Origin of the sequence: Streptomyces hoynatensis (genome assembly GCF_003626535.1) — a bacterium.
GTDB classification, from domain to species: domain Bacteria; phylum Actinomycetota; class Actinomycetes; order Streptomycetales; family Streptomycetaceae; genus Streptomyces; species Streptomyces hoynatensis.
On record NZ_RBAL01000002.1, the window covers coordinates 226,165 to 281,824 of the forward strand.

The following is a 55,660-nucleotide window of genomic DNA, read 5'->3' on the forward strand; positions in this document are numbered from 1 at the left end:
TCCAGCCGGACGGTGGCCAGCAGCCGCGGGTCGTAGCGGTCGGGCAGCAGCACGGTCACCGGGCGCCAGGAGGCGTGGGTGGCGGCCACCCGCAGGTTGAAGAGGGCCGCCCCGCAGCCCAGGTGCAGCGCCCTGCCGTCCGGGTCCGAGTGCGGCAGGGCGTGGTCCAGGGCGGCCCTCAGCTCGAAGGTGGCGGTGTCCTTGAGGTAACGGAACCGCCAGGGCTGGGCGTTGTGCAGCGAGGGGGCGGCGGTGGCGGCCTCCACCAGGGCTTCCACGGTCCGCGTCCCCGGGGTCTCGACGCGCACTGGCTCCTCCGCCCCACTCGCCGGGGCGCCCCGTTCCGGGGCGGCCTGGGGTGAAATGAACTCTTCGCTCGTTTCAGCATAATCCCGGCGAATCGGGGCGGCATCCGGGCCCGGGGCGGCCCGGCGAGGGGGCGGGCCGGCTCAGTCGCCGGCGAGGGAGGCCAGCGGCACCTCGGGGTCGGCCAGGGCCTTCTCGTCCACCGGCCGCCCGGAGCGGATCAGCGCCTGAATCGGGCCGGTGACGTCCCACACGTTCATGTTCAGGCCCGCCAGCACCCGGCCCCCGGCCAGCCAGAACGCGATGAACTCCCGCTTGGCGACGTCCTGCGGGCTGCCGCGCCACACCACCCGGTCGTAGGTGCCGGGCGGCGCCCAGCCCGAGTACTCAAGGCCGGCGTCGTACTGGTCGGAGAAGAAGTACGGCACGCGGTCGTAGGTCACCTTCTGCCCGAGCATGGCGCGCGCCGCCGCGGGCCCCGAGTTGAGGGCGTTGGCCCAGTGCTCGACGCGGCGGTGGCCCGGAGCCCCCGGCAGCGCCACCGCGGCGGCGTCGCCCGCGGCGAAGATCCGCGGGTCGCTGGTGCGCAGCGAGGCGTCCACGGCGATGCCGTCCCCCTCCCCGGCCAGTTCGAGCCCGGCCGCGGCGGCCAGCGAGGTGCGCGGCTTGGCGCCGATCGCGGCGAGGACCGCCCTGGCCGGCAGCCGCCGCCCGTCCTCGGTGAGCACCTCGGCCACCATGCCGTCGCGCCCGTGGATCGCCCGCAGCCTGGTGCCGAAGTGGAAGGTGACGCCGTGCTCGCGGTGCAGGGCCGTGAACACCTCGCCGGCCTCGGGCCCCAGGACGTGGTGCAGCGGCCCGGGCGCGGGCTCCACCACCGTGACGGGAACGCCCAGGGTCCTGGCCGCGGCGGCGACCTCGAGCCCGATCCAGCCCGCGCCCGCGATCACCAGCGGGTCGCCGTCCCGGTCGGGCCCCACGCCGCCGGTGAGCACCCCGCGCAGGTGGTCGGCGTGGGCGAGGCGGCGCAGGTGGTGCACGCCGGCGAGGTCGGTGCCCGGGATGCCGAGCCGCCGCGGTTCCGCGCCCGTGGCCAGCAGCAGCGCGTCGTACGGCAGCCGGGCGCCGTCGCCGAGCCTGACCTCGCGCGCCGCGCGGTCGATGGAGACGGCGGGCTGCCCCAGGTGCAGTTCGATGCGGTGGTGCGCGTACCAGGCGGGCTCGTGCACGTACACGCTGCCGCGCTCGGCCCGGCCCAGGAGGTAGTCCTTGGAGAGCGGGGGGCGTTCGTAGGGGTGCTCGTGCTCGTCGCCGACCAGTATGACCCGGCCGGTGAAATTCTCCTCCCGGAGCGTCTGGGCCGCCTTGGCCCCGGCGAGACCGCCGCCGATGATCAGAAAAGTTCGGTTTGCCCCGTCCACGCATTGCCTCCCGACCGCCATTGGCAATCCACCTGACCGTACGCTCAAGGAGCCTGCCCCACCTGGGGCGTTACGGGAAGAGGGCGGCCGTGCCCGGTCAGCCGCGCGTGGCCGGGCGGGTACGGCCCCCGCGGCCGTCGCGCGCCGGCTCGCCCACCCCCTCGCGCCCGGCGCGCATCCGCGCGTGCCGCCAGCGGGCGGAGGCGTCGGTGAGCGCGGCGAGCTGGTCCACGATCACCCGCAGCCGCTCCCCGTCCGAGCCCGCCGCGAGGAACAGCTCCCGGTACTGCGCGTCCAGGCCCTCGGGGGCGCGGGCGAGCAGGGCCTCGCCGAGCTCGCCGAGCAGCTCCCGCTGCCGGCCGCGCAGCCGCTCCTGGTCGGGCCGCTGCATCACGTGCACGTCGGCGACGGCCTTCAGCACGTCGCATTCGAGCCGGGTGGCGAGCGGCACCACCAGCTCGGCGGCGTAGCGGCGCAGCGGCCCCGGCCCGTACTCCGCCCTGGTGGCGCGTTCCGCGGAGAGGCAGAAGCGGCCGATCAGCTGGCTGGTGGCGTCCTTCAGCCTGGCCTGGGCCCGGGCGGTGCCGTCGTAGCCGTGCGGCCACCACTCCTGGTCGAGGAGCCGGTCGAGCGCGGCGGCCAGCGCGTCCTGGTCGGTGCCGGGCGGCGCGTAGCGGCCCGCGGCGGCGAAGATCTCCCGCCGCTCCGGCTCCGAGAGCAGCACCCGCGGGTCGAGGTGCCCGGCGTGCACCCCGTCCTCCACGTCGTGCACCGAGTAGGCCACGTCGTCGGACCAGTCCATGACCTGGGCCTCGAAGCACCTGCGGCCGGGGGGCGCGTCCTGCCGCAGCCAGCGGAAGACGGGCAGGTCGTCCTCGTACACCCCGAACTTCGGCGAGGCGGGCCCGGCCGGGTGGCCGCCGCGGTGCCAGGGGTACTTGGTGGCGGCGTCCAGGGTGGCCCGGGTGAGGTTCAGGCCGAAGGGGCGCCCGTCCCTGGCGCCGAAGCGCTTGGGTTCCAGGCGGGTGAGCAGGCGCAGCGACTGGGCGTTGGCCTCGAAGCCGCCGCAGGGCGCGGCGATCCTGTCGAGCACCCGCTCGCCGTTGTGCCCGAACGGCGGGTGGCCGAGGTCGTGGGCGAGGCAGGCGGCCTCCACGACGTCGGGGTCGCAGCCGAAGGCCGCCCCCAGGTCGCGGCCGATCTGGGCGCATTCGAGCGAGTGGGTGAGCCGGGTGCGCGGCGCGGCGTCCCACAGGTGGGCGGCCGCGGCCCGCTCCTGCGCGTCGCGCCCGTCGCCGCCCCGGCCGCCGTCCGGGCTGTCGGGCGTCACGACCTGCGTCTTGCCGGCCAGCCTGCGCAGGGCCGCGGAGTGCTGCACCCGGGCGCGGTCCCGCTGGAAGGCGGTGCGGCCCGGCCGCTTGTCCGGCTCCGGGTCGAAGCGGGCCGCATCGGCCTCCTCGTACCCGGCGGCGCCCACGTCGGCGGGATGCATACCTCCGACGGTAGCTCAGCCCGCGATCGCGCCCAGCCGGGCGGCGCCCGGCCAAGGGTCCCGGCCGGCCGCGCGCCCCGCGTGGCCGCCCGCGGCCCTGGCCTGGTCGTAGCGGTGCAGCAGCAGCCTGGCCAGGGCGGGGTGGCCGGCGAGCGGGGCCGCCCGCACGCCGGGGGCCGCCTCGGCGCAGCGGGTGGCGAAAAGACCGGGGGCGACGAAGCAGGAGGCGAGCGCGATGCCGGCGGGCCGGTGCCCCCGCTCCCGCAGCTGCGCCACCGCCTCGGCCACGGTCGGGCGGGCCGCCGAGGCGTAGGCGGGCAGCACCGGAACGCCGCCGAGCCGGGCCGACAGCAGGTGCGCGGTGTGCTCGGTGCCCGCGGCCGACTCCGGGTCGCGGGAGCCGGCCGCGGCGAGCACCACGGGGCTGCCGGGCCGGTAGCCCGCCTCGGTGAGCCGGCCGTGCAGGGCCGCGGCCAGCAGCGGGTGCGGGCCGAGGCAGCCGGCGATCGAGGCGCGCAGGTGCGGGGCCCCGGCCAGGGCGGCGGGGATGTCCTGCTTGACGTGGTAGCCACGGCCGAAGAGCAGCGGCACCAGCACCACCTCGCCGCGCAGCCTGGCCAGGGTGTCGGCCAGCAGCGGCCGGTCCGTCTCCAGGTGGCCGAGCTCCACCCGCAGCCCGGGGCGCAGGGCGGCGAGCAGGCGCGTCAGGGAGCGGACGGCGAGCTGCGCGCGCGGGTCCGGCGAGCCGTGCGCGACGGCGACCAGGGCGGGGGCGGCGGGCGAACGGGTGGTGCTCATGCGACCAAGCGTGCGGGAAGGCGGTTGCGTCCGTGTTGCGCGGGTGTCACCACTGGCCGCTCCCTTCCTCACCACGGGGGCGCGCGCGGGCTGAGGCGGGCGCCCCTGCCGCGTAACCGGCGGCGTTCACCCGCCGTAACACGCGCCGCGCACGATGTCCCCATGAGCACCGACCCGGCAGGCGCGGGCGCGGGCCCCCGCCTCCCCGCCGCACCGCCCCCGCCCCCCGCCGCGCCAGGCCCGGGCGCCGCCTCCGGCCCCGAAGCCGCCGCCCGCCCGGCCGCCACGGGGCCGCGCCGGGACTCGGCCACGGACACGCACTGCCCGTACTGCGCGCTCCAGTGCGGGATGAGCCTGCTGCCCGACCCCAGCGCCCCCGGCGGGCTCGACGTGCGGGAACGCGCCGCGTTCCCGGTGAACCGGGGGGCGCTGTGCGGCAAGGGGCGCACGGCACCCGCGGTCCTCGCGCCCGGGGCGCGCCTCACCGAGCCGCTGGTGCGCCGGGAGCCGGGCGGCGCGCTGGAGCCGGCCGGCTGGGAGGAGGCGCTCGACCTGGTCGCGGCGGGCCTCGGCCGCGCCCGCGAGCGGCACGGCCGGGACGCGGTCGCCGTCTTCGGCGGCGGCGGGCTGACGAACGAGAAGGCGTACGCGCTCGGCAAGTTCGCCCGGCTGGTCCTCGGCACCTCCCAGATCGACTACAACGGCCGCTTCTGCATGTCCTCGGCCGCGGCGGCCGGCACCCGCGCCTTCGGCGTGGACCGCGGGCTGCCGTTCCCGCTCGCCGACATCCCCCGCACCGGCTGCGTCATCCTCGTCGGCGCCAACCCGGCCGAGACCATGCCGCCCGCCCTGCGCTACTTCACGGAGCTGCGCGAGCGCGGCGGCAGGCTGATCGTCGTGGACCCGCGCCGCACCAGGACCGCCGAGCAGGCCGACCTGCACCTCGCGCCCCGGCCCGGCACCGACCTGGCGCTCGCCCTCGGGCTGCTGCACCTGGTGGTGGCCGAGGGCAGGACCGACGAGGAGTTCATCGCGGAGCGCACCACGGGCTGGGAGGCGGCCAGGGCCGCCGCGATGGCGCACTGGCCGGAGTACGTGGAACGGGTCACGGGGGTGCCCGTTCCCCAACTCCGCGCCGCCGTGCGGATGTTCTGCGAGCCGGAGAGCGGCATGGTGCTCACCGCCCGCGGCCCGGAGCAGCAGTCCAAGGGCACCGACACCGTCGGCGCCTGGATCAACCTGTGCCTGGCCACCGGGCGCGCGGGCCGCCCCCACTCCGGCTACGGCTGCCTCACCGGCCAGGGCAACGGCCAGGGCGGGCGCGAGCACGGGCAGAAGGCCGACCAGCTGCCCGGCTACCGGCTGCTGACCGACCCGGCGGCCCGCGCCCACGTGGCCGCCGTGTGGGGCGTCGACCCACAGGAGCTGCCGGGCCCCGGCCGCAGCGCCTACGAGCTGCTGGACGCGCTGGGCCGGGACACGCCCGACGGGATCAGGGCGCTGCTGCTCATGGGCTCCAACCCGGTGGTGTCCGCCCCGCGCGCCGCGCACGTCGCCGAGCGGGCCGCGGCCCTGGACTTCCTCGCCGTGTGCGACGTGGTGCTCTCGGAGACGGCGCGGCTGGCCGACGTGGTGCTCCCGGTGACCCAGTGGGCCGAGGAGACCGGCACCCTCACCAACCTGGAGGGCAGGGTGCTGCTGCGCCGCAGGGCCGTGGCGCCGCCGCCCGGCTGCCGCGGCGACCTGGAGATCCTGCACGCGCTCGCCGCGCGGCTCGGCTGGGAGAAGGGCTTCCCTGCCGACCCGGAGGAGGTCTTCGAGGAGCTGCGGCGCGCCTCGGCCGGCGGCAGGGCGGACTACTCGGGGATCACCTACCGGCGGATCGCCGAGGAGGACGGCGTCTTCTGGCCCTGCCCGCAGCCCGCCGACCCGGCTGACCCGCCGCACCCGGGCACCCCCAGGCTGTTCCTCGACCGGTTCGCCACCCCGGACGGCAGGGCCAGGTTCGCCGAGGTGACGCACCGCCCGGCGGCCGAGGAGCCGAACGAGGAGTACCCGCTGCTGCTCACCACGGGCCGGGTGCTCGCGCAGTACCAGTCGGGCGCGCAGACCAGGCGGGTGGCCGAGCTGAACGCGGCGGCCCCCGGCCCGTTCGTCCAGCTCCACCCGCGGCTGGCCGAGCGGATCGGCGCGGCCGAGGGCGACCGGCTCGCCGTGATCTCCCGGCGCGGCCGGGCCGTGGCCCCGGCCAGGATCAGCCGGGACATCAGGGCGGACACCGTGTTCATGCCGTTCCACTGGCCGGGAGAGGGCCGGGCCAACACGGTGACCAACCCCGCGCTCGACCCGGTGTCCCGGATGCCGGAGTTCAAGGTGTGCGCGGTGCGGGTGGAGCCGGCGGAGCCGGACTGAGCGGCGGGGCGCCCGAGTTGCGGGCCGCGCGCCGCGCGGCAGGATGGACGGCATGGAAGACCTCACCCGGCTCGCCGAGGAGTACCTGGCCCTCGCCCGTCAGGCGGAGCACGGCCGCAGCGCCCACCTTTTCCTGCACGACGGGCCGTTGCGGCAGAGCGTGATCGCGCTGACCGCGGGCTCGGAGCTGGAGGAGCACAACGCGCCGCCCGCGGCGAGCCTGCAGGTGCTGCGCGGCCTGGTGCGGGTGGAGGCCAGGGAGGGCTGGGAGGCGGAGCTTGAGGCCGGGCAGCTGGCCGGGATTCCCCAGTCGCGGCACAGCGTCCGGGCGCTCCAGGACTCGGTGCTGCTGCTCACCTCGGTCACGGCGACCCCGGAGCCGCTTCAGGTCACCGACGCCCGCCGCCACCCGAACATCGCCTGACCGGCCCACGGCCCCCGCCGCTCCCCGCCGCTCCCGCCGCCGGCCCCCGTTCCCGGTCGCCTCCGCCGCTGCCGGCCGCTCCCGGTTCCTCAGCCCTGCGGGCGCGCGCCCTCGCGGTGCCTGGCGGGGGACACCCCGCGCTCCCGCTTGAACGCCGCGCTCAGCGCGAAGGCGCTGCCGTACCCGACCCGGCGCGCCACCCCGGCCAGCGTCGTCTCCGGCTCCCGCAGCAGCTCCGCGGCCAGGTCGAGCCGGCGGTTGGTGAGGTAGGTCATCGGCGGCTCGCCGACCAGCGTGGTGAAGCGCCTGGCCAGCGCGGCCCGCGACACGCCCGCCTTCGCCGCCAGGGAGGCCACCGTCCACGGGTGCGCGGGCAGGTCGTGCATCAGCCGCAGCGCCCGGCCCACCACCGGGTCGCCGTGCGCCCGGTACCACTCGGGGGCGGCGGCCTGCGGCCTGGCGAACCAGGACCGCAGCACGGATATCACCAGCAGGTCGAGCAGCCGGTCGAGGACGGCCTCCTGGCCGGGCGCGTCCCTGGTGATCTCGGCGGCGAGCAGCGGCACCAGGGGCCGGTCCCAGTCGGCGGCGGGCAGCGTGAGGACCCGCGGCAGGGCCCGGGTGAGCCCCCCGGTGACCTCGCCCCGCAGCTGGTACGTGCCGACCAGCAGCTCCGTCGTCTCCCGCCCGGCGCCCTCCGGGGGCACGGTGCCCCAGGTGCGCAGCCCCAGGTCGAGGGCCTCGCACAGGTCGGTGCCGTCGGGGGCCACGCAGCAGCCGCCGGGCAGCACCGTCGCGGAGGGGGCGGTGCCCGGCGCGTCGGCGACCACGTAGGGCGTGGGGCCGCGCACCAGCGCGACGTCCCCGGGACCGAGCCGCTGGGGGGCCTCCCGGCGGGCCGGCCCGCCCGCCGCGTCCGGCCCCTCGCCCGGCCCGCCACCCTGCCCCGCGCCCGGCTCGGGCTCCGGAACGATCCACGCCTCGCCCCGCGTCACGCACAACACGGTCAGCGGGGCCTGGTCCGCGACCCGCAGGGCCCACGGCGGGGCGAGCAGCGTACGCAGCAGGAAGGCGCCGCGTGCCCGCGGCCCCTCCAGCAGGCTGGCCAGTGCATCCATGCCCGCAAGCCTAGGCGGCCGGGGGTCCGTGGACGGCGGCGTATGCGGCCGAGCGCCTCGGCCATGGGCATCTCGCCCGCGGCGGGCTGGACTTGAGCCATGAGCAGCGCACCGGGCCAGGGCCCGGGTGCCGGCAGGTGCCGGCCACGACGGCGCGCGAGGACACCGCTGCCTCCGCACGGACGTGCAGGGGCGCGCAGGGACGGCGAGGGAGAGAAGGCCATGGCGAATGACACGAGGGCACCCGGGGCGCGGGCGAGCGAGGCGGCGGCGCGGGAGGCGGGCGCACCGGGCCCGGGGGCCGGTTCCGGCGCCGCGGAGGAGCCGCGGGCGCAGGCGCGCGTCCTGGTGGCGAGCGGCACCGGCAAGACCGGCCGCCGGGTCGCGGCCCGCCTGGCCGGCGCCAGGATCGGCACCCGCAACCCGGCCGGCCGGGATGCCGTCGCCTTCGACTGGTCACGTCCGGAGAGCTGGGGGCCCGCGCTCGACGGCGTGGAGGCCGCCTACCTCGCCTACTACCCGGACATCACCGCGCCCGAGGCCGCGGACGCCCTCGGCGCCTTCGCGCGGCTCGCCGCGGCGCGCGGCGTGCGCAGGCTGGTGCTGCTGTCCGGGCGCGGCATGGAGGGCGCCGCGGCGGCCGAGCGTGCGGTGCGGGAGGCCGGGACCGGGTGGACGGTGCTGCGGGCCAGCTGGTTCGCGCAGAACTTCAGCGAGGAGTTCCTGGTCCACGAGGTGCGGGCGGGGGAGTTCACGCTGCCGGCGGTGCCCGGCCTGGTGGAGCCCTTCGTGGACGCCGAGGACATCGCCGACGTGGCGGCCGCGGCGCTGACCGCCCCGGACGGCGCGCACGCCGGCCGCGTCTACGAGCTGACGGGCCCGCGCGCGCTGAGCCTGGAGGAGGCCGCCGCGCGGATCTCCGCGGCGGCGGGCCGCGAGGTGCGCTACCGGCCGAGCGCCCCGGGCGCGTACGCCGGCCTGCTGGCGGCCCAGGGGCTGCCGCCCGAGGTGGCGGGGCTGCTGAGCGAGCTGTTCTCCCAGGTGCTCGACGGCCGCAACGCCGCGCCCACCGGGGACGTCGAGGCCGTACTCGGCCGCCCCGCCCGGGAGTTCACCGCCTACGCCCGCGCCGCCGCCGCGGCGGGCGCCTGGTCCTGAGCCCGGCCGGGCCGCCTCCGGGGCAGGGCGCCCGCGCGGAAGGCGCCGGTGAAACGGGGGAGATCCGGGAAGCGAAGGACCTGCGCGGGACCCGGGGAGGGCGGGCGACGGGCTGCCACCGGCCGCCCGCCCGGTGTTACCTTGGCGCCGTGAGTGCCGCCGCGAACGACACACCGCAGGACGACGCCGTGGCGCGGCAGCGCGCCTCCGACGCCGACCGCGAGCAGGCCGCGCGCCTCATCGGCGAGGGCCTCGCCGACGGGCGGCTGACCGTGGAGGAACACGGCGAACGCCTCGACGCGGTGTTCGCGGCCAAGACCCTGGGGGAACTCGCCCCGCTCACCGCCGATTTGCAGCGCCGCCCGCCCGCCGTGGCCGGCCCGGGGCGCGGCCTCGTGGTGGACGAGGGCGCCGCGGCGGCCACGGAGGGCGAGGTCGACCGGGTCGTGGCCGTCTTCCGCGGCGCCTCCCGCGACGGGCGCTGGCTGCTCGGCCCGCAGACCCGGGTCGCCGCGGTGCACGGCGGCGTGCACCTCGACCTCAGGCGGGCCGTGCTGACGCACAGGTCCGTGGAGGTCCGGGTGCTGTGCGTGATGGGGGGCGTGACCCTCACCGTGCCGCCTGGCGTGCGCGTCGTGCACTCGGGCACCACCTTCTCCGGCCGCACCCGCATCGACCGCAGGGTGACGGAGGTGACGGACCCCGAGGCCCCCGTCGTCCACCTGACCGGCCGCGTGCTGTGGGGCGCCCTGCACGTCCGCTGCAAAGAGGGCCGCTGACCCCGGGTTCCGCGCCCGCCGCCGGGGCCAGGCGCCGCTACCAGACCTCGCCGTCGCGCCAGTCGCAGACCAGCTCCCCCGAGGTGTCCAGGCGCGGCGGCCCGCCGGCCTCCGGGTAGACGTAGATCCCGCCGTCGTCCTCCTGGGTGCGCGCGATGCCCAGCGGGGTGAGGGCGAAGGTCGGCCCGCCCCACCGCCGCCAGCCGCGGGCGGCGTAGAACTCCCCGGCGCCCTCGGCCGCTGAGAGCGCCCCCAGCTCGTACGCGCCCCGTATCAGCCGCTCCAGCGCCCCCATCAGCGCGGCCCCGTGCCCGCGCCGCCGCCGGTCCGCCCGCACGGCCACGGCCTCCACGTAGCCGGTGCGCAGGGCCCGGCCGCCGTGCAGCAGGCGGCGCTGCACGAGGGCGGCGTGCCCGATCAGCTCGGCGCCCTCCCACAGCAGGGCGTGGGTTCCGCCGAGGGCGTGCTCCCAGTCGTGGGCGGTGAAGTCCCCGGCGAAGGCGTCCTCCAGGAGCGCGCGGGCCGCCCGCCGCGTGGCCGCGTCCAGTTCGGCGGTGTGGGCGGTGTGCATCCGGCTCATTCGGGCGCTCCTCCCGGCTTCCCCTGCTGGCCCACGCTGGTCGTCCGGCCGGGGAGCCTATGGCCAACTCCCTTCAAAGCAAGGGGAGTTAAGCCTGAGATAAGGGACAACTCGGAGCCGCTTAACCCACCGGCCCACCGACGCGCCCCCGACCCGCGTCCCGCGCACGGGCCCCGCGCACAGGCTCCCGCCCGCAGGGCCCCGCGCGCCCGGCCGGCCGGTGAGACGCGCCGGGGCCGCCCGCGGTTCCGGCCTGCCGCCGGGCCGTGGGCGGCCCCGGGGGAGGGCCGGGGGCTGCCGGGCGCGCGGTTACCGCGCCGGGTCGGGCTGGCGTTCCGCGGGCCTGCCCTGGGCGGCGGCCTGCTCGCCGCGCTGTGCCCGCTCCGTCTCGTTGAGCAGCTGGTGGGCGGTGGCCAGGATGGCGATGCCGAGCAGCAGGGTGCCGGCGCCGAGGTAGAACGGCACGTGGATGTTGGTCGCCTCGACCAGCTTGCCCGCCGCGTAGGGCGCGAGGCCGCCGCCGATGAAGCGGACGAAGCCGTAGGCGGCGGAGGCCACGGGCCGCTCGACCGGGGCGACGGTCATCACGGCCTGGGTGGTCACCGTGTTGTTGATGCCGATGAAGACGCCCGCCACGATCACCGCGGTGACCAGGACGGCCACGTGCGTGGTCCAGATCGCGATGACGAGGATGACCACGGCGAACAGCGCCAGGTTCGCGTAGAGGGTCCTGGCCAGGCCCAGGCGGCGCTGGAGCCAGGGGGCGCCGAAGACGGAGAAGAAGGCGACGAGGATGCCCCAGCCGGTGAAGACCAGGCCGAGCCTGATGGCGCTGAGCCCCATGGGGAAGGGGGCGTAGCCGAGGACGGTGAAGAAGGCCCAGTTGTAGCAGAGGGCGGTGAGCGAGAGGGTGAGCAGCCCGCGGTGCCGCAGCGCGCGCAGCGGGTCGGCCAGGCTCGTCTTGCGCGCGGGGGTGGGCAGGGGCTCGACGAGGATCAGGGTGGCGATCAGGGCGATGGCCATCAGGGCGGAGACGCCGAAGAAGGGGCCGCGCCAGCTGACGTCGCCGAGCAGGCCGCCCAGCAGCGGGCCGACGGCGATGCCCAGGCCGAGGGCCGTTTCGTAGAGGATGATGGCGCCGCTGAACCCGCCGCTCGCGGAGGCCACGATGACGGCCAGCGAGGTGGCGATGAACAGGGCGTTGCCCACGCCCCACCCGGCGCGGAAGCCGACGATGCCGTTGATGCTGCCCGAGGCTCCGGCCAGGGCGCTGAAGATGACGATGACGACCAGGCCGACGACCAGGGTGCGCTTGGCGCCGATGCGGCTGGAGACCCAGCCGGTGATCAGCATGGCGACCGCCGTCACCACCAGGTAGCTGGTGAACAGCAGGGTGACCTGGCTCGGCGAGGCGTCGAGGTCCTCGGATATGGCGGGCAGGATCGGGTCCACGAGGCCGATCCCCATGAACGAGACCACGCAGGCGAAGGCGACCGCGAAGACCGCCTTGGGCTGCTTGAACGGACTGACGCTGGCTGTCTGCCCTGCGGAAGGGCCACTCATGTAGGTGCTCCGTTGGGGACGTCGGGGGTGGGGTCGGGGACGGGAGCGGGTGGGGAAGCGGTCGCGCCGGGGCGAGGCTGCTCCTCCGGCTCCAGCCGGGTGAGCGCGTCGATGGCGGGAAGCGCGGCGGCGAGGGCGGACCTCTCGTCCGGGCTCAGCCGGTCGAGCAGCTCCTTCAGCCGCTCGGCGCGCAGTTCACGGCGGCGGGCGAGGGTCGCCCGGCCCGCTTCCGTGAGGTGGACCAGGACCACGCGGCCGTCGGAGGGGTCGGTGGCGCGGGCGGCGAGGCCCGCCTCCTGGAGCCGGGAGACGAGCTGCGTCATCGCGGGCTGGGTCACGCCCTCGCGGGCGGCCAGCTCGGTCAGCCGGTGCGGCCCCGTCCGCTCGAGCGTGGACAGGGTCGACACGGCGGTGAGCGAGAGCTCGCTCGGGGCGCTCAGCCTCCGGAACAGCCGGAAGAGGCGTTGCAGCGCGTTCGCCGTCTCCGTGGAGAGATCCATAACACCTTTATATCATGTGCTTATGTATTTTGGTGGGGGCCGGGGCGGCGGGCGGGCGGGGGCCGGATCGTTGCCCAGGGCAGGGCTCACACCCCGGGCCCGGGGGCGCTGAGGGCAGCGTTGCCTCAGGGAAACGGACGTGATGCGGCCGGGTAACAGCGGCCACGCACCCTGCTGGACATGGCCAGGCAAGAACAGGTGGTGATCGTGGGCGGCGGGATGGCCGGCGCCCGGCTCGCCCGGCATCTCGGCGCCGCCCCCGGCGGCGGCCCCGCGGTCACCGTGCTGGCCGAGGAGCCGCACCCCGCCTACAACCGGGTGCTGCTCGCCGACGTCCTGGCCCGCAGGTACCCCGCCGAGGTGATCGCGCTCCCGCGGCCCGCGGAGAGCGTCAGCTGGCGGGCCGGCACCCGGGTGGCGCGCATCGACCGCGCCGCGCGACGCGTGGTGTGCGAGGACGGCGCGGAGGTGGCGTACGACACGCTGGTGCTCGCCACCGGCGCGAGCGCCGTCCTGCCGCCGCTGGTGCGCGCCGGCGCGCCCGGCCTGCCCGAGCGCGTGTACGCCTTCCGCACCCTGGACGACTGCCTCGCCCTCGACCGCGCCCTGACCGAGAGCGCCGCCGTCCCCGAGAGCGTCGCCGGCCACGGAAGCGCCACGGGCCCCGGGAGCACCGCCGGCCACGGAAGCGCCGCCGTCCCTGGCGCGCCGCGCGCGGTGGTGATCGGCGGCGGGCTGCTCGGCGTGCTCGCCGCCCAGGCCCTGACCCGCCGCGGCGCCCGCGTCGTCCTCGCCCACCAGGGCGAGCACCTCATGGAGCGGCAGCTGGACCGGGGCGCCGCCGCCCTGCTGCGCGCCCACCTGACCGCGAGCGGCGTGGAGGTCCACACCGAGTGCCGGGCCAGGCGCCTGCACAGCGCCCCCGGCGATCCCGCGGCCAAGGCCCCCGCCGTGACCGCCGTGGAACTCGCCGACGGCTACCGCCTCGACGCCGACCTGGTCGTGCTGGCCTGCGGGGTCCGCCCGCGCGCCGGCCTGGCCAGGGCCGCGGGGCTCGACCTCGGTCCGCACGGCGGCGTCGCCGTCGACGACCGGCTGGCCACCTCGGACCCGGCCGTGCACGCCATCGGCGACTGCGCCGAGCACGGCGGCCTCCTCTACGGCCTGGCCCAGCCCGCCCAGGACCAGGCCGACGTCCTGGCCGGCCTCCTCACCACACGGCCGGGCGCCCGCTACCGCGGAACCCGCGCCCTGGTCCGGCTGACCCTGCACGAGGGCACCCCGCGCGAGGGGACGCCGCGCGAGGGGACCCACGAGGGGACCCCGCGCGAGGGCCCCCTCGACCTGGCGGCCTTCGGCCGCACCACGCCGATGCCGGGCGACGACGTCGTGCACCTGGCAGACGGCACCCGCGGCGCGTACCGCAAGCTCGTCGTCCGCGGCGATCGGCTGCGCGGGGGCATCCTGCTCGGCGATCTCGGCAGCGTCGGCACCCTGGCCGGCACCTGGGAGGCCGACCAGCCGCTGCCCGCCACCGCCCCCCTGCTGCACCTGCTCACTCACGACGGAGGGTACTGACGCATGTCCACCGCCACCGCCGCCCGCACCGGCGCCGCCCGCACCGCCCCGACCACGGGCGCCGCGGACGCCGCGGGCACCTCCGCGGAGAAGGAGACCATCGTCCTGGTCGGCCACGGCATGGTCGGCCAGCGGTTCCTGGAGGAGCTCGCCGACCGGGGCGTGACCGGCAGGGCCCGCGTCGTCGTGCTGTGCGAGGAGCCGCGCCCGGCCTACGACCGGGTCCACCTCACCTCCTGGTTCGGCGGCACCGCGGCCGAGGAACTCTCCCTCGTGCCCGAGGGGTTCATGGCCGAGCACGGCATCGAGCTGCACCTGGGCGACCCGGCCACCGCCGTGGACCGCGAGGCCCGCACCGTCACCGCGCGCTCCGGCCGCGTCTTCCGCTACGACACCCTGGTCCTGGCCACCGGCTCCTTCCCCTTCGTGCCGCCGGTCCCCGGCCGGGAGGCCACCGGCTGCTTCGTCTACCGCACCATCGAGGACCTGGAGGCGATCAGGGCGTACGCGGAGGGCGCGCGCACCGGCCTCGTCGTCGGCGGCGGCCTGCTCGGCCTGGAGGCGGCGGGGGCGCTGAAGGGCCTGGGCCTCGAAACCCACATCGTCGAGTTCCACCCCCGCCTGATGGCCCTCCAGGTCGACGAGGGCGGCGGCGCCGCGCTGCGGCGGACCGTCGAGGACCTCGGCCTCGTCGTGCACACCGGCGTCGGCGGCCAGGAGATCACCGCGGGCGAGGACGGCGCGGTGACCGGCATGGTCCTCTCCGACGGCGCCACCGTCCCCACCGACCTGGTGATCTTCTCCGCCGGCGTGCGGCCACGCGACGAACTCGCCCGCGCCGCCGGCCTCCCCGTCGGCGAGCGCGGCGGCATCGTGATCGACGAGCGCTGCCGCACCGCCGACCCGGCCGTCTTCGCCATCGGCGAGTGTGCCCGCGCCGCGGACGGCATGGTGTACGGGCTCGTCGCCCCCGGCTACGAGATGGCCGCCACCGCCGGCGAGACCCTCGCCGCCGCCGCCCCGGCCGGCGCCGGGTTCACCGGGGCCGACACCTCGACCAAGCTGAAGCTCCTCGGCGTCGACGTCGCCTCCTTCGGCGACGCGCACGGCACCGCGGAGGGCTGCCTCGACGTCGTGTACGCGGACTCCCGCTCCGGCATCTACAAGAAGCTCGTCATCGGCCGGGACGGCACCCTGCTCGGCGGCGTCCTCGTCGGCGACGCGGAGGCGTACGGGCTGCTGCGCCCGCTGACCGGCTCGGTGCCGCCCGCCGCGCCGGAACAGCTGGTGCTGCCCGCCGGGCTGGCGCCGCCCACCGCGCTCGGCCCGGCCGCGCTGCCCGACGAGGCGGTCGTCTGCAACTGCCACAACGTCACCAAGGGCACCATCAGGGCCGCCGTCTCCGCCCAGGGCTGCTCCAGCGTGCCCGAGGTCAAGAAGTGCACCAAGGCGGGCACCGGCTGCGGGAGTTGCCTCAAGGTCCTGGGCCAGCTCGTGAACGACGAGCTCGCCGCCTCCGGGGTCGAGGTGGACACCGGCCTGTGCGGCTGCTTCGCACACACCAGGCAGGAGCTGTACGAGATCGTCCTCGCGCTGCGCCTCACCTCCTACCGCGAGCTGCTCGACGGCCACGGCCGCCCGGAGGCCCGCGGCGGCGAGGGCTGCGAGATCTGCAAGCCGGCCGTCGCCTCGATCATCGCCTCGCTCGCCCCGGCGATCGGCGCCCAGGGCCACGTCCTGGACGGCGAGCAGGCCGCTCTCCAGGACACCAACGACCACTTCCTGGCCAACCTCCAGAAGAACGGCTCCTATTCGATCGTCCCCCGGGTCCCCGGCGGCGAGATCTCCCCCGAGAAGCTGATCGTCATCGGCGAGGTGGCGCGGGACTTCGGGCTCTACACCAAGATCACCGGCGGGCAGCGCATCGACATGTTCGGCGCCCGCGTTGACCAGCTGCCGCAGATCTGGGCCCGGCTGGTGGCCGCCGGATTCGAGTCCGGCCACGCCTACGGCAAGGCCCTGCGCACCGTGAAGTCCTGTGTCGGCTCGACCTGGTGCAGGTACGGGGTGCAGGACAGCGTCCGGATGGCGATCGACCTGGAGCTGCGCTACCGGGGCCTGCGCTCCCCGCACAAGCTGAAGTCCGCGGTCTCCGGCTGCGCCCGGGAGTGCGCCGAGGCGATGGGCAAGGACTTCGGCGTGATCGCCACCGCGAACGGCTGGAACCTGTACGTCGGCGGCAACGGCGGCGCCACCCCGCGGCACGCCGACCTGCTCGCCCAGGACCTCTCGGACGCCGAACTGGTCCGGCTGATCGACCGCTTCCTCATGTTCTACATCCGCACCGCCGACCGCCTGGAGCGCACCTCGGTCTGGCTGGAGCGCATCGAGGGCGGACTCGACCACGTCAGGGACGTGGTGGTGCACGACTCGCTCGGCATCTGCGCCGAACTGGAGGAGCTGATGGCGGCGCACGTCGCGAACTACCGGGACGAGTGGGCCCAGACGCTCGACGACCCCGAGAAGCTGGCCCGTTTCGTGTCCTTCGTGAACGCGCCCGGCGCGCCCGACCCGGCCGTCAGGTTCGTTCCCGAACGCGAGCAGGTCAAGCCGGACCTGACCATCCTGGCCGGCCCCACGCTGCCGGTCCGCACCCTGGAAGGGAGCAGCACGCGATGAACGGCACGATCGGATACGCCGACCCCGCGGCGGACGCGCCGGCGGAGCCCGCCGGAGGCCCGGCGGAGCCCGCGGCCGGCTCGGTGGAGATCGAGACCCCGGACGGGCGGTGGGTGCCCGTCTGCGGGCTCGCCCAGCTGACCCCGGGCCGCGGGGTGGCCGCGCTGCTGCCGGGCGGCGGGCAGGCCGCGCTCTTCCTCGACCGCAGGGGCCGCACGTACGCCATCGGCAACCGCGACCCGTTCACCGGCGCCTACGTCCTCTCCCGCGGCCTGCTCGGCTCCACCGGCAGCGCCGGCCCCTTCGTCGCCTCGCCGCTGCTCAAGCAGCGCTTCGACCTGACGACGGGGCGCTGCCTGGACGACCCGGAGAAGTCCGTCCCGGTCTACGCCACCCGCCACCTGCCCTGAGCGGCACCCGCCCCGAGCCGCCCCCCGCCCGCGCCGGGGTCCAACCCCCCCGGCGCGCCGGCCGGGTTGCCCGACGCCCGCGTCCCGCGGCCCGCGCCCGCGCCCGCCCGCCGGGGCGGTCCCGGTGCCGGGGCGGTCCCGGTCGGGGTCCCGGTGGCGGGGCGGGCTCCGGCGGGCGGGCCGGTCAGATGAGGCCGCGGCGGGCCGCCTGCCAGGCCAGCTGCATGCGGGTGGCCGCGCCGGTGCGGGCCATCAGCTGCTGGACGTGCCGCTGCACCGTCCGCCTGCTGAGCCCGAGCTGGCTGGCGATCGCCTTGTCGGTCACCCCGGCGACCAGCAGCGAGAGCAGCTGGCTGTCGACGGGCGCCAGGGAGCCCTCGCCCCCGGTGCCCTCCGTGCCGGTCACCTCGCCCGAGGCGCTGACCCGCAACGGCACCCCGCCGTCCCAGTACCGCTCGAACAGGGCGACCAGCGCGTCCAGCAGGCTGCTGCCCCGGACGATGGCCGCGGTCACCTCCTCCTCGCTGCCGTGAGGACCGCCAGGCACCAGCGGGCAGACGGCGACGGCCCGGTCCACGATGGCCAGGCGCAGCGGCAGCGTGGGCACCGCGCGGGCCATTTCGCCCGCCCTGATGCCGTCGGCCACGTTCTCGACCGAGCCCGCGTCGTCGAAGAACTCCCGCTCGTACAGCACCCGGTAGCGCACCCCGCGGGCCAGGGCGTCGTACTCGTCGGTGTTGCTGCCCGAGGGCATGGCCACGTACTGCGCCTTGCAGAACCACAGCATCTCGTGCCGGGCGCCCTCCTGCATCCGCCGCAGGTGGCCGCGGAGCGCGCGGGCCCCGGTGACCACCTCGATCAGCTGCCCGGCGTCGTGGCGGCGCCGCGTGCCCCGGTAGGTGTCGAGCAGGTCGGTGACGGCGGCCCTGGCCCGCTCCACCGCGTCGGCGCGCCGCTGGAGCTGCGGCAGCAGGGCGATGTCGGGCGGCGTGGCGGCGAACGCGGCGGGCGCGCGCCCGGCGGCTTCCACCAGCCCCTTGCCCTCCAGGCCCGCCAGCACCTGACGCGTGCGCGCCGGCGTGAGCCCGGCGCGCCGTGCGATCTCCTCGGGGGTGGCGCTGCGCACCGTCACGAGCAGCCGGTAGACGGCCTCCTCGTCCTCGTCCAGCCCTGCCGCCTCCAGCATGCCCAGCTCCCCTCACCGCCCGTCCGCGCCGGTCCGCGGCCCCCTTGCCCGGACTTCTGCGGAGAAATTATGTACGAAACCGGCAACTCGCGTGTCGTAAGGGAGACATGTCGCCACTGCGACACCGGAAGGGGCGTGACACGCCGCGCCCGGCGCGCCGAGTCTGTCCTGCAACTCGCCGCCTTTCCCCTGCCCGCGGCGGGCCCAACGAGAGGTGAGGTGAAGCTGCCATGAGACGTTCCAGCCCCCTGGCCGGGGCGATCCTGACCGGGCTGCTGCTGGCCGGCGTGGTGTCACCGGCCGCGGCGCGGACCGCGGAGGGCGCCGGCGCCACCGCCTCCGCGCGGGAGGCCGCGGGTGAGGCGGCGCCCGCGCGGGTGCGGCTGGTGACCGGGGACACGGTCGAGGTCACCGACGCCGGCGGCGGGCGGCGGACGGCCCAGGTGCTGCCCGGGCCCGGCCGCGAGGACGTCACCTTCCAGGTCTGGGAACAGGACGGCGAGCTGACCGTGCTGCCCGCGGACGCCTGGCCGCTGATCGCCACCGGCACCCTGGACGCCCGGCTGTTCGACGTGAGCGGGCTGCTCGCGCAGGGCTACGACGAGGCGCACGCCGACGCGCTGCCGCTGATCGTCTCCGCCCCGCAGGGGGACGGGCACCGCCGGGCCGCGTCGGCCGCCCGGGAGCTGACGGCCCTGCACGACGGATCGGCGCCGAGCCTGGAGCTGGAGAGCATCGACGCCAGGTCGGTGCGGATCGCCGCGGACGACCTCGGGGAGTTCTGGGCCACCCTGGCCGCCCCCGCCGAGGAGAGCGCGGCCCTGGCGGCGGCGGAGGCCGCCCCGCACGTCTGGCTCGACGCCCGGGTGGCGGCCGAACTCGACCGCAGCACCGCCCAGATCAACGCCCCCCAGGCGTGGCAGGCGGGGTTCACCGGCAGCGGCGTCACGGTCGCGGTGCTCGACACCGGCGCGGACGCGGACCACCCGGACCTCGCGGGCCGGATCTCGGCGGCCCGTGACTTCTCCGGCAGCGGCAGCACCGGGGACGCGTTCGGGCACGGCACCCACGTCGCCGCCACCGTCGGCGGCAGCGGCGCCGGCTCGGACGGCGCGCGGCGGGGCGTGGCACCGGACGCGGACCTGCTGATCGGCAAGGTGCTCGGGGACGACGGCTACGGCACCGACTCGATGGTGATCGCCGGCATGGAGTGGGCCGCCGCCGAGGGCGCCGACGTCGTCAACATGAGCCTGGGCGACGACACGGCCACCGACGGCACCGACCCGCTCAGCCTCGCGCTGAACGAACTGACCGAGAGCAGCGGCGCGTTGTTCGTGGTGGCCGCGGGCAACAACGGCGAGGCGGGGCCCGGCACGGTCGGCTCGCCCGGCGCCGCCGACGCGGCCCTGACCGTCGGCGCGGTGGACCGCGAGGACGGCCTCGCCCCGTTCTCCAGCCGCGGGCCCCGGGAGGGCGACGGCGCGGTCAAACCCGACCTCACCGCGCCCGGCGTCGGCATCGTCGCCGCCCGGGCGAGCGGCACGACCCTGGGCGACCCGGTGGACGAGCAGTACACGTCGCTCTCCGGCACCTCCATGGCCACCCCGCACGTGGCGGGCGCCGCCGCGCTGCTGGCCCAGGCCCATCCCGACTGGGACGCGGGCGCGTTGAAGGACGCGCTGATCTCCACCGCGGAACCGGCGCCCGGCACCCTGGTCACCGAGCAGGGCGGCGGCCGCGTCGACGCGGGCGCCGCCGTCACCGGGCCGCTCACCGCCACCGGAACCCTCGCCTTCGGCCCCTTCGAGGCGGGCGGCGACACGGCGGGCGAGAGCGCCACGCTGCGCTGGACCAACGGCTCCTCCGCGCCGCTCACCCTGCGCCTGACGGCGCACCTGGAGACCGCGGGCGGCCGCGAACTGCCCGAGGGCGCCCTCGCCCTGTCGGCCGACTCGGTGGAGGTTCCGGCGGGCGGCACGGCCGAGGTGGAGCTCACGGCCGACCCGGCCGGGGTGGGGCGCGGCGACTACTACGGCTACGTCACCGCCGCCACCCCCGACGGCGGCACCGTCGTCCACACCACGGTCGGCCTGGTCGTCAACGGCCCCGTGCACCGGATCACGCCGACCGTGCTCGATGAGGAGGGCGAGCCGATCCCCGGCGCCCTGCCGCTGATCTGGGGCCCCGACGGCTTCGCCGGCTACGACGTGCGCGACGGGCGGCGCGGCGCGGACGTCGAGGAGGGCACCTACGTGCTCGCCGACTTCACCGAGAGCCTGGACGCCGACGGCCTGCCGCAGTACCGCATGGTCTACCTGCCGGAGGTGGCGGTCACCGAGGACACCGACATCACCCTCGACATGCGGGAGACCCGGCCGGTCACGATCAACACCCCCGAGCCCGCCGAGCAGCGCACCTACCTGACCTTCCAGACCCACCGGGAGCTGGACGGCCACAGCTGGAGCAACTTCGTGCAGTACCCGATCGGCGAGTCCCGGCTCATGGTCAACTCGGCGCCGCACGTCGCCGAGGGCTCCTTCGAGTTCGCCGTGCACTGGCAGCTGACCGCGCCGCTGCTGACCGCGCGCGTGCGCGGCGGGGCGGACCTCGACGCCTTCTACCTGCCCTCCTCGCCGCTGTTCGACCGGCAAGGAAGCGCCCTGCGGGCCGTCGACGCGGGCAGCGCCGACGCGCCCGACTTCGGCGGGGCCCGCGGCGCGCTCGCGATCGTGCGCGGCGACCCAGGCGGCTACGCCGAGTTCACGGCCGCCGCGGCCGAGGCCGGGGTGGCGGCGGTCGCGCTGGTGGCGGACGAGGGCCACACCCCGTGGAGCCGCTGGAACCCGTCGGGGACGCGGTGGTCGGTGCCGCTGGTGCGGATCGGCGCCGCCCAGGGCGCCGCGCTGCTGAGCCGCGCGGAGCGGCGGCGGACCGAGGTCGTCTTCTCCGGCACGGCACAGAGCCCGTACCTGTACGACGTGATGCAGGTGGAGACCGACGCGCTGCCCGCCCGCATCGAGGACACCGTCTCGGCCCGCAACACCGCCCGGATACGCACCACGTACGCGGACACCGGGTCGGCCTGGGGCACCGCGCACCGCCTGGCCTGGCGGCCCTACCAGAGCACGGCCGTGGTCGACCCGCCCCGGTACGTGCCGATGGGGACGACCCGCACCGAGTACCTCACCGCGGGCGACACGGTGTGGCAGCACTACGTGCACTACACGGTGCCCTACCTGGTCGGCTTCCCGGTGACGGGAACGGCGATGCGCAACGCCCCCCGCGCCTACCACCAGGGCGAGCGGCTCGCCGAGGAGTGGTTCGGGGCGGTGACGCGCCCGGCCGTGCCGGTGGGCACCGCCACCCCCACGGTCCGGGTGGGCGACACGATGCGGCTGCGCATCCCGGCCTTCGCCGACTCGGGCGACGGCCACTGGAGCCCGGGCACCGCCACGGCCACGCTGTACCGGAACGGGACCGAGGCGGGGCGGGCCTCCGGCTCCTCAGCCGACGTCGAGGTGGCGCCCGGCCGGGCGGACTACCGGCTCGACCTGGACACGGAACGGGCCGAGGAGGACTGGCGCTTCGGCACCGCCACCCGGACCTCCTGGTGGTTCTCCTCGGACACCGCCGCCCAGGAGACGCCGCTGCCGCTGCTCCAGCTCGACTACGAGACCGGAACCGACGCCGCCAACACGGTGCACGAAGGCCGCCGGCACACCCTCGGCCTGTCCGTCCGCCACCAGGAGGGACTGCCCGCGCCCCACGGCGTGTCGGTACGGGTGGAGGTGTCCTACGACGACGGCGAGACCTTCGCGGACGCGGTGCGGGTGCGGGAGCGGGGCCGGAACGCGTTCGCCGCCGAGCTCGCCAGGCCCGCCGGGCTGCGCGGTGACGCCTGGGTGACGCTGCGGGTCACCGCCTCGGACGACCGGGGCAACCGCGTGCGCCAGACCGTGGAACGCGCCTACCTCGACCGCGGCTGAGGCCCGGGGTGGCGGGACCCGCCGGGCCCCGCCACCCCGCGGCCCCGCCACCCCGCCGCCCCGCGCCGCGGGCCCCCGTGGCCGCGGCCCCGGGGCGGGCGCGGCCGGGGGCGGGGTACGGCCCCGGTCCCGGCGCGGGCGTTCAGGCGAAGGCGATCGCCTCACCCGTCGCCAGCGCCGCCGTCGCGTCCAGCTCGGCGGCCAGGGCGCCGAGCTTCGCGCGGACCCCGCCCACCGCGTCGTCGCCCAGCACCAGCCGCAGCGGCGGGTTCGGCATGCCGAGGACGGTGAGCAGCGCCCTGGCCGCCTTGTCCGGGTCGCCAGGCTGCTTGCCCCGCACGTCGTGGAAGCGGCCGCGCAGCGCCCCCACCGTCTCCCGGTACTCGGGCAGCGGCTCAGGGGTGCGCGTGGTGCCGACGAACTCGGTGTGGAACGAGCCGGGTTCGACGAGCAGCACCCGGACGCCGAGCGGCGCGAGCTCGGCCGCGAGCGCCTCGCTCGCCTGCTCAAGCGCGCCCTTGGCCGCGCTGTAGGCGCTGGTCCCGGCGAAGGCCACCAGGCCGCCCAGGCTGCTGACCTGCACCACCGTGCCGGAGCGCCGCGCCCGCAGCTGCGGCAGCACCAGCCTCGTCAGCCGCGCCGGCCCGAAGAACATCACCTCCATCAGCCGCCGCAGCTCCTCCTCCGCCGTCTCCTCGAAGGAGCAGACCAGGCCGCTGCCGGCGTTGTTGACCAGCACGTCGATCCCGCCGAACGCCTCCTGCGCCGCCGCCACGGCCGCCGCGCAGCGCGCGGGCTCGGTCACGTCGAGCCGCACCACCCGCAGCCGTTCCGGGTGTTCGGCGGCCAGCTCCGCCATGGTCTCCGGGCGGCGCGCCCCGGCCACCACGGCGTCGCCCGCGTCCAGCGCCGCCCGGGTGAAGGCGGCCCCGAGGCCGCTGTTGGCCCCGGTGATCAGCCAGCGGCGCGGCGTGGCGGGCGGCTTTCCTGCGGTCATGGGCACTCCTCGGATCGGCGGGCGTAGGCGACTGCCACCGCCGACGATGCCGCCGGGACCCCCGCCCCGGCCATGGCCCGAAGGTGGAACGCCGCGAGACGGGGCGGCACCCGCCGCCTCCGGCGCGCCTTGTGCCCGCCGCGGCGGGCGGCTTATAACGGCGGGGTGGCTGCCGCATCACCTCCCGGGAAGCACCGCCCCGCCCCCGCGGCCCGAGCGCCCCGGCGGCTGCCGGAGGGCCCGCTGGCGCCCGGGGACTACCGCCGCCTCTTCCTCCTCATCGAGTCCGTCGACCAGGCCCCCGACCTCTGCGCCTTCCTCAGCGGCCTGCACGCGGCCCTGCGGGACTGGTTCGGCTATCCCGCCCTGGCCGTCGGGCACGGCAGGACCCTCGCCGAGGCGCTGCCCGCCGGGCACGGCGGCCACGGCGACCACTCGCGGGCGTTCCTCGCCCGGTACGCCGAACGCTGGGCCGCCGCCACCGACCCGTTCCGCGGCGCCGCCGCGAGGCGCCTGCTGGCCCAGCGGCGCGTCGTGACGCTCCGGGAGCTCTGCCCGGGCCGGGACCGGGCACGGCACGACTACGTGCAACGCTTCCTCGCCCCGCACGGCGTCGCCGACCGGGTCGGCATGGTGGTCGAGGGCGGCAGCGAGGGCGTGGTCTTCGCGGGCGCCGCCGTCGCGGGCCCTGGGCCCGTCCCCGCGCGCGACCTGGCCGCCCTGCGGGCGCTCAGCCGCCACCTCGCGCCCCACGTGGCCGGCCAGCTGGCCAGGCACCGGGCCGCCGCCTCGGCCGCCGACGGGTTCGGCCTCACGCCGCGCGAGCGCGAGGTGGCCGCGCTCGTGGTGCAGGGGCTGACCAACGAGCAGGTGGCCCGCCGCCTGTTCATCGGCGTCGGCACGGTGAAGAAGCACCTGACCCGCGTCCTGGCCAAGACCCACACCACCACGCGCACCCAGCTCGCCATCCGCTGGCGCGAGCGGTAGGGGGCGCGAACGCCGCGGCGCGGGCGCGGAGTTCAGCCCTCGGCCGGGGCGGCCTCCGCCGCCTCGGTCCCCGCCGCCTCGGTCCCCGCCGCCTCGCCCGGCTTGCCGAAGGCGTGCGGGTGCGTCTCCTCCCGCACCGCCTCGAACTGCTTGCGCACGGCCGAGCCCACCGCCAGGTCCTCCTCGCCGGGCTCGTGCGTCAGCCCGCGCGCCGAGGGCCACGGCGGCGGCTCCTCGGCCGTGAGCGAGCCGTCCGCCACGCCCTGCGCCCAGGCGGCCTGGCGCGCCGCGCCCAGCGCCGTGTAGTCGGCCGGCTCGGGGACCACCACCGTCGCGCCGAACAGCGCGGGCGCCAGCTCCCGCACCGCGGGCAGCTCGGCCGCCGCGCCCAGCAGGAAGACCCGCTCGATCCGCACCCCGCGCCCGCGCAGCACCCCGGCGGCGTCCGCGAGGCCGCACAGCATGCCCTCGAAGGCCGCCCGCGCCAGGTGCTCGGGCTTCATGCTCTCCCGCCGCAGCCCGCTCAGGGTGCCCGCGGTGTGCGGCAACTCCGGCGTGCGCTCGCCCGCCAGGTAGGGCAGCAGGACCAGGCCGTGCGCGCCCGGGGTCGAGCTCAGGGCCAGCTCGGAGAGCCCGGCCAGGTCGCGGCCGAGCAACTCCGCGGCGCCGCGCAGCACCCGGGTCGCGTTCAGGGTCCGCACCACCGGCAGGTGGCGGCCGGTGGCGTCGGCGTAGGAGGTGATGGTGCCCGAGGGGTCGGTCAGGGCCTCGTCGTGCACCGCGCAGACCGAGCCGGAGGCGCCGAGCGAGACCACCGCGTCGCCGGGACCGAGCCCGAGGCCCAGGGCGGCGGCCATCGTCACGCCGGTCCCCGCCGAGATCAGCAGCCCCTCAGGGGTGCGCCCCGCGGCCTCGGCCGGGCCCAGCACCTCGGGCAGCGTCGCCGGGTGGCCGAGCGCCAGCTCCGCCAGCTCGTAGCGCCAGGACTCGGCCACGGCCGACCAGTAGCCGGTCGCCGAGGCGGCGCCCCGGTCCGTCGTCCAGCGCGGCGGCCGGCCGAGCAGCTGCCACACGAGCCAGTCCTGGGGCTGCAGTACGGTCGTCGCCCGCCTGGCCGCCTCGGGCTCCTCTCTGGCCAGCCGCCGCAGCTGCGTCACCGGATGCCCCGCCTCAGGCACCGAGCCGACGGCCTCGGCCCAGGCCGCCCGCCCGCCCAGCGCCTCCACCAGGCCGAGCGCGGCGGAACGGGCCCGGTCGTCCGCCTCGCACAGGGCAGGCCGCACCGGCTGGCTGTCCGCGTCGAGGGCCACCACGCCCTGCTGCGCCGCCACCCCGATCGCGGTGACCTCCTCCAGCAGCCCGCCGCCGGCCGCCTCGCCGAGCGAGAGCAGCCAGCTCTCCGGGGTCGCCTCGCCGGCCGGATGGTCGGCGTGGGCCTGCCTGATGACCTGTCCCGTCTCCGCGTCGCAGACGACAAGGCGGGAGTAGGCGGACGAGCTGTCTAGACCGGCGACAATTCCCATGACGTCAGATGATGCCTCATTCGGCGGACATACATTCCGACGAGCGGCCGAGACCCCGCCCGGCGCGCCGCCGCCGGTCACCCACGATCCCGCTCGCTCCCGTCCGGACCCGAAGGAGCCCCAAAGGGCGCCTCTTCGGTCCGGCCCTTTCGGCGCCGGGACGTCGGAACGGCCCGCGCCCGGCCCCCCGCCGGGGAAGCCGGGCGCGGGCCTCACGCTCCAGGCGCGCCGCCGGCCCGGGGGCGCCTTCGGCACGCCCCGGAAGCCGGGCGCCTCAGACGCCGCTCTCCGCGGCGTGCGGCTCGGCGACCACCGCGGCGGCCGCCGTCTGGGGCCGCCGGTTCTCGCGGCGCTCGCGCACCCACCGCACCACGGGCTCGGTCCACCGGGTGGCGAACGGGCCCACGACGACGAGGATCAGCACGTACGCCGTCGCCACCGGCGCGATCCGCGGCTCGGTCGCCGCGGCCAGGCCGGCGATGACGATGGAGAACTCGCCGCGCGCCACCAGCGCCCCGCCCGCCCGGAACCGCCCACGCGGCCCGATCCCGGCCCGCCGTGCCGCGTACCAGCCCGTGGTGATCTTGGTGAGCGCGGTGACCAGGGCGAGCAGCAGCGCGGGCAGCAGCACCGGCGGTATCTCGCTCGGGTCGGTGGACAGCCCGAAGAAGACGAAGAACACGGCGGCGAACAGGTCGCGCAGCGGCGTGAACAGCCGGCGCGTGTGGTGCGCCACCTCGCCGGACAGCGCGATGCCCACCAGGAACGCGCCGACCGCGGCCGACACCTGGAGCCGCTGGGCGACCCCGGCCACCAGCAGCGTCAGCCCGAGGACGACGAGCAGCAGCATCTCCGGGTTGTCCGAGGAGACCGCCTTGCTGATCACCCGGCCGTGGCGCAGCGCCACGTACAGCGCGACGCCGGCGGTGCCCAGGGCGATGGCCAGGGTGAGGCTGCCGCTGGCCAGGCCGACCCCCGCGAGCACCGTGGAGAGCACCGGCAGGTAGACCGCCATCGTCAGGTCCTCGATCACCAGCACGCCGAGGATGACCGGGGTCTCGCGGTTGCCCAGCCGGTTGAGCTCCGTGAGGATCTTCGCGATGACGCCCGAGGAGGAGATGTAGGTGACGCCGGCGAGCGCGAGGGCCCCCACCGGGCCCCAGCCGAGCAGCAGCGCCGCCACCGCGCCCGGCGTCGCGTTCAGCACGAGGTCGACGATCCCGGAGGGGTACTGCGTCCTGAGCGAGTCCACCAGCTCGTTCGCCGTGTACTCAAGGCCGAGCATCAGCAGCAGGAGGATGACGCCGATCTCGGCGCCGACCTCGATGAAGTCCTCGGTGGTGGAGAGCGGCACCAGGCCGCCCTGCCCGAAGGCGAGGCCGATCAGCAGGTAGAGGGGGATGGGCGAGAGTCCGAGGCGGCCGGCGAGCCGCCCGACGAGGCCGAGGCCGAAGACGATGGTGCCGAGCTCGATCAGCATGGTGGTCGTGTCGTGCATCTTTATCCCCCGGCGATGATGTCGGCCAGGTCGTCGACGCCCTCCCGGGTGCCGACCACCAGCAGCGTGTCACCTGCCTCAAGGCGGTAGTCGGGCGAGGGCGAAGGGTGCGCTCCCGTCCTGCGGAGCACGGCCACGATGGAGACGCCGGTCCTGGTCCTGGCCCGGGTGTCGCCGAGCGGCCGGCTTCGGTAGGGGGAGTCGGGTTCTATGGGGATGCGCTCGGTGACCAGGTCGAGGCCGAGCTCGTCGCCCGGCAGCACGGGGTCGGCGTTCTGCCGCATGAGCACGGAGGCCAGGCGCTCGGCCTCCTCCGCGTCCAGGGGGACGGTCCCCTGGCAGGCGTCGGGATCCTTCGGATCGTAGAAGCTGATGAAACGACGGCCGTCCTCGTGGGCCACCACGGAGATGTGCCGTCCGTCCCGGGTGGCGATGTCGTACTGGGTGCCGACGCCCGGCAGCGGAGTGCGCCGCGTCACCATCTGATCTGCCTCCTTAGGTACGGTTTCCACAACCCTTGCGCCCCTCGCCCGCCCGGCCACGATCGATCCCTCCCCGGCCGCCGGACCTCACCCCGGCCCGCGGCGGGCGGGCGAAATCCCCCGCACGCCGCCCGGCCGGCACCACGCGCCCTCGCGCATCGCAGGAGCAACGGCCCTCGACGCCACCGCGCGCAGGCGCCGCGGCCGGCCGCGCTCGCCCCGCTCCCCGGCCGCGGACCGGTCGGGTGGTGCGGTTCCGACAACCCTAACCCGGCCGTAAATAGAACGTAAAGAACTTTCCTGATCGGCAAGATCGCTTCGGCCGGTTCCCCGCCCCCGCCCGGCCGGGCGCGAAGCCCCGGAGCACGCACCAGAAAACGCCCCGGGGGAACGCCCCACCCAGGGGGAACGCCCGCAGGCGCCGGAGTCCATCCCGGCGCACGAGCCCCCGGACGCACCGGACCACGGCCACCCCGGAGAACCCGCCGCCGCGGGGGAAACCCCGGGGCCCTTGGGGTACCCGGGATGCCGGAACAGAGTGCGACAGGCCCGCGGAGGGCCGGGAAGGGAGCCGGGAATGCCACGCGCGGTGAGGTTCGAGGAGTACGGGGAGAGCGACGTGCTGCAGGTGGCGGACGTGGAGCCGCCCGTCCCCGGGCCGGGACAGGTGGTGGTCCGGGTGAAGGCGGCCGGGATCAACCCGGGCGAGGCCGCCATCAGGCGCGGGGCGCTGCACGAGATGTGGCCGGCGACCTTCCCCTCGGGGCAGGGCAGCGACCTGGCCGGCCTGGTCGCCGAGGTCGGCCCCGGCGTGGGCGGGATCGAGCCGGGCGACGAGGTGATCGGCTTCACCGACGAGCGCGCCAGCCAGGCGGAACTGGTCGCCGTCGACGCCGGCAACCTGGCCAGGCGCCCGCCCGGAGTGCCCTGGGAGGCGGCCGGCGGCCTGTTCGTCGCGGGCACCACCGCCTACGCCGCGGTGCGCGCCGTCGGCGCGGGCGTCGGGGACACGGTGGTGGTCTCCGGGGCGGCCGGCGGGGTCGGCTCGGTGGCGGCCCAGCTCGCGCGGAACCGGGGCGCCACGGTCATCGGCCTGGCGAGCCCGCCGCACCACGACTGGCTGGCCGAGCACGGCATCGTGCCCGTCGCCTACGGCCCCGGCGTCGCGGAGCGCATCACGGCCGCGGCCGGCGGCCCGCCGGACGCGTTCATCGACACCTACGGCGGCGAGGGCGACGGCTACGTGGGCCTCGCCGTGGAGCTGGGGGTCGCCCCCGAGCGCATCGACACGATCATCGACTTCGGCGCGGCCAAGCGGTACGGGGCCAAGACGGACGGCAACAGCGCCGCGGCCGGCGCCGACGTCCTCGCCGAACTCGCCGCCATGATCGACGCGGGAGACCTGGAGATCCCGGTCAGCGAGACCTACCCCCTGGAGGAGGTCAGGGCCGCCTACGAGGCCCTGGAACGCCGGCACACCCTCGGCAAGATCGTGCTGATGCCCTGATGCCCTGATGCCCTTGCCGACCTGAGGGCCCGCCGGCGCCCCCGGGCCGCCCGGCCCGCGCCCGGCGGGCTCCCGGGCGCGGGCCCGCGCCGCTACCCGGCGAAGGCGGGCTGCGGAAGGCCCACCCCCGCGTCCGGCACCACCAGCACGGAGCCCGCCAGCGGCTCCCGCTCCGCGTCCACGCCGACCCGCGCCGTCGTGACGTAGAGGTCCCGCAGCCCCGCGCCCCCGAAGGCGCAGGCCGTGGGCCGGGACACGGGCAGCTCCAGGGTCCGGTCCAGCCTGCCCTCCGGGGTGTAGCGCCGCACGGCGCCCCCGTCCCAGAACGCCGCCCACACGCAGCCGTCCGCGTCCACCGTCAGGCCGTCAGGGGAGCCGGGCACGCCGGAGGCGTCCACCAGCGGCCTGCGGTCGCGCACCCCGCCGTCCCCGTCCACCGTGAACACGTCGATGCGCCGGGTCGGGGTGTCGATGTAGTACATCAGCGCGCCGTCCGGGCTCCACCCCAGGCCGTTGCTGACCGTCGCGTCCGGCAGCACGGTCACCGCGGCGCCGTCCCCGGTGACCCGGCTGAGCGTGCCCCCGCCCGGGGCCTCGTCGTACCGCATCGTGCCCGCCCACAGCGCGCCGTCGGGCGCCACCGCCGCGTCGTTGCCGCGGCGCCCCGGCACCGGCTGGTGCAGCAGCCAGCGGAACGCGCCCTCCTCGTCGTAGAGGCCGACGCCGTCCCTGAGGTTGACCACGAGGCCGCCGCCCGCCCGTGGCTTGGCCGCCCCGACGTGCTGCTCGGCGACCAGCACGGTCTGCCGCCCGCTCGCCGGATCGAAGCCGTGGACGCGGGCCCCCAGGATGTCCACCCAGATCAGCCGTTCGGCCGCCGGGTCCCAGGTCGGCCCCTCGCCGAGCTCGGCGCTCGCCTTCACCGCGATGTCCATCCTCGTCACCTTCCCCGGCGGCCCGCCGCGCCCCCTGTGCGGCGACGTGCGCCGCGGCCCGGCGCCGGGGGCGGCGCCGCCGTGTGGTTCTGTCCCGGGCCGTGCTCTGCGTTGCCGGTCCTGCGCGCGCCCGCCTCAGCCGCGCGCGTGGTGGCCGAGCCGCTCCGAGAGCCGGCCGGCGCCCTCCACCGCGAGGCCGGTCAGCTCGCGCTGCCGCTCCTCGCTCCAGCGGATCATCGGCACCGAGATGCTCAGCGCCGCCACCACCTGCCCCGAGCGGTCGAGCACCGGCGCCGCCACGCAGCTGACGTCGGGGTTCGACTCGCGCTGCTCGGCGGCCACCCCCCGCTCCCGCACCTCGTCCAGCACCCGGCGCAACTCGGCCGCGTCGGTGATGGAGTTGGGCGTCATGGCCGCCAACTCGCCGTCCTTCGGGAGCCGTTCGTCCAGCTCCTCGGCCGGGAGCGAGGCGAGCAGCATCTTGCCGACGGCCGTGCAGTGCGCGGGCAGGCGGCGGCCCGCGGCGGAGACCATCCGCACCGCGTGGGTGCTGTCCACCTTGGCGACATAGATCACGTCGGCGTCCTCCAGGACCGCGACGTGCACCGTCTCCCCGCAGGTCTCCGCCACGGCCCTGGCCACCTGCTGGCCCTCGGCCGCGAGGTCGAGCTGCTCGGCGTACCTGCTGCCGAGCTGGTAGGTGCGCACGCCCAGCCGGTAGCGGCCCGGCTGTTCGGGGACCGGGACGAGGTAGGAGCGGGCCGCGAGCGTGGTGACCAGCTCGTGCACCGTGGTCCGCGGAAGCTGGAGCCTGCGTGTGATCTCCGGCGCGGACAGCGTCCCGTCGCCGTCGAGAAAGAGCTCCAGTATGTCCAACGCCCGGCTCACCGCCGGTACGCGACGCCCCATGCCCGATGCCTCCCCGGCGTTCAGTCGTTCGACATCCCGGCTGCATTCCGGCATGTCGAACATACGCTAACCACCGGCCTTCACCCGGGGCAATGGGGGTGCCGCCCACTCCGGCCCCGCGGCCCGCCGCCCGGCCCGCTCGGCGACCACACCGGCCACCCGCGCCCCGGGCGCCTCACGCGGCGCAGACTAGCGGACGCCCGGCTAGCGCGCGGCCATGTCCCCGTCGTGCGCGGAGTTGCCCTGGGACGTGCCGTGAGAGGCGTCGTGGGAGTTGCCGTGGTCGCGCACGGCCCGCAGCCGCTCGGTCATCGCCCCGGGCAGCCGGTCGCCCGCGCGGTCGGCGACCGCTCCGGCCGCCACCGCGGCGGCCTGCCGCCCGGTCTGCGCGGCGGTGTCCATGCCGTTGCGCACCGCCGGGCTCTGCATCAGCCGCTGCGCGGCCTCCCGCAACTGCTCGTAACGCTCCCGGCCCGCGCGGGCGCCGAGCACGTAGCCGACGGCGGCCCCGGCTGCGAAAGTGAGCTTGTGCATGGGGATGCTTCCCTTCTCGCTCTGCCTGACTTCTCCTGGGTTCCCGTACCCCCCGTAACCGGGTGCCCGGATACCGATTTCGAAGCACCCCCTCACATGCGCTAATCTAAGGGCCGCGACGCAGTCCCGCGCCCGAGGTCGAGGTGCCGGACCCGCGCGGAGCAGTCCCCTGTAGCTCAATTGGCAGAGCAGCCGGCTGTTAACCGGCAGGTTACTGGTTCGAGTCCAGTCGGGGGAGCAGTCTTCTCGCAGCACTCGAAGGGCCCCATCCGGGGCCCTTTGTCTTTTTCCGTGCATCACTCCCCGGCGGCCGGGAACCGATCACCCCATGCCCGCTGTCCCTCCCCGTGTACGAGCGCCCCCGGACCGGGCGGCAGATCGTATGAGCAGCTATGCTGCGGCAGACGGCGCGCACACCTGTGCGCGGCACGCCGTTTCGGGGCGGTAGCTCAGCCGGTTAGAGCAACGGACTCATAATCCGTCGGCCGTGGGTTCGAGTCCCACCCGCCCTACGTCGGACCAAAGCCCTCACCAGCCAGCTCTCGCCGGTGAGGGCTTCCTGATGGGGGGCCAGTGCCGTTCGGAGGGCGCGGGCCGGCCCGCTGCCGGCCCGAGTGCCCAACGATCACGAAAGCCGAGAGCCGCCGGTAGCGCGCCGGCAACGGGCAGTCGTCCACCCGAGCGTCCGCATCAGCGGCTGCGGAGCAGGTCCTCCGTGTAGGCGGCCAGGCGGGCGGCGGCTTCGGGGGCGAGGGTCTTGAGGGACGTGTCGACCGGTTTACCCCGGTCGATCGCGGACAGCGAGTCCGCCGGCGGCCGATCGATCCATTCGACGATCGGCCGGACCGCGTCGGCGACCGGGCGGGCGAAGAGCTTCGCGAGCAACGTGATCGATCCCCGGACCAGCGGATTCGGGTGGCCGCCGGCCCCGCTGCGGGTGAATCCGGGATGGTAGAGAACGTAGCGCGTCTTGGTCCCCGCCTGGCGGGCGAACGCGACGCCCAGCAGGTCGTTCGCCCGGCCGGCCTGGAGCTGGGCGCGGACCTGGCCGTAGCGGCGCGTCAATTGGGGATCGTCCCAGTGGATCCGGCCCGCGGTGTTCCCGATCCCGGCCACGTTGATGATCACCGGATCAGGGCCGGCGTCGAGCAACGGACGCAATCGGTGGCTGAGGAGATAGCGGCTCAGGTAGTACAGGGCGAAGGTGGACTCCAGACCCTCCGTGGTCTCCCTGCGCCGCGGACTTACCCGGTTGGCGAACAGCGCCAGCGCATCGAGGGCGCTGTGCTGCTCGCGGATGTGGGCGATCACGCGCTCGGTCTCGGCGATCGAGGACAGGTCCGCCCGCAGGAACCGCAGGTTCGGATGGGCGGCCTGGTCGAGCAGGGCACGCCCCTTGGCCTCGTTGCTGCCGATCACGGTGACGTGGTCACCCCTCGCGAGCCGTTCCAGGGCGGTCGCACGGCCCATGCCGTCGGTCCCACCGCTGATGATCACGGTCTTCGATGGTTGGCTCGGCACGGCGCCCTCCCTAGGCTCGTCGGCAACGAACCCATCGTGAGCCGCCCCGTCGCCGGCTGAAAGAAGGCAGTTTCATGTCCGGTACGAACACCGGTGTTCCCTCAGTGCTCGCCCACGAACTCCCTCACCCGGTACCGGCCGGCGAGTTCGCCGCGTGCCCGGTCGGCGATGTGTTCCGGCGCGTGGGCGACCGGTGGAGCATGCTGCTGGTGATCCTGCTTGGCGGGCGCCCGTACCGGTACAACGAATTGCACCGCGCCATCGAAGGCATCAGTCAGCGCATGCTGACCCGCACGCTGCGCGGCCTGGAAACCGACGGGCTGGTGCGGCGCGAGGTGTTCCCGACGGTGCCGCCCAGCGTCGAGTACAGCCTGACCCCCCTGGGGCGGACCCTGCTCCCACCGCTGTCCGTACTGGCCGACTGGGCGGTGCAACACGAGGCAGAGATCAACGAGGCCCGATCCCGCCACCCCGGTGCCCGGGAGCGTGGGCGGTAACGGGCAAGCGGCCTGCCGTCCGGGATCGCCAGGACTGACCACGGTCGCCCCACGACGACGCCCGGCAACGCCTGGCCGGCGGCTCTGGCCGGCCAGGACCTGCCGGGGGCGACTCTGGAACGAATGACCGCGGGCAGGCCCCGGTCCTTCAACGCGGGCGGCGGGCGTTGAGCAGGGCGTTGAGGCGGGCGACCTGGCGGGTCAGGTGGTTGACCTCGGCGAGGTTGGGCGCCTTGTGGGCCGCCTCGGCGTACAGCCGTGCCGCCGTCGCCAGGTCGCCGTCGCGCTCGTGGAGGTACGCCGCCACCGCCGCGTGGCGGGGCAGCGAGGCGTCCAGTTCGGCGAGCGCCGCCAGCCCGGCGCGCGGCCCGTCGGCCTCCCCGACGGCGACCGCGCGGTTGAGCCGGACGACCGGGCTGCCGGTCAGGCGCGTGAGCTCGTCGTACCACTCCACGATCTGCACCCAGTCGGTCTCCTCGGCGCGCGGCGCGTCGGCGTGGAGTGCCGCGATGGCGGCCTGGGCCTGGAACTCGCCCAGCCGGTCGCGGGCGAGGGCCGCCTGCAGGATCGCGATGCCCTCGGCGATCAGCGCCGTGTCCCACCGGCCGCGGTCCTGCTCGGCGAGCGGCACCAGGCTGCCGTCGGGCGCGGTCCTGGCGGCGCGGCGGGCGTGGTGGAGCAGCATGAGGGCGAGCAGCCCGGCCACCTCGGGGTGGTCGACGCGGGCCGCGAGCTGCCGGGTGAGCCTGATGGCCTCGGCGGCGAGGTCGACGTCCCCCGAGTAGCCCTCGTTGAAGACCAGGTAGAGGACGCGCAGCACGGTGGCGACGTCGCCCGGCCGGTCGAAGCGCACGCCGGAGACGGTGCGCTTGGCCCGGCTGATCCGCTGCGCCATCGTCGCCTCCGGCACCAGGTAGGCCCGGGCGATCTGGCGGGTGGTCAGGCCGCCCACGGCGCGCAGCGTCAGCGCGACCGCGGACGCCGGGGTCAGCGAGGGGTGCGCGCACAGGAAGTAGAGCTGGAGCGTGTCGTCCACCGCGGGCGCGGGGCCGGGCGCCGGCTCGCTCTCGACGCGCTCCTCACGCCGGCGCCTGGCGTCCTCGGCGCGCCTCGCGTCGAGGAACTTGCGCCAGGCCACGGTGACCAGCCAGCCCTTCGGGTCCCGCACGGGGTGTTCCCCGTCGCCGGGGCCCGCGGAGGGGGCGGCCGGCCAGACCCGGAGCGCCTCGACCAGCGCCTCCTGCACGGCGTCCTCGGCCGCCGCGAAGTCGGCTCCGCGGCGGACGAGGACGGTGAGCACCTCCGGTGTGAGGCTCCTGAGCAGAATCTCGTTCATCGGCTTCTGTCGGTGAGGTCACTCCGTGATGGTGGGCGCCGCGCCCAGGAACGGGCGCAGCTCCAGCCACTCGTGGATCGGCTTGCCGCCCGCCCCCGGCGCGGCCGACAGCTCCCCGGCCAGCTCCACGGCGCGCTCGTAGCTGTCCACGTCGATGACCATCCAGCCGGCGATGAGGTCCTTGGTCTCCGCGAACGGCCCGTCGGTGACCGGCGGGCGCCCCTCGCCGTCGTAGCGGACCCACGCCCCCTCGGGGGCGAGCGCCTGCCCGTCGACGAACTCGCCGGTCTTCTCCAGCCGGGCCGCGAAGTCGTTCATGTACTTCACGTGGGCGGAGATCTCCTCCGGCGTCCACTGGGCCATCGGCACGTTGTTCACCGGAGCCGGGGCGCCGCGGTAGTGCTTCAGCAGCAGGTACTTGGCCATCGTGTCTCTCCTCGGTGCTCGTGCGGCCCATTCTGGCCGCGTTCACCCCGGGGACGGAGCCGGAAGCGGGTTCTCGACATCGCCGGCCGGATTTTTTTTCCGGCGTTTTTGCGGCCGGCCGTGGAGGGGGCCGGACGGGCCGCGCCCGCGCCGTCCGCTCGCCGGCCGGGGGCGGCCGGGGCCGGTCAGAACTGCGGGTCGAGGAAGGAGCCCCACTCGGCGATCTGGTCCCCGTACATGGACCAGGTGTCGGTGAGGATCGCCGTGTCCCAGTCGGGGTTGTCGGGGTTCAGCGTGGACTGCTGGACGTAGAAGCCGTCGTCCGGGATCAGGCAGTCCTTCCAGGTGTAGGTGCCGGAGCCGAGGTAGAGCGTGCGCTCGCCGGCCCCGATGATGCCCCACACGTAGTCGCCCGACCCCAGGGAGATGCGGCGTTCGACGCAGGAGGTGTCCATGCCGCGTTCGGGGTCGGCGGTCAGGAACTGTTCCTTGGTGTTGTAGGCCGTCGGGTGATCCTGGGCGGAGGCGTCGGAGGCGTCGGAGGCGGCGGCGGCGCCTGGGGCGGCCAGCGCGGCGAGGCCGAGCAGGGCCGTCACGGTCAGCAGGCCGCGCGGGATGCGTGCCACGATGTGGTTCCTTTCCCGAGGGACGATCGGTGCGCCGGGGCCCCGGCCCGGCGGGGCGGACCCGCCGCCTGCCGGCCGGGACCCCGGCCCGTTCAGCGTCGCGCGGCCCCGGCGGCACCGGTGCCGACCGGCCGCTGCTACGCCGCGGGACGCCGGGGCGCCGCCCGGGGGTCCCGGACGGCGCCCCGCCCCACGGGGGATCACCGCGTCCGGGCACTCACCACGTCTGGTAGTAGATGTCCCGGCCCTCGGCCAGGTCCCCAAAGGGGCCCTTGGTGTTGTCGGCGAAGCCGCCGGCCTCGGCCAGCACCGGAGGCACGTAGACCTCAGGCTCCTCTTCGCGCCTTCCCTGTTCCATGCCAACTCCCTTTCGAGCGGGGACGGTTGCCCGTTGCCGCAGGGATGCGTTCCCTCGTCCCGGCGGCCGGGATGCCGCAAACCGCCCGCGCAGGTGATCCGGGGTGCCGGGGGTGCCGTGCGGGCGCGAGTCGTCGGGTGTACGCCGCCTGGCGCGCGCCCGGCTGCCGGGGGCGGCTTGCCAAGCGGAACCGCGTTCCGTATCTTTGAATCCGGAGCGAGGTTCCGCTTTTCCTGGCCTCGCCCCGCCGGACAACGTGAGAAACGCAACGGAAGGCACTGCCATGCCCGACTCGAACACCGCGGACGCGCAGCGCGCCGCGCCCGCGCCCCCGCTGGTGATCTCCGCCGGGCCCGTGGTCCTGCCCGCCCCGGGGCGCGGCGAGGACCTTCAGGTCCGGGTGACCGCCCCCGCCACCGGAAGCGGCCTTCCCGTCCTCGTCTTCTCGCACGGCTTCGGCATGTCGATGAACGACTACGGGCCGCTCGCCGACTTCTGGGCCGCGCAGGGCTTCGTGGTGCTGCGGCCCACCCACCTCGACTCCAGGACGCTCGGCCTTCCCGCCGACGACCCGCGCACCCCGCGCATCTGGCGCCTGCGCATCGAGGACCTCACCCGCGTGCTGGACCGGCTCGACGTGCTGGCGGCCGCCGTTCCCGGCCTCGGCGGGCGCCTCGACCCCGGCCGTATCGCGGTGGCGGGCCACTCCTGGGGAGCCCAGACGGCGAGCACGCTGCTGGGCGCCCGCGTCCTCGACTCGCAGGGGGTGCCGGGCGAGGACCTGTCCGATTCCCGCGTGACGGCGGGCGTCCTGCTGGCCCTCGCCGGCCTCGGCGACGACCTGACCCCGTTCGCCGTGGACAACTTCCCCTTCATGCGGCCGTCCTTCGCGGGCATGACCGCCCCCGCGCTGATCGTCGCCGGGGACCGCGACCAGTCCCAGCTGTCCACGCGCGGGCCGGACTGGTTCACCGACGGCTATACCCACAGCCCGGGGGACAAGAGCCTGCTCACCCTGTTCGGCGCGGAGCACTCGCTGGGCGGCATCAACGGCTACGACTCCACCGCGACGACGGACGAGCACCCCGCGCGCGTGGCGCTGATCCAGCGGCTCAGCTCGGCCTTCCTGCGCAGCGCCCTCGACCCCGCCGACCCCGCCTGGAAGGTGGCGTCCGCCGCGCTGGCGGAGGAGCCGAACCCGCTGGGAACGCTGCGCAGCGCGTAGCCGCACCCGCGGGCCCCGCGGCGGCCATTCGCGGCGGCGGCCCGGGGTTCCTCGCGCGCGGCCGGGTTCCGGGCCCCGGAACCCGGCCGGCGCGCGCCCGATTGTCACGAACGTGTCTCGGAGTCCTTCGCCCGCGAACTCCGGCGGCGGCGCGGTTCTCTCACCGCTCGGAAGACCCACTCGCCAAGCGGAACCCCACGGTAAGGACAGCAGCATGCACGTTCGCAGGTTCTCGGTGCTCACCCTCGTCACCGTCGCCGCCGGCCTGGCGCTCACGGCCTGCAATGACGAGACCACCGGCGGCGCCTCCTCGTCCGCCGCCGACTCCTCCGTCACCGCCTCCGCCGACCCCGGCGTGCGGTGCACGGATCAACTCGACTACTCCGGGGACCCGCGGTCGAACGCGGAGATCAACTCGATCGGCGCGGAGACCGGGGAGTGCCCGGAGCCCGAGGGCGAGGGCGCGGGGTCGGACGGCGCGGGGTCGGGCGACGCGGCCTCCGGCGGTACGGCCTCGGATGGCTCGTCGGACGGTGCGGCGATCGATGGTTCCGCCTCGGACGGCGCGGGGTCGGACGGCGCGGGGTCGGACGGTGCGGCGGAGGCCGGGGTGCGGTGCACGGATCAGCTGAACTACGCGGGGGACCCGCGGTCGAACGCGGAGATCAACTCGATCGGCGCGGAGACCGGCGAGTGCCCGGAGCCCGAGGGCGAAGGCGCGGCGGAGGGCACCCCGGCGGAGCCCGGGGTGAGCTGCACCAACCAGCTGAACTACGCGGGCGACCCGCGGTCGAACGCCGAGATCAACTCCATTGGCGAGGAGACGGGCTACTGCCCGCCGGTCCTGGTGCCCTGACCCCGGCCCGGCCCCCGAACGAGGCGGCCTGCCGCCGGGGACGCCGTCCGGCACCACCCCCGCCCGCCCACGTGCCCCCGGCCGGCATCCCGCGCCCGCCGAGGCCCCTCGCCCCTACGCCGCCGGCGGAGACTCCCGCGTGCAGCGGGTGAGTTCGAGGACGGCCTGATTGGCGAGGAACCAGGGGGTGGCGGGATGGCCGTAGGGGAGGTGCGCGTCGGGACCTGGCCGCAGGCCGGCGTCGAACGCGCCGCCGAAGACGCCCCAGACGCGCGGCTTGCGGGAGCGGATGCGAACCGGCCGCTCAAGGTGGGGGCAGTGGTGGGCGGCCAGGTGGGCGCATGGCCGGCACACCGGAGGCTTGGTGCACAGCAGCCCTTCCGGCCAGCCAGGCGTGTCCTCGTGCGGTGGGGGCTGGCGCAGGACGAACAGCCAGCCCTTGGCGTCGCGGTCGGCGGGGCCGCCGCAGACCTGGCACAACAGGCCGAGCATGCAGGCGCGTTGCCGCTGGATGTGCATGGTGCGGTAGTTCGGGCGCCCGGAGCCGGGGCTGTCGGTCATGCGGGCCCAGAGCACGCCGTGCCGGTCACGGTCGGCGGGCGTCTCGTCCCGGTACCCGATGCCGTTGCCGTCCGGCCGCAGGACCAATCCGCTTCCGGTCTGCACCTCTTCGCCGCTCCAGGGCGCGGCGTAGGGCACGGGCAGCCGCTTGGGCCCCCAGGTCAGGACCCGGCCGGCCGGGACGGGGGTACCGGTGGCGGTCATCGCTGCTCCCCGGCGGTGTACGGCAGACGGGCGGGGGCCATGAACGTGGTGGCGGCGCGGGGAGTGGCGGCCCAGTTCGTGTGACAGCCGTGCGTACAGGGATCGAACGCGATCCCGAGGTGCGGCTCGGGCGGACGCGGCTCATGCTGCGTGCACTCCTCACAACGGCGCTCGGCACACGGGACGGAGATGAAGCGCGCGCGTGCGGGCGTTGGGGTGAGGGCCGCACGGAGGGCCGCCGGGTCCGTGAGGCAGTTCCCGGCCGGGGGCACTCGCCATCGCACCGGGAGGCCGCCGGACCACGGGCCGCAGCACCAACTCGCCGGGGGCACGGGCAGGTGCGCGCCTCGGCCGAGTGCGTCGGTGCCCGGCACCAGCCAGGTCGCGGCCGCGCCGGGAGGAAGCAGCCAGTAGGCGACGTGCCGCTCCCGGTCCTCGATGAGTGACGGCGGGCCGGCGGGGAATCGGCTCGCCACCCGAAGCGCGGCAAGGGCGGGAAGGCGCACGGCGTCGAAGTCCAGGCCGCACGGCAGGAGACGAACGCCCCCACCTGTGTGCGGCATCCAAGCGGGCAAGGGGATTGCGGTGGGCATGTGACACCCCCGTCATCGTCGGTGATCAAGGACACACCGACCGTATGGGCCGCAGGCGGGGTGAAGGGGCAGAGATTCTGCCCCTCGAACGGGCTTTCAGGGGTGCAGCATGCCGAGTTTCACCGCCAAGTGGGCGGCGCGCTCACGCCGTGCCGCGGAGCGCGCTTCCGTCTCCTCCAGCACGATCCGCCGGGCGTAGCCGTTGTAGCGGATCGTCTCGGGGGCGGCCTCGTGCGCCTTTTCCAGCGTCGAGAGCGCCGTCTCCGGCTGCCCCGCGAGTTGGTATCCCCTGGCCTCCTCGATACGGTGCCTGGCCCGCCGCGGCCTGGACGGGATGACGGTCGCGTCCGCCGCGGCGGCCTGGCGCACCGACTCCCCACCGGACCTCAACTCCACTGCCAGGGTGACCGCGTGGGCACCCATGATGGCCTGCGAAAAGCTCGTGATGGGGTGGTAGTAGCCCGACGGCAATCCTCCGGCCACCGCTCGCGCCCTGTCCCAGAAACCCCAGGCCACTCCCTTGTCGCCGCGTCGCGCGGCCGTGTATCCGGCCTCGAACCGAAGCGCCCCCGTGATCGCGCGCACGTCGTCCGAGGCGTCGGGGAGCAGCGGCTCCAGGTAGCGCAGGGTCGCGTGCGTCACCGCGTCGGCGGCCTCGTAGTGCGAGGGGCCCGTGTCCCGGTGCGCCTGTGTCATCAGCCAGGCGGCCACGCCGATGGCATGCGGATCCTCCGACTCCTGAGCCGCGACCATGCCACGCTCGGCCACGCGCCACAACAGCGCGGGTTCCGGCTGGTAGGCGAGGAAGAACTGGGTGAGGGCGTAGGTCTCGGCGAGCACCGCCTGCGCCGCCCGGCGGTGGCGTGCGGTCTCGGCCTGCCGCACGGCGAGTTGGGCATCGCGGATAAGCCCGGGAAGCAAGCCGCCGATGACGTCCCGGTGGTTGGCCGACCGGTGCCTGGCCGCCCACGCCCGCGAGAGCCGGGCCGCCAGGTGGGCCGGCGGAGGCGCCTGCCGGCCGGTCGGCCCGAGGGGATAGGCGTTGATCACCTCGGCAACCGCGGGCAGCCGCTGATGGCCGGGGCCGAGGAACAGGCTTGCCGACCGGGCCTGGTCCCCCGTCAGTTCGGAAAGGTCGCGGACCCGAAGCGCCTCGGCGATGCGCAGGATCATCGCCAGCCTCGGTGTGTGGAGCCTGCCTCCCTCGATCTGCTTCACCCACGAGGGGGACATGCCGACCAGCCCGGCCAGCACCGGGCGGCTCATTCCCCGGCGCGTGCGGAGGATCTGCATGCGCTGCCCGAACGTCAGCGGCTCCACGTACGGGTCCGGCTCGGCATCGAATGGCATGGCCCGCCCCTCTCCGAAACGGCTCGGCACCGCAAGGGTAGGGGCGCGCACCCGGGGTTGGTGTCCGCCCGCGGGAATTGCCTCCGGCAGCGGGACGGCCGGGGAGGAGCGGGTAAGTTCGGCCTCACCTGCCGGGGCGGTGGGACGTGTTGTCCTAGTCGTCCAGGTGGAGTCTTTCGGCGAGTTCGCGGACCGGTGAGGTGCGTCGGCGTTCCCTGGTGAGCAACTCGGCGGTCAGGCGGCGCGAGGTCGCGTGGTAGCGCATCCACTCGGGAGCCGTGGCCTCGGCGGCGAGCAGCGCGCGCACGGCGTGCGCGTCGTCCTGCAATTCCGCGTGGGCGAGGGCCTGGTCCACGTGGAACCGCGCGCGCCGGGCGCACACCCGCGAGGGGGCGGACCGGGCCGCCGCGTGGTCCGCTCGCCGAGGCATGGGGAGCGCAAGGACGGAGGGGGAGTCTCCCTCCGCGCGCACCTCGAACGTGCCTGGCTGGTGCCCCATCAGGACGGACGGCTCGACGTCGAGCGTGGCGGCGAGCGCGTTGAGCGTCGTCAGCCGTGCCGTCTGCCGTTGCCCCTGTTCGAGCTTGCGCACCACGTCGACGGAGAGGCCGGAACGCTCGGCGAGCTGCTCCTGGGTCAGTTTCCGCTTGGCGCGGAACCGGGCGATCCGGTCTCCGATGGTGAAGTCGGCATCCATCATGTGCCCCCCGCCGGAAGGTCGTGCGTCCACGCTACGTCGGCCAGGGCACCTGGTTCCACGCGGGCAGCGACGGGCTGGGGCGGTCGGGCCGTCAGGCTTCCGCGGGGCGGGGTACGGGCGCGCCGGTGGGGGTGCGGGAGCCGGGGCCTGCTCCGGGGCGGGTGCGGCGGCGGTGGTAGGCCAGGGCGACGGCCGCCAGCAGCGGGGCCCAGGCGAGCAGCGGCAGGTAGCAGGCGACGAACAGCACCCGCTGCGCCGTTCCGTCCACGATCCAGGGCCGGGTGGCCGCGTTGAGGAAGGCGAAGCCCCAGACGAAGGCCAGCCCGGCGGCCCCCAGGAGGGCGGGCACGACCGCGGTGCGCGTGCCGACGCGCCGCCCGCCGAGCAGCGGCACCCAGCCGGGGAGCACCTCGCCCCAGGGCCGCACCAGGCCGAGGGTCAGCAGGGCCAGCAACTCGGAGACCACGCTCAGGGACACGATGTACAGCCGTTCGCCGGGCCCGGTGCCGCTCATGTCGAAGCCGAGCGGCAGGCCCGCCACCAGGGCGATGCGCCACAGTCCCGAGGGCAGGGCGAGGCAGGCGGTGAGGTGGGCGGCGCGCACCGCCCAGCGCGGGGGAGGCGTTTCCATGCCGCTCATCGTGCGCGCGCCGGAGACCGGCCCGCTTCGCCCTCCGGTACGACCGGCCTCACCCTTCGGGATGAACCGGGGCCCGCCCCGGGTCCCCCACAGGACGGACGGCCCGGGGCGCGGCACGTCACTTCGCGGCGCCCGGCACGTCGCCTCGCGCCCGCGCCCGGCACGTCGCCTCGCGGTGGGGCGGGCGCCCCGGCGTGAGGTGCGGCGGCCCGGCGTGGGGTGCGGGCGGCCCGGCGTGAGGTGCGGCGGCCCGGCGTGGGGTGCGGGCGGCCCGGCGTGGGGTGCGGCGGCTCAGTCTGCGGGGGAGGAGGAGGTCTCCACCAGGGAGGCCGTGCGCAGGGCCGAGGTGTGGTCGGCCGCCACGTCGAGCGGCACGTCCACGGTGCCCGTGGCGTTCTGCCGCTGGAGCACGGTGAAGCCCACGGTGTGGTCGTCGGCCCAGGCGCACAGCGGGACCTGGGCGGTCTGCCCGGTGGCCGGGTCGGGCGCCTCGGCGTACTGGCACTTCATGACGGCCTCGCCGATGCCCGAGGGCTGCATGTCCTGCGGCTCGCCGACCAGGGTGATGGCCGTGCCCCCGTTCTCGCCCTGCAGGCCCGCCCCGACCTCGAGCAGCCCGGCCGCCGCCGCCTCCGGGTCTGCCACGGTGCCCCACACGCCGATCACGGCCAGGGTGCTGACCTCGCGGCCGCCCAGCTGGGACAGGTCCGTCAGGGCGCCGGCCTCGTCCGGGGTGATGCCCGCGTAGTACAGCCCGGTGGTGCTCTCGGCGCCGGTGACGCCGATCGAGGCCAGGTTGTCCGCGTCGAGCGAGTCGCTGGTCCGCGCCTGCCCGGAGATCCTGAAGTCCCCGCTGGTGACGGGCAGGACGAGCTGGTGGGTCTCCCCGGAGCCGTCGCTGCCGCCCGAGCCCCCGTCCGCCTCGTCGTCGCCCGAGCCGTTCACGGCCACCACGATCACGGTGGCGAGCGCGGCGATCGCGACCACGGCGGCGATCGCGATGCCGGCCGTCCTACTCCGCCCGGGGCGCCCCGGGCCGCCGCCCTGCGGGCCCGGCGCGGGCGGGACCTGCCACTGCGGACCGGCCGGCGGGTAGGACTGCCCCTGCGGCGGATAGGGCTGCGGCCCCGGCTGCCCCGGGGGCGGGTAGGCGCCCGGCTGCGCCTGCGGGTAGGCGCCCGGCTGTCCCTGCGGCGGGGCGGGTGGCTGGGCGCCCGGCGGCGGCACCTGCTGTCCGAAGCCGGGCCCCGGCGCGCCCTGGCCCGGCGGGGGCGATCCGTACGGCCCGCCCTGCGGCACCCCCGGGCCCTCCTGCCGGCCCCCGAACCCCGACCCTTCCTGGCTCATCCTCATCCCTCCGCGCAACGAGCGGTCACCGCCGCCACCGGCCGGCGTGGGGCCGTGGCGCGATGAGTGCCCTCAGCCTAATGGCGGGCAACGACCGTGACGTGGGCAGCGGCGTTCCGGAGAGTGAGACAGCGGTGCCGCTTCCGCGGGCGCCGTGTAAAGATGCGCGGCAGGTCACGAGTGACAGCTGAACGGGCCCCGGCCCGCTGTCCGGCAACCCTCCGTCGCGGTGGGGTGCCCCGGGTGAAGACCGGGTCGCGAGGCGCGCGCCTCGCGGCAAGTGCGGCCCTCAGGAGGAGATTTCCCGTGCACAGGCGAATGCGCTAGGCGCCCCTTCCCCGGCGCCCCCACCCGTTTCCCCGGCCCGTCGGTGCCTCGCCCGGGCGCGGCCCGCCACGCGGCTTCGCCACGCCGGTTCCGCGCCCGTGAGCCGCACGGACGCGGAACCCGTCGGCGCGGCGGGGCCCGGGTCGCCCCGCGCCCGTGGCTGCGACCACACCGGCCCGGCCCTGTCCTTTTCCGCCCGTTTCCTGCGCGCCCTCGCGCGTTTCCGCGGCACTGTGCCGCCTACGGCCCGCCAAGGGATACCCACCATGACTGCTTCCGTGCCCGTTCCCTCCGTTCCCTCCGTTCCCTCCGTTCCCTCCGTTCCCTCTGTTTCCTCCGTTTCCGCGGTCTCCGTTCCCGCCCCCGTTGCCGCCGCCGCTGCCGCCGGCCGCGACGCGGAAGGCGCCTCCGGCTGCCCGTCCGCCGCCGGCTCGGGCGCGCTGCCCGTCCTCAGCGAGGGCGTCTGCGCCCCGCTCGCGGACGGGAGCGAGATCGAGTACGCGGCGCTCGACTACGCCGCAAGCGCCCCCGTGTTGCGCCGCGTCTGGGAGGAGGTCGCCGCGTACGCCCCCCGCTACGGCAGCGTCCACCGCGGCACCGGCCACCTGTCCCGGCTCTCGACCGAGGTCTTCGAACGCAGCCGGGAGACCGTGCACCGCTTCCTCGGCTGCCGCCCCGCCGACCGGGTCCTGTTCACCCGCTCCACGACCGACTCGCTCAACCTGCTCGCCGCGGCCCTGCCGCCCGGCACCCGGGTGTTCGTCTTCGAGACCGAGCACCACGCGGCGCTGCTGCCGTGGGCGCACCACGGACACGAGGTGACCTGCCTGCCGGCGCCCGCCTCGCCCGCCGCGGCGGTGGCCACCGCCGCGGCCGCGCTGGCCGCGGCCCCCGCCGGGCCGCGGCTGCTGTGCGTCACCGGCGCCTCCAACGTGACCGGTGAGCTGTGGCCGGTGCGCGAACTCGCCGTCGCCGCCCACGACAACGGCGCCCGCCTCGTCCTGGACGCGGCCCAGCTCGCGCCGCACCGGCGGGTGAACCTCACGCGCCTCGACGCGGACTGGGTGGCCTTCTCCGGGCACAAGCTGTACGCCCCCTTCGGCGCGGGGGTGCTCGCCGGCCGCCGCGACTGGCTCGACCCGGCCAGGCCCTATCTGGCGGGCGGCGGGGCCACCCGCCGCGTCAGCAGGGCGGCGGACGGCGGCGTGGACGTCGACTGGGAGACGGGCGAGGCCAGGCACGAGGCCGGCTCGCCCAACGTCATCGGCGCCCTCGCGATCGCCGCCGCCTGCCGGGCGCTGACCGAGGCGGGACCCGAGGCGCTCGCCGCCCGCGAGCGGCGCCTGTTCTCCCGGCTGCGGGCGGGGCTCGCCGGGGTTACCGGGCTGAGTGAACTCGCCCTGTTCGGGCCCGAGTCGGCGCGGGTGCCGGTGCTCTCGTTCACCCTGGACGGCTGGGAGAGCGGGGAACTCGCCCAGGCCCTCGCCGAGCGCTACGGCATCGGCGTGCGCGCCGGGATGTTCTGCGCCCAGCCGCTGGTGCGGAGGCTGCTCGGCGAGCCGGGCCAGGCCGCCGACTGCGAGGGCACGCTGCGCGCGGTGCGGGTGAGCTTCGGGGCGGGCACCCCGGAGGAGCACCTCACGCGCCTGGTGCGCGCGGTCGGTGAACTGGCCGCGGAACGCGCCCGCCCTGCCCGGACGACGGCCCCCGTCCCGGCCGCGGCCCCGGAATCCGCCCCGGCTCCGGCATCCGCCCCCGTCCCGGCCCCGGCGGACGCCTGAGCGGCCGGGCGCCCGCGGCCCCCGCGCCCCCATCAGCCCCGGCGGCGCCCGCGCCCCCGGCCGGGCGCGCGCCCCCGGCGGGTCCGGCAACCCCGGCGGCGCCCGCGTTCCCCACCGGGCGCGGGCGGCCGTTCGGGCCGCTCACCGCGCGGCGCGCGCCTTCAGGGGCTCCCACCAGGCGCGGTGCTCGCGGTACCAGGCGACCGTCTCGGCCAGCGCGGTGTCGAAATCGGCGCGCGGCCGGTAGCCGAGCTCACGGCTGATCTTGCTCCAGTCCAGGGAGTAACGCCGGTCGTGGCCCTTGCGGTCGGGCACGTGCCGCACCCGTTCCCAGCCCGCGCCGCAGGCCGCGAGCAGCCGCGCGGTCAGCTCCCGGTTCGTCAACTCGGTGCCGCCGCCGATGTGGTACACCTCGCCCGCCCGCCCCCGGGTGCGCACCAATTCGATGCCGCGGACGTGATCGTCGACGTGCAGCCAGTCCCGCACGTGCCCCCCGTCCCCGTAGAGCGGGACGTCCAGGCCGTCGAGCAGGTTCGTGACGAACAGCGGGACGAGCTTCTCGGGGAACTGGTGGGGGCCGAAGTTGTTGGAGCAGCGGGTCACCCGCACGTCGCACCCGTGGGTGTGGTGCTGGGCGAGGACGAGCAGGTCGGAGGCCGCCTTCGAGGCGGCGTAGGGGGAGTGGGGCCGCAACGGCTCGGTCTCCCGCCAGGACCCGGAGGCCAGCGAGCCGTACACCTCGTCGGTCGACACGTGCACGAGGGCCCGCACCCCGCCGCGCCTGGCCGCCTCCAGCAGGGTCTGGGTGCCGAGCACATTGGTCGACACGAAGGCGGTGCCGTCCGCGATGGACCGGTCCACGTGCGACTCGGCGGCGAAGTGGACGATCTCCTCGTGCTCCGCGGCCAGCCGCCCGACCAGGCCCGCGTCCCTGATGTCGCCGTGCACGAAGCGGAAGCCGGGGTGGCCGCGTACCGGGTCGAGGGTGGCGGGCTGCGCCGCGTAGGTGAGCGCGTCGAGCACGGTCACCCGGACGCCGCCCGGGCCCCCGGGCCCGAGCAGCATCCGCACGTAGTGCGAGCCGATGAAGCCGGCTCCGCCGGTCACCAGGATTCCGGTCATGTCGCAGTCCGCACCTTGAGGTTCGTTCGGATCGCCGTGGTCGGGTGGGTCGCCGTGGTCGGGCGGGGGCTGGGCCCGGGGTCGGGCCGTGGCGGGGGTCGTGGTCGGGTGGGTCGTTTCGCGGGTGCACGGGCCGTTGCGGAGATGAGCGGCCCAGGCCGCCTTCCGAACGTTATCGATCGCGGACCGCACCGCGCCGTTCCCGCCCCCGCGCGGCCCCCGCCCCCGCGCCGCCCCCGCGCCGCCCCCGCGCCGCCCCCGCGCCGCTCCCGCCCCGCGGGCCGCGCCGCCCCGGGCCCGCACCGACCTGCGGCCGGGGGGTGCCCGGCTTACCGTGAAGGACGGGCCCATTCGCCGATCGTGTCGGGAGGCCGGGGTGCGCAGCAGGCTGGTGTACGAGCAGGGCGGGCTGCGGACCTTCGTGCTCGTGCTGGACTCGGGGGACGAGGCGTTCGGCAGCATCTCCGGGTTCGCGCGGCAGGAGGGGATCACCGGGGCCGGGCTGACCGCGGTGGGCGCCTGCCGGGAGGCCACCCTCGGCTACTTCGACCCGGACATCGGCGACTACCGCAGCACCCGCTTCGAGGAGCAGATGGAGGTGCTGTCCCTGATCGGCGACGTCGCCACGCAGGACGGGGAGCCCGCCCTGCACGCGCACGTCGTCCTCGGCCGCAAGAGCTCCTCGGCCATCGGCGGTCACCTCATGGCGGCGACCGTGCACCCCACGATGGAGATCGTCCTCACCGAGACCCCCGCCCACCTGCGCAAGCGGCTCGACCCGGCGACCGGGCTCGCCCTCATCGACCTGGACGCCTCCTCGGGGCCCGCGAGCGCCGGCTGAGCCGCGGCGCCGGGTTCGGCACCGCCCGCATCAGCGTCGTGATGAGGCGGTCCGCGGCGTCCCCGTCGCGTTCGTCGGTCAGGTTGACCAGGACCCGGATGGCGTAGCGCATCGCGGCGGGCGAGGTGATCAGCCGGCGGCTGATCAGCGAGGTGACCGCGGGCCTGGTCAGCAGCGCGGCCCAGGCGTTGCCGAGGCGGTAGTAGCGGCCGTTGCGGCGGCGCACCTCGTCCGGGTAACGCCGCAGGACCCGTTCGCGCCAGGGGCCGCCCGGCCGCGCCAGCGCGTCGGTCACCACCTCGGCCGCCAGCTCGCCCGACTCCAGCGCGTACGGGATGCCCTCGCCGCTCCACGGGCTCACCATGCCGCCGGAATCCCCCGCGAGCAGCAGGCCGCGGCTGTAGTGCGGCAGCCGGTTGAAGCCCATCGGCAGGGCCGCGCCGCGCACCGGCCCGTCCACGCCCGCCGCATCGCGCAGGCCCCACTCCTCCGGCGTGCGGGCCAGCCAGTCGTCGAGCACCCGGCGGGTGTCGACGCCGGGGGCACGCGGCGTGCTGACCAGGCCGAGGCCGACGTTCACCCGGCCGTCGCCCATCGGGAAGATCCAGCCGTAGCCGGGCAGCGCCGGCCCGCCGGGGCGCGTGGTCAGGTCGCCCCAGATGTCCAGGTAGGGGTCGGCGTGCCTGGCCTCGGTGCGGTGGTAGCGGCGGATCGCGGTGGCCATGGGCCGGTGGGGCAGCCGCCGGATGCCCAGCGCGACGCCCAGCCGGGCCGACACCCCGTCGGCGGCCACGACGAGCGGCGCCTCGAACCTCTCGGCGCGCCCTTCGGGCCCCACCGCCGCCTCGACGCCCCGCACCCGCCCCGTGGCGTCGAGCACGGGGGCCGTCACCCGGGCCGAGGTACGCAGCCGCGCGCCCGCGGCGACGGCGCGGCGGGCCAGGAGGTCGTCGAAGTCATGCCGCGACCTGGTCAGCCCGAAACCGGGAAAGCGCGGGCTCTCCGGCCAGTCGATCTCCACGGAGGTCTCGCCGGACACGAACCGCACGCCCCGGTTGCGCTGCCAGCCCTCGCCGCCCACGTCGACGCCCATCCGGGCCAGTTGGTGCACGGCCCGCGGGGTGAGGCCGTCGCCGCACACCTTCTCGCGGGGGAACTCCGACTTCTCCAGCAGCAGCACGTCGAGCCCGTGCCCGGCCAGGTGGCAGGCCGCGGAGGACCCGGCGGGCCCTGCGCCCACCACGATGACGTCGGCGGCTTCGGCGGGCTTACGGCGTTTTGCCATGGCGCGGTCCTTCCCGATGCGAACTGCCGAGGGGCGCGATCGACCTTAGCGGCCGCACACCCAGCGCCCCCGGAACGAGCCGCACGACCCCGAACACGCCCACGGCCCCGCGGCGCCTCCTCCCCCTGTTGGTCCCGCTGCTCCTCCCCCCGGTTCTCCGGTGGTTTCTCCGCTCGTTTCTCCCTTCGTTTCTCCGCGATCCTGGTGGGGCTCGTGATGACTTCGGGAGACGGTCTCGTTACCCTGGGTGCGATCGCAGGGAGGGCATCGACCTGCAGGACATCGACCCGGGGGGGTTGGCAATGGGGAACTTCGACGAGGAGTGGGCGCGCATCCAGGCCGATGCGCGGGAGCGGGTGGCGCGTACCCGGCTGGACTCGGCGGGCGACGGGCAGGGTTCGGGCGCACGCCCCGGGCTCGGCGCCGACTGGGGGGCGAAACGGGCGGCGGCGGACCACCTCGACCGGGAGACGCTGCCCGGCGTCGCCTCGGCGGGGGAGCGGCCGGTGGACAGCCTGACGCAGGCCGCCTCCCGCCTGGCCGGCTGGGAGACGGCGCGCGGCCTGCACACGGTCCTGGAGCGCTGGCAGGCCCAGGTCTCCGCGTTACGGGGCCAACTGGAGGTGGAGAGCAACGCCTTACGCTCGACCGCGTCCGACTTCCAGGGCCTCGACGCCGAACTGGGCCACCGGATGCGGGCCCTCAACCCGTCGATCACCGACCCGGAGTGACGGGCCGTGCCGACCTACGCGGAGATCCTGGAGCTCGACTTCGCCCACCTGACCACGGTGGCCGACGAACTGGACGGCGCGGCAGGGGAGTTCGCCGACGCCAAGGAGGACTACGCCCAGCACGTCGCGAGCGTCTCGAACACCGGCGAGGTGTGGTGGGGCATCAGCGCGGAGGCCGCCGCCTGGCGGTTCTCCAACACGGAGGGCGAGCTGGGCGCGGCCGAGTCGGAGGCCCGCGCGCTCGCGGGCGTCATCCGCGAGGGCGTGTCCGAACTGCGGCGGCTGCGGGAGGCGCTGACCGCGCTGTCCGAGGAGGCGCGGGCCGCCGGTTTCGAGATCAGCGGCGGCGGCGACGTGCGCGACGCCCTCGAACGCTCCGGCATCCCGGAGCTGGAAGACGGCAGGGCCGAGTGGCAGGCCCAGGTCAACGACCTGGTCGCGCAGGCGAACGAGGCCGACTACAACCTGCGGATCGCGCTCGCCGAGATCGTCCAGGGCCGGGACGGCAGGCGGGCCGGCGTGTTCAACGGCTCCCCGCTGGCCGGCGAGGACCAGGCACTGGCCGCGCGCGCCGGCGCACTCGCCGAACGCCTCGCGGAGGGCGAGGAGCTGACCGCGGCCGAGTGGGAACAGCTGAACCGGCTGCTGAGCGGCAACGCCGACGACGGGGAGTTCACCCGCGCCCTCCTGGAAAACCTCGGGGCCGACGGCCTCATCGACCTGTCCGCACGCATCGCCGAACACGCGGGCGAGGCCGGGGACTCGGCCCTCGGCCGGCGCTTCCACGCGCTGAACAACGGCCTGGCCGCCGCGCTCGCCACGGCGACCCGGGTGCCCGCCGAGGAGTACCCGCAGTGGGCCCAGAGCCCGGCGGGCCGCTTCTACGCCGACTTCATGGCCGACCTGCACGAGGCGGGAGTCGCCGGGTACGCCGTGGACGGGCTCACCGAACGGGAGGACGTGCGCGGCTACCAGCTCCTGGTCGGCATGATGGGCACCGCCGACGACGGCGTGGCCGGCGACTTCTCGGAACGCTTCCTGCACGACCTCGCCGACGACGTACGGGCCGCGGAGGACCCGGAGCAGGGTGGCGACCCGGACCTGTGGCACCTGGGCGCCGACGACCTGAACGTGGACGGCATCGACGAGGCCGACCTGGCCGCGTTCGCCCTGGACCCGATGGACGGCCTCCTGGGCATCATGAGCCACCAGCCGGACGTCGCCGCCTCCTACCTCGACCCCGCGCACGGCAACGACCGCCTCGACTACCTCCTCAACCACCGCGACTGGGCCCAACTCGGCCTGCCCTCGGGCGCGTCCGTCACCTACGTCCAGGGCGACCTCGACGGCCTCGGCGCGGCACTCCAGTCCGCCACCACGGGCGTCCCCCCGGACGTGGGCCCCGGCACCCGCGGAATCGACATCACGGACGCGGGCGCCCGCATCATGCACGACGTCGTCGAAACCCTCTCCGCCAACAACGCCGCCCCCCTCTCCGACACGGGCCCCTTCCAGTCCCTCCGGCCGGAACTGGCCCGGATGACGGGGGCTTATATGGGGGACTTCCAGCTTGCGGTGAGCGGGTTGGAACTCCCTACCGGGATGGAGGGGATCGTTGATCTAAATGGCTTGCCCGTAACGGAATTCCTCGGACAACTCGGCAGAGACCAGGAAGCGCACGCGATCATCACGGGCGCACAACAGGCGTACACCGCCTTTGCTCTGGACCGTCAGTTTGACCAACCGCTTGGGGAAGGGATGAGCTGGGCTGACAGAGTCGAAAATGCTGTGGCTTCCGGAGCGCAGATGGCGGGAATTATGAGCCAGGCCCGAGCGGATGCCGTATACGATGCCGGGATCAGTGGAGACGTGGAATACAACGAAAGGCTCGATCTCGTTGAGGATTGGGCGGGAATGGTGCTCGACGAATGCGTTGGCGCCGTCTCGGAGCGGGCAGGGGTGGCGGGTCCTGTCATCGAATGGGGAGTGGCAGAGCTGTCCGAGAGTATCTTTTCCACGCTCGAACGAGACAACAGCGAAGACGCTGCACAAAATGCCGGCGACAGCTACGAAACCGGCCACCGGGCGGCGATCGACGCAGCGAAGCGGGCGGTCACGGTTGCCGCGTCGGGCACCTTCGATGAAGACAGCCAGGACATGACCGATCTGCGCAACGCGGCTACCAGGACGGTCACTAGCCATTTCGGCCTCAGGATCAGCTGGAGTCCGCCTGGCGCGGATGCGTAACTATGGGAGATAAGGATCATGTATCGCTCCGCGAGTTCAAGCGCGTTCGTGGTGGTGCTGACGATTTTCCTTCTCGGGTGCGGAGGGTCCGCTGAGCGGGAGTATGCACTGCCGGAGAATTTTTGTGACGTCGATCTTCCGCAGGAAGATTACGAGGCGTTGTTTCCCCCCGGATCGGAACTGATCGTTCAGCCTTCTTACGATGACTTCTCGGCCGGTGCCGCCTCTCGTTATTGCCGGGTCTCCGTTGACGGAGAAGAGGTGATCCGGGTGGATGCCGACGGCGTCGACAGCTTCGAGAATGCGATTGTCCACAGCGGCCTGTCTGTGGAAATGGATGATGCAGAGCCCGTGGACGGGGAATTCGATGCTGTGGTGTGGCCGCATGTAGCAATGGCCACGGCGCCTTGTGTGGTGCCAAACGTCGAAGGAAACAACTACATCGAGACTCTGACGCTGGTTCTGTCCGCGGACAGTCCCGGGGACGACGACGAGTCGGTGCGTTTGCTGTCGAGTCTGATTCAGCCGTTCATGGCGGAGACGGTTGAGATGACGCCATGTGAGGAGAACGAAGGGAATTCCTGATCGCGTACGCGCGTTTCCCTGGCGGGACGTGCATTTCCCGTTGGCTGTCGTCCGGGTGGCCGGCGGTTGGGCGTTACGGGAGGGGGTAGTCTGCGGCGCGTTGACGCTTGTGCTGTCCGCGGACGGTCCGGGGGATAATGACGAATCGGTGCGGGTGTTGTCGGATCTGATTCAGCCATGGTCGAACTCCCCTCCACGGGTTCTCACTCAAGCCCCTTCCCCCTACTCCCCACAGGGCACCATCGCCAACGCTCCGGCCATGAAGGGCTGAATCAGCTCCGCAAGAACACGCTCCGATTCCTCGTCATCCCTTGGGTACTCGACCCGAAGGGCGACCGTGAGGCTGTCCGTAATCTCCGGGATCTCACATGGAGCTTGCGCAATAGCGACTCCCGGCCAGACCATCGCGCGATAATCCCCGGGAACCGCCGTCGCGTCGTCCAGCGAGACGGGCAGCCCCTCCGCACCGATGACATCAGCCGGTTCGAAGCCGCTCGTCTTCGCCCAGATCACCTGCTCCCCGTCCACGTCCACAACACATCGACGGCCAACGAAGTTGGTCTCGAAATCGGTGAAACTTCTCTCGATCTCCAACTCGGAGCCCGCAGGGAAGAGAGGCGCGAACACGTCTTGTTGAATGGCCACCCCGCAAAGTTGCTCCGGCAAGGCATAATCACGGCTTCCCGGACTTCCATCACCCCCAACGACAGAAATAGCAAGAATAGAAACCGACAACGCTACGCCCACGCTCCGGGACATCCCCCACCCTCCGGAAGACCTCACACACCTTACCCGTCAACCGAGCGAATGACAGTCGACGCCGGTGATCCGACCAGGCTGCGCACTTGCGCGCCTTTCACGACTGCCGGTCACCCTCCTGACAGGCCGTCATCTCCACCGTCGCGGCCATGAACGGCTGAATCAGTTCCGACAGCACCCGCACGGACTCGTCATCGTCCCCGGGGCTGTCTGCGGTCAGCGCAAGTGTCAGAGTCTCAATGGTGTTGAACCCCGCACCGCTGTCCAAGTGACACGGAGCCGTGGCCATCGCCACGTGCGGCCACACGAACGCATCGAATTCGCCCTCCACAGGCTCCGCCTCATCCATTTCGACGGACAGGTCGCTGTGCACGATGGCGCCCTCGAAACTGTCGACGCCGTTGGCATCCGCCCGGATGACATCGTCTCCGTCAACGGCGATGCGACAGTAACGAGATCCAGCCCAAGCCGAGGAGTCATCAAAGGAAGGCTGAATTAACAGTTTTGAACCGGCCGGGAACAAGGACTCAAAATCCTCCTGCGGAAGATCAACCCCACAAAAGTTCCGAGGTAACGCGTACTCCCGCCCGGAGGGTCCCCCACAACCAAGGAGGAGCGCCGCCAGCGCCAGCGCCAATGCGCCCGACCTCTCGGAGCGATTCATCGGCAGACCTTCCTTTATTCCGTTTCCGCGGCGGGCGGATGCCAGCCGATCACCGCACCGAACTGGTCCGTCACAATCCTGGTCGCCGTGTTGCGTAGGTCCGTCATGTCCTGGCTCTCTTGGGCGAACGTGCCGGACGCAGCCAGCGTGACCGCCTGTTTCGCTGAGTCGACCGCCCCCCCAGTCAGCGCCCAGCCCGGAGCGTGCGCCCGAACCCCGCCCGCCGCCCGCCGAGTCCAGCCGGGTACGCGCCACCCGCTCCCGCACGTCGGCCTGGATGCGCGCCCCCCCTCGTCGAAGCTCCCCATTGCCCCCCGGGTCGATCTCCTGCAGGTCAATGCCCCTGCCTGCGATCGCACCCAGGGTAACGAGTCCGTCTCCCGAGGTCATCACGAGCCCCATCAGGAGGGAACGGGCCCACCACAGGACGGAACGAGGCCCGCCGGGGTGGAACGGGCCCACCAGGAGTGCGGGCAGGGGGGACTGCGGGGAGGAAGGAGGGGAGGGACGAGGGGAAGGGTGAACGCGCGACGGCCCCGCCGCGGCCTGGCACCGCCAGGCAAGGCCGGACGGGACGGACGGGACACGCGGGAGGGACGTCGCGGCGCCGGGAGGGCGGCCGGCCGCGACGGGGCGGCCGACCGCTGCGAACCGGTGGACGGCACGGGGGAGTGCGCGGGCAAGGGGGCCGCCCGCGCGGCGAAGGGGGTGTGCGGATGAGGAGTTGCCGGGTGATGGGGGTGCGCCCGGATGCCGGGGGCGTGCGCCGGCGCGAGCTGCGGCCGTCCGCAGGTGGGGAACCTTGAGCGGCTGAGGACATCCGCAGGGTGGGCCTGCGGAAAACCGGGGCCGAGGGGGAGTACCCGCGAGGGGAGGCGGACGGGTGCGGGGGCGCGCCACGGAGGGCCGCGGCGTCCCGGCCTGGCGGTCTCAGCTACACAGCGAGCTGGCCGACCGGCGCAGGTCGATGGGAAGGCGCCTGGTCAACGGGGCGGTGGCCACTCGTGCGCGCAAGATCCGACCCCCTGCCTTCGGCTCGTGGCGATGTGCGCCGGTGGTGCCCGGCCGTGCGCCGGTCACCACCGGGACGGTAACAAGGGGCTCGGGCGCTGTCCATGGCCCCCCGGAACGGGCGCGGCGCGCTGGCCGCGCGCGACTAGAGCAGGTGGTCGGCCTTTCCGGCCTTGATGTCGCGGATGAGGGCGGCGAGGGCCTCGCGGGTGTCGGTCAGGTAGGCGTGTTCCTGGCCGGCGACCGCTATGTAGGCGTTGCCCTCGGCATCGGTACCAAGCCGAAAGCAGTTGTTGCCTTCTCCG

General features: G+C 75.1%; 49 protein-coding genes, 2 tRNA genes and 1 riboswitch (2 of these 52 running past the window's edge). Of the genes, 20 read left to right on the top strand and 31 right to left on the bottom strand.

Annotated elements, in window-relative coordinates; genetic code table 11:
* The 4 genes from D7294_RS04440 to D7294_RS04455 all read right to left on the bottom strand — a co-directional run.
* Nucleotides 1-308: the 5' end (the start) of an Acg family FMN-binding oxidoreductase gene (locus D7294_RS04440; RefSeq protein WP_241562098.1), read on the bottom strand. The gene continues 631 nt to the left of window position 1, outside the view; only the first 308 of its 939 coding nucleotides appear in the window; the start codon lies at nt 306-308; the stop codon falls past the left edge of the window.
* A gap of 141 nt (nt 309-449) precedes the next feature.
* Nucleotides 450-1,727, bottom strand: a complete 1,278-nt coding sequence (locus D7294_RS04445; protein WP_241562099.1) for an NAD(P)/FAD-dependent oxidoreductase — start codon at nt 1,725-1,727, stop codon at nt 450-452.
* Between the two features lie 97 nt (nt 1,728-1,824).
* A complete protein-coding gene (locus D7294_RS04450) occupies nt 1,825-3,219 on the bottom strand; it encodes a deoxyguanosinetriphosphate triphosphohydrolase (protein WP_120675701.1) in 1,395 nt (464 codons plus the stop codon).
* A gap of 15 nt (nt 3,220-3,234) precedes the next feature.
* Nucleotides 3,235-4,017 carry a sirohydrochlorin chelatase gene (locus D7294_RS04455; protein ID WP_120675703.1) on the bottom strand — a complete coding sequence of 261 codons (783 nt, stop codon included), beginning with the start codon at nt 4,015-4,017 and terminating at the stop codon, nt 3,235-3,237.
* Nucleotides 4,018-4,179: 162 nt separating this feature from the next.
* Here D7294_RS04455 and D7294_RS04460 point away from each other — a divergent pair, with 162 nt between their 5' ends.
* A complete protein-coding gene (locus D7294_RS04460; protein WP_120675705.1) occupies nt 4,180-6,429 on the top strand; it encodes a molybdopterin oxidoreductase family protein in 2,250 nt (749 codons plus the stop codon).
* Nucleotides 6,430-6,472: 43 nt separating this feature from the next.
* Entirely contained in the window at nt 6,473-6,853 is a 381-nt protein-coding gene (locus D7294_RS04465; RefSeq protein ID WP_174248266.1) for a cupin domain-containing protein, read from the top strand.
* Between the two features lie 89 nt (nt 6,854-6,942).
* Here the strand turns inward: D7294_RS04465 and D7294_RS04470 are convergent, their stop codons facing one another.
* On the bottom strand, nt 6,943-7,971 hold the full coding sequence (locus D7294_RS04470; RefSeq protein WP_120675709.1) for an AraC family transcriptional regulator: 1,029 nt from the start codon (nt 7,969-7,971) through the stop codon (nt 6,943-6,945).
* A gap of 222 nt (nt 7,972-8,193) precedes the next feature.
* Between D7294_RS04470 and D7294_RS04475 the strand changes: the two genes are divergently transcribed.
* Both D7294_RS04475 and D7294_RS04480 read left to right on the top strand, forming a co-directional pair.
* Nucleotides 8,194-9,129, top strand: a complete 936-nt coding sequence (locus D7294_RS04475; RefSeq protein ID WP_120675711.1) for an NmrA family NAD(P)-binding protein — start codon at nt 8,194-8,196, stop codon at nt 9,127-9,129.
* A gap of 149 nt (nt 9,130-9,278) precedes the next feature.
* Nucleotides 9,279-9,908 (top strand): DUF1707 SHOCT-like domain-containing protein, encoded by a 630-nt coding sequence (locus D7294_RS04480; protein WP_158674565.1) that lies wholly within the window; start codon nt 9,279-9,281, stop codon nt 9,906-9,908.
* Nucleotides 9,909-9,945: 37 nt separating this feature from the next.
* On the opposite strand, the gene D7294_RS04485 is transcribed toward D7294_RS04480, so the two are convergent.
* The 3 genes from D7294_RS04485 to D7294_RS04495 form a co-directional block, all read right to left on the bottom strand.
* The gene (locus D7294_RS04485) at nt 9,946-10,488 is read right to left on the bottom strand and encodes a GNAT family N-acetyltransferase (RefSeq protein WP_120675713.1); all 543 of its coding nucleotides are present in this window, start codon (nt 10,486-10,488) and stop codon (nt 9,946-9,948) included.
* Between the two features lie 309 nt (nt 10,489-10,797).
* Complete coding sequence (locus tag D7294_RS04490; protein WP_120675715.1) at nt 10,798-12,051, bottom strand: MFS transporter; 1,254 nt, start codon at nt 12,049-12,051, stop codon at nt 10,798-10,800.
* The gene (locus D7294_RS04495; protein WP_120675717.1) at nt 12,048-12,551 is read right to left on the bottom strand and encodes a MarR family winged helix-turn-helix transcriptional regulator; all 504 of its coding nucleotides are present in this window, start codon (nt 12,549-12,551) and stop codon (nt 12,048-12,050) included. The genes D7294_RS04490 and D7294_RS04495 overlap by 4 nt, the downstream gene beginning before the upstream one ends.
* Before the next feature lie 180 nt (nt 12,552-12,731).
* On the opposite strand from D7294_RS04495, the gene D7294_RS04500 reads away from it, so the two are divergent.
* From D7294_RS04500 to D7294_RS04510, 3 genes are all read left to right on the top strand, one after another.
* Nucleotides 12,732-14,129, top strand: a complete 1,398-nt coding sequence (locus D7294_RS04500) for an NAD(P)/FAD-dependent oxidoreductase (RefSeq protein ID WP_120675719.1) — start codon at nt 12,732-12,734, stop codon at nt 14,127-14,129.
* 120 nt (nt 14,130-14,249) lie between these two features.
* Nucleotides 14,250-16,808, top strand: coding sequence for a nitrite reductase large subunit NirB (gene nirB, locus D7294_RS04505; protein ID WP_241562136.1), 2,559 nt, complete (start codon nt 14,250-14,252; stop codon nt 16,806-16,808).
* On the top strand, nt 16,805-17,218 hold the full coding sequence (locus D7294_RS04510; RefSeq protein ID WP_120675723.1) for a nitrite reductase small subunit NirD: 414 nt from the start codon (nt 16,805-16,807) through the stop codon (nt 17,216-17,218). Before nirB ends, D7294_RS04510 begins: the two co-directional genes overlap by 4 nt.
* A gap of 184 nt (nt 17,219-17,402) precedes the next feature.
* Here D7294_RS04510 and D7294_RS04515 read toward each other — a convergent pair whose 3' ends face one another.
* Complete coding sequence (locus D7294_RS04515; protein WP_120675725.1) at nt 17,403-18,404, bottom strand: helix-turn-helix transcriptional regulator; 1,002 nt, start codon at nt 18,402-18,404, stop codon at nt 17,403-17,405.
* A 230-nt stretch (nt 18,405-18,634) separates the two neighbouring features.
* Here D7294_RS04515 and D7294_RS04520 point away from each other — a divergent pair, with 230 nt between their 5' ends.
* Nucleotides 18,635-22,390: a S8 family serine peptidase gene (locus D7294_RS04520; protein ID WP_120675727.1), complete on the top strand. Its 3,756-nt coding sequence runs from the start codon at nt 18,635-18,637 to the stop codon at nt 22,388-22,390.
* A 142-nt stretch (nt 22,391-22,532) separates the two neighbouring features.
* Here D7294_RS04520 and D7294_RS04525 read toward each other — a convergent pair whose 3' ends face one another.
* Nucleotides 22,533-23,387, bottom strand: coding sequence for an SDR family NAD(P)-dependent oxidoreductase (locus D7294_RS04525; protein ID WP_120675729.1), 855 nt, complete (start codon nt 23,385-23,387; stop codon nt 22,533-22,535).
* A 165-nt stretch (nt 23,388-23,552) separates the two neighbouring features.
* Here D7294_RS04525 and D7294_RS32845 point away from each other — a divergent pair, with 165 nt between their 5' ends.
* Nucleotides 23,553-24,374: a helix-turn-helix transcriptional regulator gene (locus D7294_RS32845; protein ID WP_241562100.1), complete on the top strand. Its 822-nt coding sequence runs from the start codon at nt 23,553-23,555 to the stop codon at nt 24,372-24,374.
* A gap of 32 nt (nt 24,375-24,406) precedes the next feature.
* Here D7294_RS32845 and D7294_RS04535 read toward each other — a convergent pair whose 3' ends face one another.
* The 3 genes from D7294_RS04535 to D7294_RS04545 form a co-directional block, all read right to left on the bottom strand.
* Nucleotides 24,407-25,897 carry an FGGY family carbohydrate kinase gene (locus D7294_RS04535; protein WP_120675732.1) on the bottom strand — a complete coding sequence of 497 codons (1,491 nt, stop codon included), beginning with the start codon at nt 25,895-25,897 and terminating at the stop codon, nt 24,407-24,409.
* A gap of 274 nt (nt 25,898-26,171) precedes the next feature.
* A complete protein-coding gene (locus D7294_RS04540; RefSeq protein ID WP_120675734.1) occupies nt 26,172-27,395 on the bottom strand; it encodes a cation:proton antiporter in 1,224 nt (407 codons plus the stop codon).
* Nucleotides 27,396-27,397: 2 nt separating this feature from the next.
* Nucleotides 27,398-27,877, bottom strand: a complete 480-nt coding sequence (locus D7294_RS04545) for a cation:proton antiporter regulatory subunit (RefSeq protein WP_120675736.1) — start codon at nt 27,875-27,877, stop codon at nt 27,398-27,400.
* Nucleotides 27,878-28,454: 577 nt separating this feature from the next.
* Between D7294_RS04545 and D7294_RS04550 the strand changes: the two genes are divergently transcribed.
* Complete coding sequence (locus tag D7294_RS04550; RefSeq protein WP_120675738.1) at nt 28,455-29,384, top strand: NADP-dependent oxidoreductase; 930 nt, start codon at nt 28,455-28,457, stop codon at nt 29,382-29,384.
* Between the two features lie 92 nt (nt 29,385-29,476).
* Here the strand turns inward: D7294_RS04550 and D7294_RS04555 are convergent, their stop codons facing one another.
* From D7294_RS04555 to D7294_RS04565, 3 genes are all read right to left on the bottom strand, one after another.
* Complete coding sequence (locus D7294_RS04555; protein WP_120675740.1) at nt 29,477-30,319, bottom strand: SMP-30/gluconolactonase/LRE family protein; 843 nt, start codon at nt 30,317-30,319, stop codon at nt 29,477-29,479.
* 135 nt (nt 30,320-30,454) lie between these two features.
* Complete coding sequence (locus tag D7294_RS04560) at nt 30,455-31,228, bottom strand: IclR family transcriptional regulator (RefSeq protein WP_120675742.1); 774 nt, start codon at nt 31,226-31,228, stop codon at nt 30,455-30,457.
* Nucleotides 31,229-31,432: 204 nt separating this feature from the next.
* Nucleotides 31,433-31,762 (bottom strand): hypothetical protein, encoded by a 330-nt coding sequence (locus D7294_RS04565; protein ID WP_120675744.1) that lies wholly within the window; start codon nt 31,760-31,762, stop codon nt 31,433-31,435.
* A 165-nt stretch (nt 31,763-31,927) separates the two neighbouring features.
* Between D7294_RS04565 and D7294_RS04570 the strand changes: the two genes are divergently transcribed.
* Together D7294_RS04570 and D7294_RS04575 are read left to right on the top strand one after the other, a co-directional pair.
* Nucleotides 31,928-32,000: transfer RNA gene (locus D7294_RS04570), tRNA-Asn, on the top strand.
* A gap of 200 nt (nt 32,001-32,200) precedes the next feature.
* A tRNA-Ile gene (locus D7294_RS04575) sits at nt 32,201-32,274 on the top strand.
* 178 nt (nt 32,275-32,452) lie between these two features.
* On the opposite strand, the gene D7294_RS04580 is transcribed toward D7294_RS04575, so the two are convergent.
* Nucleotides 32,453-33,283 carry an SDR family NAD(P)-dependent oxidoreductase gene (locus tag D7294_RS04580; RefSeq protein WP_120675746.1) on the bottom strand — a complete coding sequence of 277 codons (831 nt, stop codon included), beginning with the start codon at nt 33,281-33,283 and terminating at the stop codon, nt 32,453-32,455.
* A gap of 74 nt (nt 33,284-33,357) precedes the next feature.
* Between D7294_RS04580 and D7294_RS04585 the strand changes: the two genes are divergently transcribed.
* On the top strand, nt 33,358-33,780 hold the full coding sequence (locus tag D7294_RS04585) for a winged helix-turn-helix transcriptional regulator (protein WP_120675748.1): 423 nt from the start codon (nt 33,358-33,360) through the stop codon (nt 33,778-33,780).
* Between the two features lie 148 nt (nt 33,781-33,928).
* On the opposite strand, the gene D7294_RS04590 is transcribed toward D7294_RS04585, so the two are convergent.
* The 4 genes from D7294_RS04590 to D7294_RS31805 form a co-directional block, all read right to left on the bottom strand.
* Nucleotides 33,929-35,116 carry an RNA polymerase sigma factor gene (locus tag D7294_RS04590; protein WP_120675750.1) on the bottom strand — a complete coding sequence of 396 codons (1,188 nt, stop codon included), beginning with the start codon at nt 35,114-35,116 and terminating at the stop codon, nt 33,929-33,931.
* An 18-nt stretch (nt 35,117-35,134) separates the two neighbouring features.
* Nucleotides 35,135-35,542 carry a YciI family protein gene (locus D7294_RS04595; RefSeq protein WP_120675752.1) on the bottom strand — a complete coding sequence of 136 codons (408 nt, stop codon included), beginning with the start codon at nt 35,540-35,542 and terminating at the stop codon, nt 35,135-35,137.
* Nucleotides 35,543-35,727: 185 nt separating this feature from the next.
* A complete protein-coding gene (locus D7294_RS04600; protein WP_120675754.1) occupies nt 35,728-36,168 on the bottom strand; it encodes a hypothetical protein in 441 nt (146 codons plus the stop codon).
* 217 nt (nt 36,169-36,385) lie between these two features.
* Nucleotides 36,386-36,526: a hypothetical protein gene (locus D7294_RS31805; RefSeq protein WP_158674566.1), complete on the bottom strand. Its 141-nt coding sequence runs from the start codon at nt 36,524-36,526 to the stop codon at nt 36,386-36,388.
* A 283-nt stretch (nt 36,527-36,809) separates the two neighbouring features.
* On the opposite strand from D7294_RS31805, the gene D7294_RS04605 reads away from it, so the two are divergent.
* Both D7294_RS04605 and D7294_RS04610 read left to right on the top strand, forming a co-directional pair.
* The gene (locus tag D7294_RS04605; RefSeq protein ID WP_120675756.1) at nt 36,810-37,751 is read left to right on the top strand and encodes an alpha/beta hydrolase family protein; all 942 of its coding nucleotides are present in this window, start codon (nt 36,810-36,812) and stop codon (nt 37,749-37,751) included.
* Between the two features lie 214 nt (nt 37,752-37,965).
* Nucleotides 37,966-38,607 carry a hypothetical protein gene (locus D7294_RS04610; protein ID WP_120675758.1) on the top strand — a complete coding sequence of 214 codons (642 nt, stop codon included), beginning with the start codon at nt 37,966-37,968 and terminating at the stop codon, nt 38,605-38,607.
* Nucleotides 38,608-38,721: 114 nt separating this feature from the next.
* On the opposite strand, the gene D7294_RS04615 is transcribed toward D7294_RS04610, so the two are convergent.
* From D7294_RS04615 to D7294_RS04635, 5 genes are all read right to left on the bottom strand, one after another.
* The gene (locus tag D7294_RS04615) at nt 38,722-39,372 is read right to left on the bottom strand and encodes a hypothetical protein (RefSeq protein ID WP_120675760.1); all 651 of its coding nucleotides are present in this window, start codon (nt 39,370-39,372) and stop codon (nt 38,722-38,724) included.
* Nucleotides 39,373-40,061: 689 nt separating this feature from the next.
* Nucleotides 40,062-41,315: a helix-turn-helix domain-containing protein gene (locus D7294_RS04620; RefSeq protein WP_120675762.1), complete on the bottom strand. Its 1,254-nt coding sequence runs from the start codon at nt 41,313-41,315 to the stop codon at nt 40,062-40,064.
* 154 nt (nt 41,316-41,469) lie between these two features.
* A complete protein-coding gene (locus D7294_RS04625) occupies nt 41,470-42,015 on the bottom strand; it encodes a helix-turn-helix domain-containing protein (RefSeq protein ID WP_120675764.1) in 546 nt (181 codons plus the stop codon).
* A 91-nt stretch (nt 42,016-42,106) separates the two neighbouring features.
* Complete coding sequence (locus tag D7294_RS04630) at nt 42,107-42,646, bottom strand: hypothetical protein (RefSeq protein WP_241562101.1); 540 nt, start codon at nt 42,644-42,646, stop codon at nt 42,107-42,109.
* Nucleotides 42,647-42,946: 300 nt separating this feature from the next.
* Nucleotides 42,947-44,002, bottom strand: coding sequence for a hypothetical protein (locus tag D7294_RS04635; protein ID WP_120675766.1), 1,056 nt, complete (start codon nt 44,000-44,002; stop codon nt 42,947-42,949).
* A gap of 172 nt (nt 44,003-44,174) precedes the next feature.
* Nucleotides 44,175-44,291: riboswitch (SAM riboswitch) on the top strand.
* Nucleotides 44,292-44,595: 304 nt separating this feature from the next.
* Here D7294_RS04635 and D7294_RS04640 point away from each other — a divergent pair.
* Nucleotides 44,596-46,110 (top strand): aminotransferase class V-fold PLP-dependent enzyme, encoded by a 1,515-nt coding sequence (locus D7294_RS04640; protein ID WP_120675769.1) that lies wholly within the window; start codon nt 44,596-44,598, stop codon nt 46,108-46,110.
* A 141-nt stretch (nt 46,111-46,251) separates the two neighbouring features.
* Here D7294_RS04640 and rfbB read toward each other — a convergent pair whose 3' ends face one another.
* Nucleotides 46,252-47,232 carry a dTDP-glucose 4,6-dehydratase gene (rfbB, locus tag D7294_RS04645; RefSeq protein ID WP_120675771.1) on the bottom strand — a complete coding sequence of 327 codons (981 nt, stop codon included), beginning with the start codon at nt 47,230-47,232 and terminating at the stop codon, nt 46,252-46,254.
* A 376-nt stretch (nt 47,233-47,608) separates the two neighbouring features.
* Here rfbB and D7294_RS04650 point away from each other — a divergent pair, with 376 nt between their 5' ends.
* Nucleotides 47,609-48,073 carry a PPC domain-containing DNA-binding protein gene (locus tag D7294_RS04650; RefSeq protein WP_120675773.1) on the top strand — a complete coding sequence of 155 codons (465 nt, stop codon included), beginning with the start codon at nt 47,609-47,611 and terminating at the stop codon, nt 48,071-48,073.
* Here D7294_RS04650 and D7294_RS04655 read toward each other — a convergent pair.
* A complete protein-coding gene (locus tag D7294_RS04655) occupies nt 48,030-49,358 on the bottom strand; it encodes a geranylgeranyl reductase family protein (RefSeq protein ID WP_120675775.1) in 1,329 nt (442 codons plus the stop codon). The genes D7294_RS04650 and D7294_RS04655 overlap by 44 nt on opposite strands.
* Nucleotides 49,359-49,660: 302 nt before the next feature.
* Here D7294_RS04655 and D7294_RS04660 point away from each other — a divergent pair, with 302 nt between their 5' ends.
* From D7294_RS04660 to D7294_RS04670, 3 genes are read left to right on the top strand one after another with little or no spacing between them, the layout of a single operon-like run.
* Nucleotides 49,661-50,089 carry a hypothetical protein gene (locus D7294_RS04660; RefSeq protein WP_120675777.1) on the top strand — a complete coding sequence of 143 codons (429 nt, stop codon included), beginning with the start codon at nt 49,661-49,663 and terminating at the stop codon, nt 50,087-50,089.
* A 6-nt stretch (nt 50,090-50,095) separates the two neighbouring features.
* Nucleotides 50,096-52,336: a DUF6571 family protein gene (locus tag D7294_RS04665; protein ID WP_120675779.1), complete on the top strand. Its 2,241-nt coding sequence runs from the start codon at nt 50,096-50,098 to the stop codon at nt 52,334-52,336.
* Nucleotides 52,337-52,354: 18 nt separating this feature from the next.
* Nucleotides 52,355-52,921 carry a hypothetical protein gene (locus D7294_RS04670; RefSeq protein WP_147450773.1) on the top strand — a complete coding sequence of 189 codons (567 nt, stop codon included), beginning with the start codon at nt 52,355-52,357 and terminating at the stop codon, nt 52,919-52,921.
* A 222-nt stretch (nt 52,922-53,143) separates the two neighbouring features.
* Here the strand turns inward: D7294_RS04670 and D7294_RS04675 are convergent, their stop codons facing one another.
* The 3 genes from D7294_RS04675 to D7294_RS04690 form a co-directional block, all read right to left on the bottom strand.
* Nucleotides 53,144-53,668, bottom strand: coding sequence for a hypothetical protein (locus D7294_RS04675; protein ID WP_147450774.1), 525 nt, complete (start codon nt 53,666-53,668; stop codon nt 53,144-53,146).
* A gap of 109 nt (nt 53,669-53,777) precedes the next feature.
* The gene (locus tag D7294_RS04680; RefSeq protein WP_120675785.1) at nt 53,778-54,344 is read right to left on the bottom strand and encodes a hypothetical protein; all 567 of its coding nucleotides are present in this window, start codon (nt 54,342-54,344) and stop codon (nt 53,778-53,780) included.
* Nucleotides 54,345-55,500: 1,156 nt separating this feature from the next.
* A protein-coding gene (locus tag D7294_RS04690; protein WP_120675790.1) for a hypothetical protein crosses the window boundary here: on the bottom strand, nt 55,501-55,660 show its 3' portion. The gene runs 32 nt beyond the window's last position; only the last 160 of its 192 coding nucleotides appear in the window; the start codon falls outside the window, past its right edge; it ends in the stop codon at nt 55,501-55,503.

Bases quoted from the DNA above. Each gene is read 5' to 3' on its own strand.
- D7294_RS04450 (WP_120675701.1), bottom strand. From the start codon at position 3,219: ATGCATCCCGCCGACGTGGGCGCCGCCGGGTACGAGGAGGCCGATGCG.
- D7294_RS04455 (WP_120675703.1), bottom strand. From the start codon at position 4,017: ATGAGCACCACCCGTTCGCCCGCCGCCCCCGCCCTGGTCGCCGTCGCG.
- D7294_RS04460 (WP_120675705.1), top strand. From the start codon at position 4,180: ATGAGCACCGACCCGGCAGGCGCGGGCGCGGGCCCCCGCCTCCCCGCC.
- D7294_RS04465 (WP_174248266.1), top strand. From the start codon at position 6,473: ATGGACGGCATGGAAGACCTCACCCGGCTCGCCGAGGAGTACCTGGCC.
- D7294_RS04470 (WP_120675709.1), bottom strand. From the start codon at position 7,971: ATGGATGCACTGGCCAGCCTGCTGGAGGGGCCGCGGGCACGCGGCGCC.
- D7294_RS04475 (WP_120675711.1), top strand. From the start codon at position 8,194: ATGGCGAATGACACGAGGGCACCCGGGGCGCGGGCGAGCGAGGCGGCG.
- D7294_RS04485 (WP_120675713.1), bottom strand. From the start codon at position 10,488: ATGAGCCGGATGCACACCGCCCACACCGCCGAACTGGACGCGGCCACG.
- D7294_RS04490 (WP_120675715.1), bottom strand. From the start codon at position 12,051: ATGAGTGGCCCTTCCGCAGGGCAGACAGCCAGCGTCAGTCCGTTCAAG.
- D7294_RS04495 (WP_120675717.1), bottom strand. From the start codon at position 12,551: ATGGATCTCTCCACGGAGACGGCGAACGCGCTGCAACGCCTCTTCCGG.
- D7294_RS04500 (WP_120675719.1), top strand. From the start codon at position 12,732: ATGGCCAGGCAAGAACAGGTGGTGATCGTGGGCGGCGGGATGGCCGGC.
- nirB (WP_241562136.1), top strand. From the start codon at position 14,250: ATGGTCGGCCAGCGGTTCCTGGAGGAGCTCGCCGACCGGGGCGTGACC.
- D7294_RS04510 (WP_120675723.1), top strand. From the start codon at position 16,805: ATGAACGGCACGATCGGATACGCCGACCCCGCGGCGGACGCGCCGGCG.
- D7294_RS04515 (WP_120675725.1), bottom strand. From the start codon at position 18,404: ATGCTGGAGGCGGCAGGGCTGGACGAGGACGAGGAGGCCGTCTACCGG.
- D7294_RS04520 (WP_120675727.1), top strand. From the start codon at position 18,635: ATGAGACGTTCCAGCCCCCTGGCCGGGGCGATCCTGACCGGGCTGCTG.
- D7294_RS04525 (WP_120675729.1), bottom strand. From the start codon at position 23,387: ATGACCGCAGGAAAGCCGCCCGCCACGCCGCGCCGCTGGCTGATCACC.
- D7294_RS04535 (WP_120675732.1), bottom strand. From the start codon at position 25,897: ATGGGAATTGTCGCCGGTCTAGACAGCTCGTCCGCCTACTCCCGCCTT.
- D7294_RS04540 (WP_120675734.1), bottom strand. From the start codon at position 27,395: ATGCACGACACGACCACCATGCTGATCGAGCTCGGCACCATCGTCTTC.
- D7294_RS04545 (WP_120675736.1), bottom strand. From the start codon at position 27,877: ATGGTGACGCGGCGCACTCCGCTGCCGGGCGTCGGCACCCAGTACGAC.
- D7294_RS04550 (WP_120675738.1), top strand. From the start codon at position 28,455: ATGCCACGCGCGGTGAGGTTCGAGGAGTACGGGGAGAGCGACGTGCTG.
- D7294_RS04555 (WP_120675740.1), bottom strand. From the start codon at position 30,319: ATGGACATCGCGGTGAAGGCGAGCGCCGAGCTCGGCGAGGGGCCGACC.
- D7294_RS04560 (WP_120675742.1), bottom strand. From the start codon at position 31,228: ATGGGGCGTCGCGTACCGGCGGTGAGCCGGGCGTTGGACATACTGGAG.
- D7294_RS04565 (WP_120675744.1), bottom strand. From the start codon at position 31,762: ATGCACAAGCTCACTTTCGCAGCCGGGGCCGCCGTCGGCTACGTGCTC.
- D7294_RS04585 (WP_120675748.1), top strand. From the start codon at position 33,358: ATGTCCGGTACGAACACCGGTGTTCCCTCAGTGCTCGCCCACGAACTC.
- D7294_RS04590 (WP_120675750.1), bottom strand. From the start codon at position 35,116: ATGAACGAGATTCTGCTCAGGAGCCTCACACCGGAGGTGCTCACCGTC.
- D7294_RS04595 (WP_120675752.1), bottom strand. From the start codon at position 35,542: ATGGCCAAGTACCTGCTGCTGAAGCACTACCGCGGCGCCCCGGCTCCG.
- D7294_RS31805 (WP_158674566.1), bottom strand. From the start codon at position 36,526: ATGGAACAGGGAAGGCGCGAAGAGGAGCCTGAGGTCTACGTGCCTCCG.
- D7294_RS04605 (WP_120675756.1), top strand. From the start codon at position 36,810: ATGCCCGACTCGAACACCGCGGACGCGCAGCGCGCCGCGCCCGCGCCC.
- D7294_RS04610 (WP_120675758.1), top strand. From the start codon at position 37,966: ATGCACGTTCGCAGGTTCTCGGTGCTCACCCTCGTCACCGTCGCCGCC.
- D7294_RS04615 (WP_120675760.1), bottom strand. From the start codon at position 39,372: ATGACCGCCACCGGTACCCCCGTCCCGGCCGGCCGGGTCCTGACCTGG.
- D7294_RS04620 (WP_120675762.1), bottom strand. From the start codon at position 41,315: ATGCCATTCGATGCCGAGCCGGACCCGTACGTGGAGCCGCTGACGTTC.
- D7294_RS04625 (WP_120675764.1), bottom strand. From the start codon at position 42,015: ATGATGGATGCCGACTTCACCATCGGAGACCGGATCGCCCGGTTCCGC.
- D7294_RS04630 (WP_241562101.1), bottom strand. From the start codon at position 42,646: ATGGAAACGCCTCCCCCGCGCTGGGCGGTGCGCGCCGCCCACCTCACC.
- D7294_RS04635 (WP_120675766.1), bottom strand. From the start codon at position 44,002: ATGAGCCAGGAAGGGTCGGGGTTCGGGGGCCGGCAGGAGGGCCCGGGG.
- D7294_RS04640 (WP_120675769.1), top strand. From the start codon at position 44,596: ATGACTGCTTCCGTGCCCGTTCCCTCCGTTCCCTCCGTTCCCTCCGTT.
- rfbB (WP_120675771.1), bottom strand. From the start codon at position 47,232: ATGACCGGAATCCTGGTGACCGGCGGAGCCGGCTTCATCGGCTCGCAC.
- D7294_RS04655 (WP_120675775.1), bottom strand. From the start codon at position 49,358: ATGGCAAAACGCCGTAAGCCCGCCGAAGCCGCCGACGTCATCGTGGTG.
- D7294_RS04660 (WP_120675777.1), top strand. From the start codon at position 49,661: ATGGGGAACTTCGACGAGGAGTGGGCGCGCATCCAGGCCGATGCGCGG.
- D7294_RS04670 (WP_147450773.1), top strand. From the start codon at position 52,355: ATGTATCGCTCCGCGAGTTCAAGCGCGTTCGTGGTGGTGCTGACGATT.
- D7294_RS04680 (WP_120675785.1), bottom strand. From the start codon at position 54,344: ATGAATCGCTCCGAGAGGTCGGGCGCATTGGCGCTGGCGCTGGCGGCG.